We start from the raw sequence: 54,525 nt of genomic DNA on the forward strand, positions 1-54,525 counted from the left end.
GTCGTCGCGGAACTCGATCGTCTCAGTGCGCTCTCTGAGGATTTGGCGTCGGTCGGCGCAATGTAAATCAGGCATAAAAAACCTCCCTGGTTCGACACCAAAGGAGGCTGACGCATATGTCCATCGGACCGAATTGTTACCCCGAAGGGTCACATCAGATGCCACCGTTGCCCGGTCAGGCTGGTTGGCGGGGCGTCAGCCCACTCTGGATGTTGTGAAAAAAATAATCGCTCCTCTCGAAACGTCAAGCCCTCGCAATCTGATCTGCACAAGGAAGGGTCGCGCCCGCCAGTTTCCGCGTCTCAAAAAGTATACTTTTTGCGCCTCCCCTCTTGATGTGTCTCTTTCCATGTCTCATATCTATATTCTCGAAACACTATAGATGATGTGAGACATGGCGAAGGTTGGATATGCGCGAGTGAGCACGTCGGGGCAGAGCCTGGATGTGCAGAGGGAGAAACTGAAGGATTGCGGCAAGCTTTTCCAGGAGAAGCGCTCCGGGCTCGATGGGGCGCGGCCAGAGTTGAAGCGCTGCCTTGAGTATGTGCGCGAGGGCGACACGCTGGTCGTCACCAAGCTCGACCGGCTGGCGCGCTCAACCGGCCATCTCTACGCGATCCATGAGGAGCTGAAGCGCAAGGGCGTCGCTCTCTCTGTCCTCGATCAGCACATCGACACCTCGACGCCCGCAGGCAAGGCGCTGCTCGGCCTCCTCGCCATCATTGCCGAGTTCGAGACCGACATCCGCAAGGAGCGCCAGCTTGAAGGGATCGCCAAGGCCAAGGCGAGCGGCGTGAAGTTCGGGCGCGAACCCAAGCTCACCGATCATCAGCGCGCCGAGCTCCGGCGAAAGAGAAAGAAAGGCGTCCTCATCAAAGACCTGATGAAGGAGTTCGACCTGTCCAAAGCGAGTGTCTATCGCGTGCTAGGCGACGAGACATAAGCGCGTCCGCCGTCGCCCCGCCCGCGCGAAGCTTGAAAGGGTCCCTCGGGCGACCCTGGCGGGTCCCCTCGCGCTGGGGCACCCAGGCCCCATTTCAAAAAGAGGGTTAAAGCCCCGGCTTCTTGTTGTTGTGGTTCGGCCTTCGTCGGCGACGTGCGGCCAGCGCCATATGTGAGTTGGCCATACGCCTCCCGAGGCAGTACATTGGCCGCACTTCGGCAACGGGGGGACGCGATGCCGCGCAATAAGGACGAAACGCTCTCAATCCGCACCACGGGCGAGATCAAGGCGCTGCTGCGCGAGGCCGCAGGGCGCGAGCGGCGTTCGGTTGCGTCGATGGTCGAGGTCCTGGTCCTTGATTACGCCAGGGCCCATCGGCTCGCCCCAAGCCCCAAGAAACTCGAAGCCGCGAAGCGGTACAAAGGACGCAAGACCGCATGAGCCAATCCAATCTCTCCAACCTCATCTGGTCGGTCGCCGATCTTCTGCGTGGCGACTACAAGCAATCGGACTATGGCAAGGTCATCCTGCCGTTCACGGTCCTGCGCCGCCTTGACTGCGTGCTGGAGGCGACCAAGGAGGCCGTGCTCAAGGAGCATAAAGCCAAGGACGGCAAAGCCTCCGACGCCATATTGCGGCGCAGGGCGGGACAGAGCTTCTACAACACCTCGCCAATGGACATGCGCAAGCTGCTTGGCGACCCCGACCACATCAAGAAGAACCTCACGAGTTATATGCGCGACTTCTCCGCCGATGTGCGCGACATCTTCGAGAACTTCGGCTTCGACGTACAGATCGAAAAGCTCGCCAAGTCGGGCCTTCTCTACATGGTGGCGGAGAAGTTCGCCAATTTCGATCTTCACCCCAGCAAGGTCAGCAACGCCGATATGGGAACGGTGTTCGAGGAGCTGATCCGCAAGTTCGCCGAGGATTCCAACGAGACGGCGGGTGAGCACTTCACGCCGCGCGAGGTCATTCGCCTTCTGGTCAATCTGCTCTTCGTCGAAGACGATGATGTGCTGAACACGCCCGGCACGGTGCGCACCATATATGATCCGACGGCGGGAACGGGCGGGATGCTCTCCGTCGCCGATGACTATCTGAAGACGCACAATCCCAATGCGCGGCTCACCATGTATGGCCAGGAGCTCAACCCTGAGTCCTATGCCATGTGCAAAGCCGACATGCTCATCAAGGGCCAGGACGTCAACAAGATCGTCCTCGGCAATACGCTCTCCGACGATGCCCATGAGGGCGAAAGTTTCGACTACATGCTGTCCAATCCGCCCTTCGGCGTCGAATGGAAGAAGGTCGAAAAGGAAGTTCGCAAGGAGCACGAGACGAAAGGTTATGCCGGTCGCTTCGGCCCCGGCCTGCCGCGCGTCTCGGATGGCTCGCTCCTTTTCCTGCTGCATCTCGTCTCCAAGATGCGGCCCTTGAAGGATGGCGGTGGCCGCTTCGGCATCGTGCTCAATGGCTCGCCGCTTTTCACGGGCGGCGCGGGCAGCGGAGAAAGTGAAATCCGCCGCCATGTTCTGGAGAACGATCTTGTGGAGGCGATCATCGCGCTTCCCACCGACATGTTCTACAACACCGGCATCAGCACCTATGTCTGGATACTGAGCAACAAGAAACCCAAGAGCCGTAAAGGCCTCGTCCAGCTCATCGACGCATCGAGCTTCTGGCAGAAGATGCGTAAGAGCTTGGGGAACAAGCGCCGGGAGCTTTCCGAAGAGCATATCGCCGAGATCACGAAGCTTTTTGGCAGTTGCGCAGAGGCGCAGCTTGCGACCGTCTTCGACGCCGAGGGAAAGGAGGTTGCGCGCGAAATCGTCCTGCAAGGCAGCAAGTCGCCCAAGGCACCGAAAGACGGCAAGGTGAAGCTCGCGCCGCTTTCGCGCCTCTTCAAGACCGAAGAGTTCGGCTATCGCACCATCACCATCGAGCGGCCCTTGCGCGATGAAGCGGGCAAGATCGTGCTTGCCACCAAAGGCAAGCTGAAGGGCAAGAAACAGCCGGATAGCGCACTGCGCGACACGGAGAATGTGCCGCTCAGCGAAGATGTGGAGACCTATTTCAAGCGCGAGGTGCTTCCCCACGCACCCGATGCCTGGATCGACCATGAGAAGACGAAGGTCGGCTATGAAATCCCCTTCAACCGGCGCTTCTATGTCTTCGAGCCGCCGCGCGCCCTGGCCGAGATCGACGCGGACCTGAAGCAGGTCACGGACCGCATCGTCCGCATGATCGGGGAGCTGTCTGCATGACGGGGGAAGAGCTTCGCCAGGCGATCCGAGCCCTGCTCGAAAGTCATCCGTGCATCTCTATGTCCAAGGCAGGGCACGCCACCCATGCAGAACGCTACATGACGCGAGACGGGCTTCCGATCGGCTTCGAGCCCGAGCGTGTCAGGTTTCAGAATCTATGGGTTCGCGCGGACAGCGTTCGTCAGCACAGGCTGAAAGACATTGAACACGTCTTCTACGATCATAGCGAGTTCGATCAAAGCAAGCCGAACCACAATCTCTTTGGTGAGAACGCCTTCAAGGATTGCGACCTGATCCGCTTTCAGGTGACAGACTTGTGGCAGGCCGTCCGGGTCATCCGGGAAGTTGCCGGAGAGGCAGGTGTGTTATGAGCAAGCCTTATCCGGCCTACAAGTATAGCGGCGTGGAATGGCTCGGCGATGTGCCGGAGCATTGGAAAGTTGGGCTGCTGAAACGCTACGTGAGGCTTCGCTATGGCGATGCCCTTGCTGCTGACGCTCGCGAAGACGGTGAGATTGAGGTCTTCGGGTCCAATGGTGTTGTCGGTCTCCATTCCCGAGCAAATACTGCCTGTCCCGCAATTGTCGTCGGTCGAAAAGGCTCATTCGGGAAAATCGTTTGGGCTGAAAACGGTGGATTCGTGATCGACACAGCCTATTCGATAGATCGCCAAACCACCGATCAAGTCTTGCGCTGGGTTTATTACGCGCTTCAATTGCTTGGCCTCGATCAATTTTCACAGGATACCGGCGTTCCCGGCTTGGCGCGAGAAAGAGCTTATGAGCTTGAAGTTACGATTCCTCCTGTACAAGAACAAACAGCCATCGCTGCCTTTCTCGATCACGAGACCGCGAAGATTGATGCGCTGGTGGAGGAGCAACGGCGGCTGATCGCGTTGTTGAAGGAAAAACGCCAGGCGGTCATTTCCCACGCCGTCACCAAAGGGCTGAACCCGAACGTACCGATGAAAGACTCCGGCATCGAATGGCTCGGCGAGGTGCCGGAGCATTGGACGGTGATGCCAATCCGCTATTCCGCGAAATTGGAATCCGGCCACACGCCTAGCCGATCGCGAGCCGACTGGTGGGAAAATTGCACCGTCCCTTGGTTCTCACTTGCCGACGTTTGGCAAATCCGCCGTGGCCATGCTGACTATATCTATGAGACGAACGAGAAGGTTAGCGAGGTTGGCTTAGCCAACTCTTCTGCAAGATTGCTCCCAAAAGGAACCGTTATGCTCTCGCGGACAGCTTCGGTCGGCTACTCGGCCATCATGGGAGTCGATATGGCGACCACTCAAGACTTTGCGAACTGGGTGTGCAGTGATGATCTGGAACCTGCGTTTTTGCTTTTTGTCTTTCGCGGAATGACCAAGGAGTTTGATCGCCTGATGATGGGTTCGACTCACAATACAATCTACATGCCCGACATCACCATGTTCCGATTCGCGCGCCCCCCTCTAAATGAACAAGCAGAGATAGTTTCCTTCATTCGGAAGCAGACCGCTCAAATAGACAATCTGATCGCGACGGCGGAAAAGGTTGTTGCACTCTCCGTGGAGCGCCGTGCCGCACTCATCTCCGCAGCCGTCACCGGCAAGATTGATGTAAGGCCCTCGGCGAAAATCATCCCCCTTCCTGTCGATCGCGCGCGCGTGCGTGGCCTCGTTGCCACTGAAATCATCGAACGGGTAACCAACATTCAAACTTTGCGGCGTGTGAAGTTGCAAAAACTCGCGTATCTCGCTGAGGCTTATGCCGACATATCCGAACTCAAAGGGAACTATCTTCGTGAAGCGGCTGGACCTTGGGACGGTGAAATGATGGACGAGATCGACAGAGAGGTTCAAGCAATTAGCAGCATCGTGGTCGAACGACCTCGGGGAGCTGGCACGGCGGTCACTTATAGAACTACCAAGCGGACCGGACGCCACAGGGCCGAGTTAGCTGCACTTCTGGGCCCGGATCGCATGAGGAAGCTCGACAAGTTGATCACCGACTTGACCTATATCGGCAAGGAGGGGGCTGAGGCGATCGCAACCCTCTACGCCGTTTGGAACGATGATCTTATGGATGGAAAAACCCCGAGCGATGACGACATCGTGTACGGTTTCCTGAATGATTGGCACCCGGAGAAACCGGAAAAGTTTCAGAATCCTGATGATCTGCATGGGTGGCTTGATTGGATGCGGCGACATAGCCTCACTCCATCAGGCACCGGCCCCAAAACATATCGCCAGTTGTTAGTATGAACCTGCATCAGGAAATCGCCTTCGAGGATGAAATCTGTGCGCAGATGGCCGCGCAGGGCTGGCTTCACGCAGATGGCGATGCAGGCCAATATGATCGCGCTCGTGCACTCTTTCCAGCGGATGTCATCGCTTGGGTGAAGGAGACGCAAACGGAGGCCTGGGAGAAGCTCGAAGCGAGCAACGGCGCGGCGGCGGAGACCGTGCTGCTCGATCGCCTGCGCAAGTCGCTCGATGATCGCGGGACGCTCGACGTGTTGCGCCAGGGGATCGAGATTCTGGGCCTGCGCCAGCCGATCGCGCTTTGCCAGTTCAAACCGGCGCTGGCGATGAACCCCGAGACGCTGGCGCGCTATGCGGCCAATCGCCTGCGCGTCGTGCGGCAGGTCCGCTATTCGCTGCATAACGAGAACTGCATCGACCTTGTGCTCTTCCTTAACGGCGTGCCTGTCGCGACCGTGGAGCTCAAGACCGACTTCACGCAAAGCGTGGAGGACGCCGTTTATCAATATCGCTTCGACCGCCAGCCGAGGCCCAAGGGGCAGGCCGCGCCGGAGCCTCTGCTCTCCTTCCCCAATGGAGCGCTCGTCCATTTTGCGGTCAGCAACCGCGAAGTGATGATGACGACGAAGCTTGCAGGGCCCGCCACCAAGTTCCTGCCCTTCAACAAGGGCGACAATGGGGGCAAGGGAAACCCGCCGAACACCAGCGGCCATCGCACTTCCTATTTGTGGGAAGAGGTCTGGGCGCGCGATAGCTGGCTTGAAATCCTCGGGCGGTATCTGGTCGCGGAGAAGGAAAAGAGCAAGGTCAGCAAGATCATCTTCCCGCGCTACCACCAGCTTGACGCGACACGGAAGCTGATGGCCGCCGTTCTCGGCGAGGGGCCGGGCGGCAAATATCTGATCCAGCACTCGGCGGGATCGGGCAAGACCAACTCCATCGCCTGGTCGGCACACTTTCTCTCCGACCTGCATGACGCGGGGCACCGCAAGCTTTTCGACAGCGTGCTCGTCGTCTCCGATCGCACGGTGCTCGACGCGCAGCTTCAGGAAGCGATCTTCGCCTTTGAGCGGACCACGGGTGTCGTGGCCGTTGTGAAAGGAGAAGGCGGAAGCAAGAGCGGCGAGCTCGCGGAAGCGCTTTCCGGCGGCAAGAAGATCGTCGTTTGCACGATCCAGACCTTTCCTTTCGCCCTGCAAAAAGTGCAGGAGCTTTCCGCGACCGAGGGCAAACGCTTCGCCGTCATCGCGGATGAAGCGCACTCATCGCAGACCGGCGAGACCGCCTCGAAGCTCAAGGCTGTTCTGAGCGTCGAAGAGATGAACGAGCTTGCCGATGGCGGCGAGGTTTCGACCGAGGACTTGCTGGCCGCGCAGATGAAGGCGCGGGCGGCGGAGAGCGGCATCACCTATGTCGCCTTCACCGCAACCCCCAAGGCGAAGACGCTTGAGCTTTTCGGGACGCGGCCCAACCCCACACAACCGGCAGGGCCGGGAAACCTTCCGCAGGCCTTCCACGTCTATTCGATGCGGCAGGCGATCGAGGAGGGATTCATCCTCGATGTGCTGAAGAACTACACGACCTATGCGACCGCCTTCAAACTCGCGCATGGCGGCGAGGAATATGACGAGACGCGGGTCGAGCGCAGCGCGGCGCTCAAGGGCATCATGCGCTGGGTGAAGCTCCATCCTTATAACATCAGCCAGAAGGTTCAGGTTGTGGTGGAGCACTTCCGCGAGAACGTCGCGCCGTTGCTCGAAGGCCGCGCGAAAGCGATGGTTGTCGTCAGCAGCCGCGTGGAGGCTGTGCGCTGGAAACTCGCCATCGAGAAATACGTCAGGGTGGAAGGCTACAAGATCGGCACGCTGGTCGCCTTTTCCGGCGATGTGGATGACGAGGAAAGCGGCCCCGATCCCTTCACGGAAGCAGGCCAGACGATGAACCCCGGCCTGCGCGGGCGGGACATCCGCGACGCCTTCAATACGGCGGAGTATCAAATCCTACTGGTCGCCAACAAGTTCCAGACCGGCTTCGACCAGCCTTTGCTCTGCGGCATGTATGTGGACAAGCGGCTTGCGGGCATCCAGGCGGTGCAGACCCTCTCGCGCCTCAACCGCGCCCATCCGGGCAAGGACACGACCTATGTCCTTGATTTCGTGAATGACGCCGAGGAGGTACTGGCCGCCTTCAGGACCTATTACGAGACGGCGGAGCTTGAGGCCGTCACCGACCCCAATCTCGTCTTCGATCTACGCGCGAAGCTCGACGCTCTCGGCTTCTATGATGATTACGAAGTTGAACGCGTGGTGAAGGTCGTGATGAATCCCGCCTCCACCAATGGCGATCTGGCGGGCGCATTGGAACCCGTCGTGGATCGCCTTCTGAAGCTCTATAAAGCCACGCAGGAGCGGCTCGCAGTGGCCAGGGCGCAAAAGGACGAGAAGGAAGCGGAGGCCGCCCAGAACGAAATGAATGGCCTTGTGCTCTTCAAAGCCGACATCGCGTCCTATGTGCGCATGTACACGTTCCTGTCGCAGATTTTCGACTACGGCAACACCGATATCGAGAAACGCGCGCTCTTCTTCAAGCCGCTCGGGCGGCTCCTCGACTTCGGGCGCGAGCGCGTGGGGATCGATCTGTCACAGGTGGAGCTCACGCATCATCATCTGGCCAACAAGGGCGCGAAGACGCTGCCTCTCTCAGGCGAGGCCGAGAAGCTGAAGCCGATGACGGAGAGCGGAGGTGGCTCGATCAACGAGAAGGAAAAGGCTCTTCTGCGCGAGATCATCGAGAAGGTGAATGACCTCTTTGTTGGCGAGATCACGGATGACGACCGGCTCGTCTATGTCAACAGCCTGAAGAGCAAGCTGCTTGCATCCGACACGCTCATTCAGCAGGCGAGCAACAACAGCAAGACGCAGTTCTCGGCATCGCCGGACCTGTCGAAGCAGTTCCTCGATGCGGTGATCGACGCGCTCGATGTCTATAACGCCATGGGCGAGCAGACGCTGAACTCCGAACGAGTCCAGCGGGGCCTGCTCGAAACATTGCTTGGTCCTGCGCAGCTCTATGAGGCTCTGCGGGCGCGCGGGGCGGAGATGAAGGCCACCTAGGCGGCAAGCTCGACCTTCTTCATCCATTCCGCCAGCAATTTCAGCGCGTAGCCTTTGCCGTAGTTGTCGCCAATGTCCTTGCTGGACCAGCCGCCAATGGCGTCCTGTATGTCCTTTGGGGCACCGACGTTTCTCAGCCGGTCGCGCATGGCGTGCCGGAAGGAGTGAGCGGTCTTGTCGATCTTCAGCGTTCCTCTCAGCCACTTCGCGATGGTGTTCGAGGCGTGGGTAGCCGCATGATCGTCCTCACGAACGTAACGCGGGAAGGCCCACCGGCACCCCTCCTCCGCCTCGGCAACAATCCTCTTTGCCGCCCATAGCGCGAAGCCGACGAGCGGGACCTGACGCTCGGAACTCTTCGTCTTCAATCGACGCACGTCATTCGGGCGAATATCTATGTAGGGGATTTCGGCTTCGACGTGGATGTCACCGATCCTCAGGCCGACAATCTCGGCCATGCGCGCGCCGGTATCTTCCACCAAAGCGACCAGCCAGCGTACATCGTCATCTCGCTCCTTGCAGGCCTTGCCGATTTCCTTCAGTTCCCCTTCTGTGAACGGCTCCCGCTCCTTGCTATCTTCGCCATGCCCTCGAATGAGGACCCGATCGAAGGGATTGCGCATATCGATTTCATATTCGCGGATGGCGAGTTCGATGGCGGCTCGAAGTGTATTCGTTCGACGCTTTACGGTTGCCGTCTTATTGCCCTTCTCCAGTAATTCCTCAGCGAGTTTGTTTACATGCGCGCGCCTGAGTTCGGTCAGAGGCAGGTCACCTTTGCCGATCGAATGTTCCAAGGACTCAAAACCGGCTTCCACCAGACGGCGGGCTTTCTTGCTCGCTTCCTTGTCACCCCTGATTTTGTGTTTGATGTAGAGATCACGAGCATCCGAGAGGCGATAGATCATCTCGCCTCGCAGCATCTGCAAGGCCGCCAGCTTCTCAGGAGGCAATACGTCCTCCAAAGTCTCGTCGCGGCGTGTCAGCTCGTCTGAGGCACGGTAGGGATCGACCTCCTCAGCCAGGAACGCATCGATGCGTGCATCGATCCTGGGATTATCTTCCCGGTGCTGCCAGTCCTTAGGGTGAAGATTGTGTTGGTGGAGAAGCGCACTAGCCGTCTGTCGGACCTCGACGGCACTCAAGCCTGTCTCAAGATCGCCACCTCGACGGAGAGACTTCCAATAGAGCTCCAAGCTCCGGCCAAGCTCGCGCGCCTTCCGCCCTGCAATGAACGGGTCCCTGGTTTGGAGGCTCTTGATGTAAGTCCGCTTGCCGCCATAGAGCTGCTGCACTTCCGGCGGGATACGGCGCTGGAAATAAAAGGTCTTACCCTTCTGCATGACGTACTTCATGGCCAACGAAATTGTCGCATCAAGTTGGATGACAAGCGCCATCACCATATCCCCTGTCACACCGCTTGTCCTACCTATTGTCCTACCTGTTTAGGGATATGGAAGGTCGGAAAATCGGTTTAAGTCATTGTTTTATAATGACTTCTTATTTTCTGCTGACGTGGGAAATGGTGCCCAGGGGCGGAATCGAACCACCGACACTGCGATTTTCAGTCGCATGCTCTACCAACTGAGCTACCTGGGCCGCGCGTTCCGCCCGGGTATCCCCGGCGGCAAGGCCCGCGGTTTATAGGAGATTGATTCCGGCCTGTCCAGCGCCGGTCGTCGCCCCGAAAGCAAAGATCAAGGCCGAGCGGAGCCGGAGTTTAAGCCCGTCCGGAGGGCCCGCGCAGGTCAGCGGCTCGCGGCGATCAGCAGGTCGAGAAGCCCGCGCAAGACCTCCTCGCGGGGTCGTTCGAAATTCGAAATCACCCAGCGCATGGCGACGTGGACGATCGCCCCGACGATCCCCGCGGCGGCAATCTCCGCCCGCCCCTCGGCCACGCTTTTTCGCGGCAGCAGGACGCTGGCTTCGGCCTGCAAGTGATCGGTGAAAAGCCCCATCGCCTCCCGGTAGACGTGCTCGAGTTCGGGCCCGAGGCTCAGAACCTCGATCAGCAGTACGCGGGCAAAAAGCGGGTCCTTCTGCAGCTCGCCGAAATAGGCCTCGAGCAGCGCGCGTGCCTTGGCTTCGGCCGTGTCGTCCGCCGCTTCCAGCGCCGCGATCAGCGCCACGCCGACGCGATCGACGCAACGGGCGTATACGGCAAGGAACAGGTCATCCTTGCTGGTGAAGGACTCGTAGAAGTAGCGCTCGGTGAGCCCCGCCTCAGCGCAGACTTGACGGACCGTGGCGGCCTTGTAGCCCATGCCGCCAAAGGTCTTGAGCCCTGCCGTCACGAGCCGCTCCCAGCGCGCCGTCCGGCGTTCCGTAGAGCTCTCTCCGCGATAGCGCCGTCGCGGTTTGTCGTCTGTTTCATCCAACATATTTACATGTTGACATGATCCGTTGTCAGATGCAATCTGACAAAAAGTCAAAGCGGGTCCTTCCCGCCCGAAGAGGAACCCCCGCGCATGAATGCCGCCGTAAAGCACCCTATCGCCGCCAAACCGGATCATAATGTCGTCATCATCGGTGCGGGTTTTTCGGGCCTCTGCATGGCGATCAAGCTTCTCGAAGCGGGGCGGACCTCCTTCGTCATTCTCGAGAAGGCCGGCGATATCGGCGGCAGCTGGCGCGACAACCACTATCCAGGCTGCGCCTGCGACGTGCCCTCGCATCTCTATTCCTTCTCCTTCGAACCCAATCCCTTCTGGTCGCGCGCCTATGCGCCGCAGGGCGAGATCTGGAGCTATATGCGCCATTGCGCGGCGAAATACGGTGTGCGGCCCCATTGTCGCTTCGGTGAAGGCATCGCTCATGCGGAGTTCGACGAGGCGACGGCGATGTGGCGCGTGACGACGACGACAGGCAACACGCTCACCACGCGCATTCTGGTCTCTGGCGTCGGCGCGCTCTGCCTGCCCGCCTATCCCTCGCTCAAGGGGCTCGATACGTTCAAGGGCGAAGCCTTCCACTCCGCCGAATGGAACCATGACTACGATCTCGAGGGAAAGACCGTCGCGGTGATCGGCACGGGCGCGTCCGCGATCCAGTTCGTGCCGCATCTCCAGAAGCGGGTGAAACAGCTTCATCTTTTCCAACGTACGCCGCCATGGGTGCTGCCGAAGCTCGACCGGCCGATGAAGAAATGGGAAAAGACGCTCTTCAACACATTGCCCTTCGTACATCGCCTTTATCGCGATTTCCTCTACTGGCGCATGGAATCGGCGGCGCTCGGCTTCACCGTTAATCCCAAGATCATGAAGCGGATCGAAAGGCTCGCGCGCAAATATCTCGCGCATGTCATTCCAGATCCGGTGCTGCGCAAGAAGCTCACGCCCGACTACACGATCGGTTGCAAGCGCATCCTGATCTCGAACGATTATTATCCGGCGCTGACGCAGCCCAATGTCGAAGTCGTCACCGACGGCATCGTCGAAGTGCGCGAACATTCGATCGTCACCCGCGACGGCAAGGAACGCCCGATCGACGCCATCGTCTACGGCACCGGCTTCAAGGCGACCGATCCTCTTTCGGAAATCAGGATCACCGGCCGCGCCGGGCTCGAGATCAACGAAGCCTGGGCGAAAGCCGGCGGCCCGGAAGCCTATTATGGCCTCGCCGCGCCGGGCTTCCCGAACCTCTTCATGCTGCTCGGCCCGAACACCGGCCTCGGCCACAACTCGATCATCTTCATGATCGAGGCACAGGTCCGCTATGTCATGCAGGCCTTGAAACTGATGGACGAGAAGAAGCTCGCGACGTTTGAAGTGAAGTCGGACGTCCACGACGCCTTCAACGCAAAGCTGCAGCAGGACATCAAGCAGACCGTCTGGAATTCAGGCTGCAAGAGCTGGTACATCGCCGAGACAGGCAAGAACCCGACCGTCTGGCCGGGCTTCACGGTCAGCTATTGGGCGAAGACGCGGCGGCTCGAACCCGGCGATTTCGACGGCGCGACGGCGCTCGCTCCTCTCGCGGCGGAATGATCGCCGGCCCGGCGCGCGTTGCGACGGGCCTACGACGACCTCAGCTCGCCAGCCGCCTCGCCGCCGCGTCGGGCTGCGGATTTGAAAACTCCATCACGCCGTCATCCACCTTGCCGAACTTCAGGCTGACGATGTCGAGGGCGTAGTTCTGATAGAGCTTCCACGGCGCTTTCGAGCCCTGCTTCGGGAATTTGTCGATCGACCTCTGAACATAGCCGGACGAGAAATCGAGCCAGGGCTCTGGCTCGACCGACGGATCGGTTTGTCGCGGCGTACACTGACGGGTGCCGGTCCGGTCCATGTGATTGAGCAGGCGGCAGACATATTCGCAGGTCAGGTCGCATTTCAGCGTCCAGGACGCGTTCGTATAGCCGAAGGACGAGGCCAGGTTCGGCACGTCGCTATACATCATGCCCTTGTAGTTCATCGTCTTCGAGAGATCGACATGCGCGCCGTCGATCGTGATGTCGAGATCGCTCAGCACCTGGAGGTTGAGCCCGGTGGCGGTCACGATCAGGTCGGCTTCAAGCTCGGCGCCCGACTGAAGCTTCAAACCCTTCTCCGTGAAGGTCTCGATGCGATCCGTCACGACGGAAGCACGTTTCGACTTGATCGCTTCGAAGAGATCGCCATTCGGCACGAGGCAAAGGCGCTGATCCCAAGGATTGTAGCTCGGCGTGAAATGCGTATCGACGTCGTAGTCGGAACCGAGCTGCTCGCGCACCTGCTTGAGAATCCAATCCTTCACACCCTGCGGGCTCCGCTTGCACAGGCGATAGAAATACATGCCGAAGAGCACGTTCTTCCAGCGTGTGATGCCGTAGGCGAGCTTGGCCGGCAGGTAGCGGCGGAGCCAGTTCGCGAAACCGTCCTCCGCCGGGCGCGAAACGATATAGGTCGGCGAGCGCTGCAGCATGGTGACGTGGGCCGCTGTCTTCGCCATTTCCGGGACGAGCGTCACCGCCGTCGCGCCGCTACCGATGACCACGACGCGCTTGCCGGCATAGTCGATATCGGGGGTCCATTTCTGCGGATGGACGATGCGGCCGCGAAACCTGTCCGTGCCCGCAAAGTCCGGCGTGTAGCCCTCGGCATAGTTGTAGTAACCGCTGCACATGAAGAGGAAATTGCAGGTGAAGCGCGCGAGTTCCTTGGCGGGGCCCCGCTCCACCTCGACGGTCCAGCGCGCGTCCTGCGTCGACCACGAGGCCCGCTTTACGTAATGGCCGAAGCGGATATGGCGATCGATGCCGTACTCCCGCGCCGTCTCGCGAAGATAGTTGAGGATCGACGGGCCGTCGGCGATCGCCTTCGCCTCCGTCCAGGGCTTAAAGGAATAGCCGAGCGTATACATGTCGGAGTCGGAACGGATGCCGGGATAGCGGAAGAGATCCCAGGTGCCGCCCAGCGTCTCGCGCCCTTCGAGGATCGCGTAGGTCTTGTCTGGACAATTCGTCTGCAGGTGATAACCCGCGCCGATACCTGAAATACCCGCGCCGACGATCAATACGTCCCGATGTTCAATCGTCATGGTCCTGTTTCCGCTCCGATTCGAGAAGATATCGATGTAGGTCGGCAGAGGTTTATTCTCTACGGCTCATGATTTCTATTTTTAAGTCGCGGCAATATTCAACCTGCGCCGTGCAAAAGCACACACTTGTATGAGCGAAGTTGCCAAGTGTGAGCAAAATATTCGATCAGCGATTTTCTTCCCGCCCCTCATTTTCCCGTTCCGGCACAGCGAGGCGGAATCACAACCTCAATATCCCGTTATAGTTGTGTTAACGATTATATGTGTCACTATGGTTGTAGGGAATAAATGATTCTTCCCGGCAGCGGGCGGGCGACACGTCATCGTCTCTACCGCTGATTGATGAAACTCAATCGGAGATTGCAGGATGCCCGTCCAGGCCCTCATCACAGAACCTCCCAGCTTGATTGCCCGTCAAGGTGGTTCCCTGCCCCAATCCGCCCCTGCTTCGGCCGCCGCTTCCGCCCTTGCGGAGGAACCGACGCTGACCCGGCACCGGGCGCGCATGCTGCTCGACCTCTATAATGCGCGCATGAAGTTCTTCCCGACCGGACTCTTCGCCGACCCGGCCTGGGACATGCTCCTCGACCTCACCCATGCGAGGCTGGCCGGCAAGCGCGTTTCGGTCTCGAGCCTCTGCATCGCGGCCCATGTTCCCGCCACGACCGCGCTTCGGCGGATCGGCGATCTGGTCGCCAGCGGCCTTGCCGTCCGCATCAAGGACGAAAATGACGGCCGCCGCGTCTTTGTCGAACTGACCGAAGACGGGTTCGAACGGATGGGTCGTTATCTCGAGGCCGTCCTGAAGTCGATGAGCGCCGACACCAGCGTACCGTTGAAGAGGGCCTGAGACGTCCGGCAAAGCAGCGCGGGCCGTCAGGCCCGCGCGCTTTCCCCGGTCGCCGCGCGAATAAGCGCCAGAAGGGCGACGATGGACAGCAGCGCCGCGAGGGCATGTCCGACCTCCCAACGCAGGCGGAAGCCCTGCCAATCGGCCGGCATCGTCGCCGCCGTCCAGCCGCTGAAGGCGGCGTTGACCGGCGCATTGAAGACAAAGAATACGGCGAGCATCGCCGCATAGCAGGCCGTGGCAAGCAGCGTCGGCCGAAGCGACGCCCTCTCACGGCGCCGCAGAGCGAGAAGCGCCAGCGACGTCGCCAGAGCCAGAATTTCCACGGGCCCGAAGATCAGTCCCCAGCCGCGATAGAGCTGTTGCTGCACGACGAGCCAGGTCGGCCCATCAAGCGCGAATTTGTTCGGCAATTCGAGGACATGCGCCATGGGCGCCGTGACCGCGAGAGCGCCGACCGCGAAATTGACGTTGCGAAGCAGCCTGTTCATTTTCCTCCTCCCTCCAGATCACCTAGTTCATTTGGCTCTTGAGGAAACCCGCTGCAACCCCGAACAGTGGACGCCGGCCCACGCCATCGAGCGAGGGCGCCGGAGGGGGAAGTCATCATGGCTTGGAACGAAGCGCTGCTCGGGCGGCTGGACGGACGATACGCGCTGGTCACAGGGGGGGCGAGCGGCCTCGGCTACGAGACGGCGGCAGCGCTGGCGCGGCGCGGCGCCAGCGTTCTCGTCGCGGACCGCAATGTCGGGGGTGGCGAGGACGCGCTGCGCCGCATTCGCGCGGCCACCCCCGGCGCCGATGTTTCCTTCAAGCCGATCGACCTCGCCGATCTCGGGAACATCCGGGCATTCTCATCCGATCTGGTCGCGAACGAACGGCCGCTCGACATACTCGTCAACAATGCCGGCATCACCCCGCCGCTCGCACGGCGCACCACGGCGGACGGTTTCGAACTCAAATTCGGCATCAACTATCTCGGTCACTTCGCGCTGACGGGCCTTCTCCTCCCGCTTCTTCTCAAGAGCAACGAACCGCGCGTGGTGACGGTGTCGAGCATCGCCCACAAGCAGGGACATATTCATTTCGACGACCTGCAACTCGAAAAGCACTACGATCCGCAGCGGGCCTATAACCAGACGAAGCTCGCCTGCCTCGTCTTCGCGCTCGAGCTGCAGCGGCGCTGCGATGCGGCGCATGTAAAGCTGAAGAGCGTCGCGGCCCATCCCGGTGTCGCGCGCACCGCGCTGCCGGCGAGCCGGAAGGGCCAGAAGCGCGAGCGCTTCACGGACCATCTGGTCGACATCATCCTGCCACTGACGATGGCGTTTCTGGGCCAGTCCGCCGAGAAAGGCGCGCGCCCCATCATCCACGCCGCCGCAGCTAACGACGTTCCCGCCGGAGCCTTTTACGGACCCGATGGCTTCGGCGAGATGAAAGGCGATCCGGCCCCCGCCAAAGCATCCGCCGAGGCGCTCGACCCGGCCATCGGCAAGAGGCTATGGGAGATCTCGACGACGCTCACGGGCGTCGCCTATGCCGACCTCGGATAGGGCCGTCAGCCCGCGACGAGATCGTTATATTCGGGATGCTTCTTGAGGAAGGCGGCGACGAAGGGACATTGCGGCACCATCTTGATGCCCTCGGCCCGGATCATGTCGAGCGCGCCCTGGATGATTTGCGTCCCGACGCCCCTGCCCCCGATCTCCTTCGGCACGATCGTGTGGATCAGCACGATGGGATCCGGCTTTCGTTCATAGTCGATATGGGCGGTGACCCCGTCGATCACGAGTTCGAAACGGTTGCGGGCCCGGTTGTCGATGACGTCGCCTGACATTGATTTCTCCATGATGTTTTCTCCAAGCTAATCCCTCGGGCAGCCAGATCAAGCCAGACCGACATCGCGCTTCACGACTATCCAAATGGACGATCCCTCACCGCGCCGGAGCGGCGAAGCTCGGGCCCGCGACCAATATGGGGAGGCGTCATGACACGCGGAACGACGGCACGCTGGACACCGGCCGACATTCCCGACCTCTCCGGGCGGATCGCCCTCGTGACCGGCGGCAACAGAGGGCTCGGCCTCGAGACAGCCGCCACGCTGGCCTCGAGAGGCGCCGAAGTCGTCATCGCCTGTCGCAATGCCTCGGCCGCAACGGAAGCGCTTTCCGTGCTCAAGGCACGCGCGCCCATGGCACAGGTCGCGGCCATGGACCTCGATCTGACGCGGCTCTCCTCGGTTCGAGACTTCACGCGCGCTTTCACCGCGCGCCATGGCCGGCTCGACATTCTCGTCAACAATGCCGGCGTCTTCGGCATCAATCAGGGGCTCACGGAAGACGGCTTCGAACTCCATTTCGGCACCAACCATCTCGGCCATTTCGCAATGACGCTCGGCCTGATGGAGTCGCTCGCCAGATCGCCGGCGCCGCGCATCGTTGCCGTCACCAGCATGATGGCGCGGCAGGGCAAGATCGATTTCGACAATCTCGACCGGCGGAAAGGCAAATACAGCAAGTGGCAGGCCTATTCGGACTCGAAGCTCGCCAACGTGCTCTTCGCCGGGGAGTTGCAGCGGCGGATGGACCGTGCCGGCATCCCCGGCACCGCGGTCCTTGCCCATCCAGGTTATGCGGCGACCAACAGTCCCTTTGGCGGCAGCTCGATGACGCCGACGCCGCTCGAAGTGATGCTTCTCGTCATCGGCAGCGCCTTTTCGCAAAGCCCCGCCATGGGCGCGCAGCCGACGCTGATGGGAGCGACATGGCCCGATGCGAAGCCGGGCATGGTTTTCGGTCCCGGACGGATGGGCGGTATGAGAGGCAGCCCCGTTGCCGACGGTCAGCGGATTCCAACGGATACGGAGACCGCTGCGAAGCTCTGGGCTATTTCCGAAGAACTGACGGGCGCGCGTTTCCCGGCGTGAGCCGAACAGCGGCGCCTTATCGGATTAGAGGGCGGCGCGGGCCGCCTCCTCGCTTTCGAAGAAACTGAAAAGCTCCGGCAGGCCGCTGATTTCCAGCGCCTGCATGACGCCTTCGGAGGCCGGCGCGATGACGCCGAGTTTCACCTGGCGTTGCTTCAGCGTCTTGCCCGCCGTCACCAGCAATCGGATACCGAGCGAGGAGAGGAAATCGACCTCGCTCAGATCGATCAACGCGACGGCGCCCGGCGTCTTGATCGCCCCCACCTCGGCATAGAAGCGGGTTTCGATCTCGCCGACTTTCGCCGTATCGAGCCGGCCGGAGAGCTTGATGGGCTTGAATGCGGAGGTTTCGGTCATGTGCGATCCGGTGAAGCGTTTGCGTGACGCAAGTTATGTCCGCACTGTAACGGAATCATGACGGCGCACAAACCGGCTCATTCCGCCGCCTTCGGACCCTCGACCAGCGACATGTAACGCTGCAGCAGCCAGAGCGTGCGCTCGAACAGGGTCGTCGAGGCATAAAGCGTGTCGTGCTCGGCAGGGCCGATGTCTTCTACTTCCATCACCTGCCGACGAACGCGCTCCATCTGCGTCGAGCGGTCGGATGTGAATTCGCGCAACAGATCCAGATCGCGGCGATCCTTGTGCAGGAAGGCGTCGTTTGCGACCGCCAGAATCGTATGCAGGCTCTCGCCCAGCGCAAAGAGAAGACGCCCGAACTTGCTGTCCGGCGAAACCGCGCCCGCCGCCTCGATGGTCTTCACATAGTCGCTCACGGCGCCGATAAGGCTCAACAGGATCTCATTGCGCTTCTGTATTTCGACGACGTCGATCAGAACGTCACGAGCGCTGTTGTTGTCGAGAATATTGGTCAGGAAATCGCCGCATTGTCGGGCGACCGATCCCGCGCTGCTCGCCAGAAGATCGGGGCCGAGCTTCGACGCGCCGTCGACACGCACGGCATCGACGATGTCGGGGAGAAATTCAAAAAGCCTCACTTGCTCGCGTTCGACAAGGTCGAGCGCGGCGCGGGGTTCGTCGAGGGCCTCGGCATAGATATAGCGCGGCTTCGACAGCGCCTCCTCGTCGGTCGGCGGGGACAGACGCATGATCGCCGCCATGATGCGGTCGCGGAATACCGTCGTGAGCACCGCGGAAACGAGCTGTAGCAGAAGATAGACAAGCGCCACCGCCGTGGCGCCATCCGACGTCAGGGCGAAGACGAGCGCCTTGATGCCGGGGACATGTCCCGGCATCTCGACCGCGAAGAAAGGCAGGACGACGATGACGCCGACAAGTTTTACCGCGACCTGCATCCAGGCAATCTGGCGGCCGATGCCGCGGAGGTTGGTGGACAGCAGGGCTATGCTGATGCCGGAGCCGAGACTCGCACCTATAACGACGACGATCGTCTGGTCGATGGTGAGCAGGCCCACATTCGCCATGGTCACGGCGATGATCGAGACCGTCGCCGAACTCTGTGCGACGATGGTGAGAACGACCCCGATCAGGAAGGCGAGGACGTAGGACGAGGCGGCGAAGGACAGAAACTCCCGGACCGCGTCCATCGACTTGAGCGGCATGGCACCGCTCTTGATCAGCTCGAGGCCGAAGAAGAGCAGTCCGAGGCCGAGCACAGCGCCGAGAACGTGGCGGAAACGCGGCGCGCGGTCGATATCGAAATAATAGGCGACACCCGTGGCGCCGAGCAGAAAGAGAACGGCGAGCTTCACGTCGATGGCCGAGAGCAGGACGAGCGCGGAGGTGCCGACATTCGCCCAGATCACCATCGGTACGATGCGACCGACGTCCACGAGCCCGGCCGTCACCATGCCGATCGAAATGAAGGTAATCGCATTGCTGCTCTGGGTCAGCGCGCCGGAGAGAATACCGACCAGCGCCGAGACCGTCGTGTTCCGGGTCGCCGCCTCGATCAGGCGCCGGAACCAGCTTCCGGTCAGTTGTTTCAGATTGCCGCCGATAAGCTTGACACCGACGAAGAAGAGCCCGAGCCCCGCGAAGATGTCGGCGAACATTTCCATGGCTGCTGCACTCTCGAAAACAAGGACGCGCTATCTGCCGATGGCGCGCAATGCCATGAAGACCGCGAGAAGGAGGAAGGCGAAGCCGACGGCCATCGAGATCCAGAGCGTCCGCTGCACGTTGCGCGCCGTGTCGGCGATACGCTGCCGCAGAACCTCGCGCCGCTCGTCTGCGAAAGCCTTCGCCTGCGTCACGACGCGATCGAACGCCTCGTTGAGAGGACGGTCCTTCCCTCGCACATGCGCATCGACCGCGCGCACGGACAAGGGATCGTCCGGTTTGAAGAGAGCGAGCGCCTCGTCATACGCGGCGTCCAGCCGATCGTGTTGTGCCCGGAGAGCGACGAGATCTTTGGTCGGAAAACCCAGTTCGCCGGCCGTGGACGCCAGGTCGTCGAGCCGTTTACTCACATCCGACCGGCGCGCCACGAAAGCGGCGTGATAGGCGGCATAATCTTCCGCCTTGTAGCCACGCAGCAGCGTGTTCTTCCATTCCTGTATCTGGGTCTTGAACGTCACCTGAGCGACGCGCGCATCGTCGGCCATGGCGGAGAGCCGGTCGATCTCGGCGCCGCTCGCGGTCACGGCGGTGTCGAGGCGGTACATGCCGTAGACGGCGATCATGACGATCACGATCAGTGCAATTCCGACGATTGCCGAAAGCGCGAGAACCCGGCGCCTGGTATCGGCAAGCGACATACCGCCATCAGCCTCGCTCATGTTGCCCCCGATGCGTCGGCCGCCCCGCGGCGGCGGCGTCAGCCGTTCAGCGACGCGATCGCTTGATCGATGCTGTCATGCAGCCCGAAGATCGAGGCAAAACCGCTGACGTCGAAGACTTCCTTCACATTGGCGGTGACGCCGCTCAGCGTCAGTGCGCCGCCGGCCGCCTTCACCCGTTTGGCCGTCGTCAGCACGACGCGCAGGCCCGCGGACGAGATGTAGTCGACACCCGAGAAGTCGATGACGACCTTTTTCGGACCCGCATCGACCAGCGCATTGGCCTGCTCCTCGAAGGATTTCGCCGTGCTGCTGTCGATCCGCTTCTTCGGCTGCAGGATCAGCGCGTCGCCCCGGATTTCATGTGCCAATTCGATCATCTTGTTCGTCCCCCTCGGCCTCAACCGGCCGCGTTCACGTTCATATGTAACTGCAGACGGTTCAACTCCCCGTCGCGCCGATAGTCAAGCCGGTCCATATAGGTCCGCACGAGTTTGAGCCCCAGCCCGCCGATCCTGCGCTCGTCCAGGCCTTCTCCAAGGTCCGGCAGCTCGGCCTCGACGGGATTGAACGGCCGGCCGTTGTCGACGAGCACGGCGTCGAGCCCGCCGTCCCGAAGTTCCACCGTCAGCTCGATCCGGCTCTCAGCATGGCCCTCGAAAGCATAGGACACAATATTCGTGATCAGTTCGTCGAGGGCGAGATTGAGCTGAAAGATCGCCTTGGCCGGCAGATCGTGCACTTCGCCGAAAGCCTCGATCGCGTCGAGGACGCGGGCGACCTCCGAGATATCGTTGCGGAGCGTCATTTCGATCTTGTCCGACACGAGATTTGCTCCGCTGAACCTTCGGCGGGCCGCTCGACGGATGTCGATGACGGCTGCGACACCGATGTCTCATAACACCTTGGCCGGCCTCGTCAAGCCGGCCGGACGGCCCGGGGCCAAGCTCTCCTGCCGTCGCGACAAGCGCATGACATCGGGCGGTTTTTAACGGCGGCGTATGCGCGGCCGACGGGAAATACCGGCACCCGAGTTCGACATTGACAGCCCCCCGGGGCCTCGTAATATCCGCGTCTTATGCAAACGATAGCGCGGGGGCGGGATAAATGCTGACGGTACCAGAGGAATTCCTGCTTCTCACCGTGAAGGACGACGAGGGCGGTTTCGTCGATATTCCACGCGAGGCGGTGAGCGCGGGCTTCATCGGCGCCGCCATCATGGAACTTGCGCTCCAGAACCGTATCGACAGCGATCTCGACCGGATCTGGATCGTCGACAAGGCGCCCACCGGCGAGGCTTGCGTCGATCTCGTGCTCCAGCAGATCGCCGCGCCCGGTTTCGATCTCGAAGCCGCCAAGCTCATCGACCAGCTCGTCGTTTACGGCAACCAGGTCCGCGAACTCGCGCTCGACAGGCTTTGCGAACGCAAAATTCTCGCCAAGGCCGAGGGGCGCGTCCTCTGGTTCCTCAAGGCGCGCCGTTATCCGGTCGTCGACGGCAAGGAAATCCGCGAGGTGAAGCTTCGTCTTCTGGAGATTTTGCTGCGCGACGAGTTGCCGGATCCGCGTGATGTCTGCCTGATGTCGCTCGCCGAAACCTGCGGCATCATCCGTCAGATCGTGCCCGCCTCCGAGTTGAAGCGCGCCAGCGAACGCCTCGCGACGCTCGCCAAGATGGACCTCATCGGCCAGAACGTGACGCGCTACATCACAATCTTCCAGGAAGCCGTCGCCTACGCCGCCTATACTTGGCCGATGTAGGCAACGTCCTCAGCCACTGCGGCAACAGATCGACGCCGACCGCCGTGAGGCATGAGACAATGATGCTCTCCGCGCGTCTTTGCATCCGGATCGCCGGACCTGCCGTCAATGCGGCTCGACCAGCAGGCTCTTTCCGGCCGTCGCAACATCGGTGCAACCCGTGAGCGCCATCGCGACCTCGAGTTCGCTCTGCAGCGTCTTCAGCATCGAGTGCACACCGGCCTCGCCGCCGCCGGCCAGCGCATAGGCCCAGGCGCGCCCGATCAGGACGCTCTTGGCGCCAAGCGCCATCGCCTTCAGCACGTCGAGCCCCGAGCGGATGCCGCCATCCATCAGAACGTCGAGGCGCTCGCCCACCGCGTCGACGATGGGCGGCAGCGCATGGATCGATGCGGGTACGCCATCGAGCTGGCGTCCGCCGTGATTGGAAACGACGATCCCGTCGGCGCCGACCTCCGCCGCCATCCGCGCATCCTCCCTGTCAAGTATGCCCTTGATGACAATCGGTCCGTTCCAGCGCTCGCGCACCCATTCGAAATCCTTCCATGTCACGGTCGGATCGAAATTCCTGCCGATCCACATCGCGAAATCGTTGGTGCCTTTCGCATTGGGCATCGCATGCGCGATGTTGCCGAAGGTGTGCGGCCGGCCGCCGAGAAAGACTTCGCGCATCCAGCGCGGATGCGAGAGCACGTTGAGCCCGCGCCTGAGCTTGTCGGCGAGCGTGAGTTGACCCGACAGCCCGGAGCGCACGTCGCGATAGCGCGCGCCGGTCACCGGAAGATCGACCGTGAAGACGAGAACAGGCGAGCCGCACTCCTTCGCCCGGTCGATCAGCGCGGCCATGAAACCCCGGTCGCGGATCATGTAAAGCTGGAACCAGAAAGGTTTCGTCACCGCATCGCGCACTTCCTCGAGCGCGCAGATGCTGACCGTGGACAGGCAGAACGGAAGAGCGGCGGCTTCCGCGGCACGCGCGGCCTGAGTCTCGCCGCGATGCGCATAGAGCCCCGCCATGCCGACCGGCGCGAGGATGACGGGCATGGCAAGCTTCTGACCGAAGAGTTCGGTCGAGAGCTTCAGTTTGGAAATATCGGTCAGAACGCGCTGCCGCAACGCGATGTCTTCCATCGCCTCGACATTCCGCCTGAGCGTCGTCTCGGCATAGGCGCCGCCGTCGATATAATCGAAGAACATGCGCGGCAATCGCCGGCGCGCGCGCTCGCGCCAATCTGATACGGATGCCGGTTGCGTCATTCGATTCTCCCCCCGAACGGTGTCCCGATCCCGAAGCCTTATACGCCAAGGCGTCCGCTTTGCCACCGGCTATGTGGGCCGGCCAAATACCCCGCCCTATCGCAAAGGCCCTGAATTCCCTAAAGTCTGGCCAACAAAAACACGTATGGAGAACAGGCCGATGGCTAACAAGGGCAAGGGACGGCTTTCAGGAAAGCGCGCCGTGGTCACCGGCGCGGGAAGCGGCATCGGCCGGGCCAGCGCCGTGCTGTTCGCGCTGGAAGGCGCCAGCGTCGTCGCGGTCGACCGCGTCGAGGAGGCGATCGACGAGACGGCGGCGATGATCCGCGCCAATGGCGGCAAAGTCATTTCTGTCGCCGCCGATGTCGGCGACGAGGAATCGGTGAAGACCTTCATCGATCTCAGCCTCAAGGAACATGGCGGCCTCGACGTCGTCTACGCCAATGCCGGGATCAGCGGCGGCCTCGTTCCCCTCGTCGAACAAACGGTGGACTACTGGCAGGAAATCCTGCGCATCAACCTCATCGGACCTTTCCTCGCCATCAAGCATGCGGCGCCGATCATGGCCAAGCAGGGCTTCGGCTCGATCGTCTGCACCGCCTCCGTCGCCGGGCTTCGCGCCAATGCCGGCGGCACGCCCTACAGCGCCAGCAAGGCCGGCGTCATCAGCCTCGTCCAGACGACCGCGAACGAGCTCTACGGCACCGGCGTCCGCGTCAACGCGATCTGCCCGGGCCTCATCGAGACCGGCATGACGAAGCCGATCTTCGACAATGCCCGCTCGCGCGGCACGGAAGGCAAGATCGGCCAGCTCAATCCCCTGAAGCGCAATGGTGTGCCGGAAGAGATCGCGCAGATGGCGCTCTTCCTCGCCAGCGACGACGCCTCCTATGTCAACGGTCAGGCGATCGCCGTCGATGGCGGGCTGTCGAGCACACATCCTTTCGCGGGCAAGCGCTAACCCTCAGAACTCGGCGTCGAGTTCTTCCAGCTCTTCCGGTTCGGCCTTGGCGCCCTTGATCCATTCGACCATGTGCGGCAGGGCGACGATGCGCTTGCAATAGGCGGCCGCAGGCTGGTCGAGATCGACGTCATAGGTGAGGAAGCGCGTGCAGACCGGCGCATACATGGCGTCGGCCATGGTCGGCTTCTTGCCGAAAAGGAAGGGGCCCTTGTAGCGGTCGAGCGCGTCCTCCCAGATTTCGATCACACGGTCGATATCGGCCTGGGCGCCGGCCCAGATTTTGAAGTCCGGGTAGCGGGCCTTGAGGTTCATCGGCAGGGCCGCCCGCAGATTGGCGAAACCCGAATGCATCTCACCCGAAATCGACCGGCAATGGGCACGGGCCGCCTGATCGGCCGGCAGAAGCCCGGCTTCCGGCTTGATTTCATGGAGATATTCGGCGATCGCCAGGGTATCCCAGACCTTGACCCCATGGTGGGTCAGGCAGGGCACCAGAAAAGAAGGCGAAAGCAGCAGCAACTCAGCCCGGGTGGACGGGTCGCTCGAGGAAAGCTGCTCTTCCACGAAATCCAGCCCGGCCATCTTGCAGAGCAGCCAGCCCCGCAACGACCAGGACGAGTAATTTTTACTGCTGATGGTCAGAGTTGCCTTGGCCATGAGCCGCCCCTTTCCCGCACCGGCGCGTCATGCGCGCGTAATAATTATCTCGCAGTGCAGCATAACTTGCACTAGCCTTTTCGTCGAACGGCCAAACTTTATGGCCGGAAACAGTGTCGATCCGGGGGGCGGGGCGCACCCATGTTGTATTACGCGTATCAGGCGCAAGCCGACCTGATGAAGCCTTGGCGTGCGGCGGCGGAAGCAGCCGCCCATCTTCTCAACAGTCCGCTGGTGAGCCAATTCGACTCGGCGACACTGCGCCACTGGGCCGCGGGCTTCGAGATGTTTTCGCGTGCCGGGCTCACCCATGGCCGGCCTCCCTTCGGGATCGATACGGTCCGGGTCGGCGACGAGGACGTACCGGTCCATGAGGAAGCGGCCTTCTCGACGCCCTTCGGAACGTTGCTGCGCTTCCGCAAGGAGCATGTGGCGACCGAGCAACCTCGGGTTCTGGTCATCGCGCCGCTCTCGGGACATTTCGCGACGCTGCTCAGAAATACCGTCGCCGTGCTTCTGCCCGACCACGACGTCTACATCACCGACTGGCACAATGCGCGCGACGTGAGCACGGAGGCCGGCCGTTTCGGCTTCGACGAATATGTGGATCATGTGATCCGCTTTCTCGAAGAGCTCGGGCCTGGCGCGCATCTCGTTTCGGTCTGCCAACCCTGTGCTCACGCCTTCGCGGCCGTCGCGGTGATGGCGGCGACGGACAATCCGGCGCAGCCTGCCAGCATGACGTTGATGGCGGGACCGATCGATACGCGCATCAACCCCACCAAGGTCAACGAACTCGCCACCACCCATTCGATCGAATGGTTCGAGAAGAACCTCATTTCGCGGGTGCCGCCGGGCTTCGAGGGCGCCGGCCGCCGCGTCTACCCGGGTTTCGTGCAGCTCACCGCCTTCATGAGCATGAACCCCAAGCGCCATATCGACACGCATGTCGATCTGCTCGGCCATATCGCGACCGGCAATGTCGAACGTGCCGAGGCGACCAAGACCTTCTACGACGAATATTTCGCGGTGCTCGACCTCACCGCCGAATTTTATCTCGAGACGGTGAACCTCGTTTTCCAGGAACATGTGCTGCCCAAGGGCCTGCTCACATGGCATGGTGAGAAGGTCGATCCGGCGGCGATCCGGCGCACGGCGCTTCTCACCGTCGAGGGCGAGAAGGACGACATCTGCTCCGTCGGCCAGACGCTCGCCGCGCAGGATCTCTGCACCAGCATTCGCCCCTACAAGAAGCGCCACCATCTGCAGGCCGGCGTCGGCCATTACGGAGTCTTCTCGGGCTCGCGCTGGGCGGGACAAATCTATCCCATCGTCCGCAACATGATCCTGGCGAACGACTGATACTTCACGTTGCCGCTGCGCTACTTCACATGCTCCAGATCCGGCGCGGCGAACTCCGCAAGCCTGTTGCCGAGTTCCGGCAGTTCGCGGCGCAGTTCCTCGAAGGCAAAGCCCAGCGTGAAAAGGCCGCCGACGGTTTCGGGCGCGAGCTGCGTCATCAGCGGGTCGGCCCGCAACCTGTCCACATCGTCTCCAAATCCGTCGATTGCCGCGATGAAAGCATCGGATTGCGGCGGCACGGTCCGGCTGCGCGCGGCGGCTGCCAACACGTTCAACTGCAATTCGACCGATGCCGTCACCTTGCCGAGCGAGGTCTTCAAACGGGCGATCACCGGCGCGGGCCAAGGCGTCGCCGTCGCGCGGCCGACCAGAATGAAGTCGTGGCGGACACGGCGCAGCGTGCGCAGCAATGCGTCCGTATCGCCATGCTCGGTGAGTCGCGCGGCCCTTTCACGCCTGGCATCCTCGCCGGCGGCTTCGGCGGAGACGATCTTGACGCGAAGGCGATCGTTGACGGCTTGAAGTCTCGCCTTCATCGACTGCGTGTCGGCATCCGGACCGAGGGACGCCATTTCAAGGTTCCAGGCCTCGGCGAGTAGCGACAGCACCGCACCGACGCGCTCGGCGAGGTCGGTCTGGGCGCGCGCGGGTAAAACGAACAGGGCCACGGCGACACCGATCACGCCGCCGAGGAGGATTTCAGCGACACGTTCGACCGCCAGCCAGAGGGCAGGCTCATGGCCCGATCGGCTGAGCACGACGATGATCGCGGTCACCGGCGCGATCTTGAAACTCGGATTGGCGGCCGAGAGGAAGGCGAGCGGCGCGAGCACCAGCGCGATGACGAGTCCTTCCTGGAGAAGTCCGTTCGCAGCCGCCAGGGTCGCCACAAATCCGGCAAAGGCCCCGGTCAACGTGCCGAGAAGCCGGTCGGTCGCCGCCTTCAGCGAACCGCCGAGATTGTTCTGCATGACAATCACGGCGGTCAGCACCACCCAGTATCCCTGCGGCAGGCCGAGCGTTCCCGCCAGGACGAAGGACAGGAAGGCGGCGACCACGACACGGACAGCAAATCGCTGCTCCGCGCGCCTCGCCGCCACGAAACGCCAGGCCGCCTTTGCGCGGGCGCCGAGATTCATCTTTGCGGGGCCAAACCCCGTGTCGCGCCATTGCATAGGCTGTCTTCTCGTCCTGGTCGTGACAGGGCCCTCATGACGCGACGCGGCGCCGGATGAGCTCTGTCGCCGACGGCGCAAGCATCTTACCGGCGACGGCGAGACCGCGACAACCGCGGCTCACAGAATGGCCGAAACGCTGGTGGTCCCCGTCGCGCCCGAAAGCGTCGCTCTGAGCTTGCAAGGCCCGAGCGCAAAACCGCCTACTCCATTCTGCGAGAAGCTCACCGCCTGCCCGACCGAAAACCAGTTCGCGCCGTCAGGGCTCGCTTCGAGGGAGATGGTCGCACCACCGAAAATGCCCCAGGCCCAGAACGTTCCCGTACCGCCTGTCCAGTCCACCGGGGTCGAGCTGCCGTTTGCCGTCGCTCCGTTCAGTATCGTCGCCATAATTTGGTCCTCGCTTTGTCGCGCAAATGCGCGGGTTGATCTGCGACATTCTGCGGGTACGGTAAGGGGGCGGGGATAAGTCGGCCCCGGAAGGCCGGGCGGCGCTAACAGGGCGGGAAGGCGGGGGTTTTTGTCGGGGTACCCATGCGAGTTCTGACGATCGCGGCCAATCTTGCCTCTATTTCGATGGCTTGTGTTCTAGTAGCCGGCTGCACCACCGAGAAGACGTCCTCGCCGACGCGCACAGCGACCGAGCAGTTGCTGATTTCGACCGCGGCCGATCGGGCGGCAAAGAATCTCTCGTTCCAGATGCCGGCGAGCAACAAGGTCTTCGTCGATTCCACAAATTTCGAGGGGACAGACGGCAAATACGCGATCAGCGTCATCAAGGATGAATTTCTGAAGCGCGGCATGCGTCTCGTCGCGGACAAGAAAGATGCCGATGCAATCGTCGAAATCAGATCCGGCGCCTTGTCCATCGACGAAAGCACGGCAATCGTCGGCATCCCGGAATTCAATATTCCGATCCCTGCCGCCGGCAACCTGACCTTCCCGGAGATTGCGCTCTTCAAGAAGTCGGAACGCCAGGGCCTCGCGAAGTTCGCCGCTACCGGCTACAGCACGCAGACGGGTGAACTCATCTCCTCGAGTGGCCCCAAATATGGTTTTTCGGAGAAGACGCAATGGGTGGTGGCGCTCTTCGTCTCCTGGACGACCAGCGATCTCCTCCCCCCGCAGCCGACCGAAAATGAAGGCTATTTCTTTACCCGCAGCTTACCGCTGCAGCGAGAAGACCTGCCCTTCCAGCAATGGCGTTGAGAGCGGAAAGACGCCGCTCCGTCGCGAGCGGCGTCTTTCCGGAACCGTCCTTCTACTGAACGACGCGCCAGGCACCGTCTTCGCCCAGACATGCGGTGCCGTAGCCCTGCTGCCACTGGCCGCCGACACGGATCGACGACTGGTATTCGCGGCAGTACTGGCCCGAGGCCGTACGATAGACGTCGGAGGTCGGCACGGCTTCGATGGGAGCCTGTGCGTAATAGCCGGCGGGCGGCGGCGCGTAGACCGTTGCCGGCGGCGGACTGTAATAGGCCGGCTGAGCCGGCTGCGCCATCAGGGTTGCGCCGAGCAAAAGGCCGACGCCGGCGGCGACCGCAACCGCCGCGCCATCATTGTCGTCGTGGCCGCGATCCCATCCGCCATGATGATGACCGCCGCCCCAGCCCCAGCTCTGAGGATGGCCGCCGCCATGCCCCCCGTGCCAGCCGCCGGCAAAGGCGGGGGCGAGCGGAAGCGCCACTGTGGTGAAGCCGACCAGCGCGAGCATCGCGGCCTTCGCCTTGAGCGATTTGCGTGTCTTGATCATCGAGACCTCCTTGAGACGGGGGCAAGCTGAACGATCAGGACGCTCACCCGTCTTTGATGTCTCGGAAAATAGCTCCCGGCGGCTGAACCGCCCATGAACGGGGCCATCGCTGGACGCCCAAATCCTGCCGCATTCGGTTCAGCGCAGGTTCAACCGCCGGATCTCATGGTGCCGATACGGGGCGCGCCGAAGCGGCCCGCGTCGTCAGGAGAGTCCTATGCCCAGATTGGCCGATCTCGTTTTCATGGCTCTGGTTGTTCTCGTGCTTGTCGGGAGCCTGCTCGAGCAACGCGACATCCGGAAGGCTCGCGCGGTCGAGTGAGCGCTAGGCAGCGAATGGTCTAGCGAGCCGGCACGGGCTGGGTCGGTCTGGCTTCGGGCCTTGACGGCGGATTGGCGGCACTCTTGAGGAATGTCTCGAAAGTCGGCCGGGTTTGTGTCGCCAGCGTCTCGCGCATGAGGGTTTGCGCCGCCGGCGAGGCATCCCGGTAAACATAGACGAGATCCGGCCGATATTGCGGGCTCGCCCAAAGGCTGCGCAGATCGGCTTCCACGTAGGGCTTCAGATCCTCCGGCAGGGCCGGAGCGCGCGCCAGCATCGCCGACAGGCGAAGAGTTGCGCAGGACGGCGTCGGCGGGCTGAGGATATAGGCAAGCCGCAGAGACGGCTCGGCGGCGGCGCCCGGCAGGCCATAGCGGGTTCCGGCATAGGCATAGGTCGCCCAGGCGCAGGCATCGTTCGGCGCGGCGATGATGGCGGCCCGCAAGGCGGCGGCAGCTTCGTTCCGCAAAGCGGCTATGTCGGGGCGGTCGGGGCGAAGCGCCAGCAGCGCCAGGCGCCCGTGCATCTTCTGAAGTTCCGCATTGTCCGGTTGCCACTTGGTTGCTTCGCGATAGGAAGCAAGCAGCGCATCCATATCCGCGACTGAAAGACCTGGCTCGGGAACGGCCTGAGCGAAGTGTTGCCATGACGTCGTTACGAGATAGGCAGCCACCCGCGGCAGCGCGAGACCAATCAGGACGAAGGCGACCAAGCAGGCAAAGCCGGGCACGAGAATGCGCGCGGCGGCCGAGGTGGTGTCTTCTCCCGACGACGCCATGATCGGCGCTCAATCGGCGTAGTAATGGCGATACTTGCCGTAGTAGTAGCCCTCGCTACCGCCATAACCGTATTTGGCGAGCTTCGAAGTGTCGACCTGCGCGAGAACCGCGCCGGCGAGATCGACATTGTAGCTGCGCAATTCCTTGATCGCCGAGAGGGCCGCGTCGCGCGGCGTCGTGTCCCATTTCACGATGAAGACAGTCTTGTCGGCAAGGAGCGCCAGGACGCGCGTATCGGCGACCGGCAAAACGGGCGCGCTGTCGATGACGACCAGATCGTAGACGCTGCTCACCTGTTCAAGCAGACGCCGCATCTGTGCGGAACCCAGCAGGTCCGGCGGGTTGGCGGCACCGGAGGCGACCGGCAGAATATCGAGGCCGGTAGCGCCGTCCTTGCGGATGACTTCCTCGATCGTGGCGCGGTTTGCCAGACATTCCACCAGGCCGTTCTCGACGCGATCCCAATTGAGCGCGCGGTGGACGGACGGATGCCGCAGATCGCAGTCGATCAGAAGCGTCTTGACCCCGGCGAAACCGGCGGCGCGCGCAAAGCTGACCGCGGTCGTCGTCTTTCCTTCGTCGGGAAGGGCGGACGTGAAAAGGATGATCCGCGGCGGCTTGTCGACATTGGAAAGTGCGAGCGCGGAACGCAATCCGCGAAGCGATTCCGAAAAGCCGGAAAGAGGTTTCTGAATAACGTAATCCTGCGGTCTGATCGGCTTTCCGTCGGCGTCCTTTTCGCGTGGCGTCTTCGGAATGGAGACCAGATGAGGAACAGTCAGCATGCTCTCAAGCTGCGGACCGGTCTGCACGCCATTGTCGAGATGATCGAGCAGGAACGCGACGCCGACGCCGAGCACGAGCGAGACACCGAAGGCGATCGCGGCGAAAAGACCCTTTTTCGGGAAAGAGGGAGATGTGGGAACCGCCGCGCGAGCTACGATGCGCGCATCGGAATTCTGTAGATCCTCCTGCTGCGACGTCTCCTTGAACCGGTTGAGAAACGACTCGTAGAGTGTACGGCTGGCAGCCGCCTCGCGCTGCAGTTCGTTCAGGCGCACGAAAGCCTGATCGTTTTCGCCGCTCTTGTGCTGCAGATCGTCGAGGCTCTTCTGAAGCGCGTTCACCCGCGTATCGGCGACCATGGCCTCGTTCGAAAGGCTCGCCACGATCCGTTGCACTTCGTTCTGGATTTGGCTTTCGAGGTCGCGACGCTCGGATTCGAGGTTCAAGATCGCCGGATGTCTCGGCCCGTATTTGGCCGACAGATCGCCCTGTTTGCGCGCAAGTTCGGCCTGCTGTTTACGCAGATCGTTGATGACGGTGGACTGCATCACATCCACGACGGATTCGATGCTGCCGCCGCTCTGCAGAATTTGCCGCGCGCGACCGTATCTCGCCTGCTTTTCGGCGCGGTCGGTTCGGGCGAGAATCAATTGGGCGTTGAGTTCGGAGAGCTGCTGCTCGGTCAGCGTTCCCGTCTGCGTGACGACGATACCGTTCTGGCTCTTGTAAAGTTCGACGGCGCGCTCGGAAGCCTCAAGCTGGCGGCGCAGTTGCTCGAGACGGCTGGAGAGCCAGTCGTTCGCCTGCTTTGTCGCGTCGAACTTCGCCTCAAGCTGGCTCACGATATAGACGTCGGCAATCGCGTTGGCGATCTGGGCCGCCCTGGCCGGCGAGGCCGAGGTATAGGACACGTCGATGACGTAGGTCAGGCCGCGGCGGCGGATGTCCTCGTTGGCGATCAACGTGTCGATCGCCTGGTTTATCTGCTCTTCTTCCTTCTCGTTCGAAGGCGTGGCGGTGGACGACGCCGCGGGAAAGAGCGAACCGATCAACCGGATGGGATTGATTTCGCTGAAAAAAGAGACCGAACGGAGAGAGGGATTGAACTCCGGGTCCTTGAGCAGCGACAGTTCCTGAACCACCCGCCTGGCGATCGTGCGGGATTTGAGAATTTCGGTTTCGGTATCGATCGTCGGCGAATCCGATCCGAGCCCGGCCATGACCGCGTCGAAATCGACGATCTTGCTGTGCTGGGTATCGATCTTAACCTGCGTGCTGGCCGTATAGAGCGGCGTCAACTGGTAGACGGACACCATGACCAGCGCCGTGACGGCAATCACGATGCTGGCAATCACACTGCGCCGCCGTCTCAGCGTCCGCAGCAATTTGACGAGGTCGACTTCGGAAGACATATCATCTTCGGGAGCGTTATATCCCCCTGACAAGCCGGCAGGGCTACCCGCCCGCTGAAGCGGCGCATTCATAAAATCACCAAACTATGAGGCATCACTGCCCCGTCAGCCATTGCCGACACGCCCCGGCGGGCCGCGTCGACAATCAAGCTCTTCCCGGCAAGCTCTTGCTCAGAGCTGGCCCCGCACCGTGATGCCGACCCTGTTTTGCGTATAGTCCCGGCCCGGCAAGTTCGAATTCCTGTCGATGAAGCCGTAATTGATGCCGACCGCAAAATTCTGGTTGAGAAGGTAAGAAGCCCCGATCAACGCCGAATAGATGTCGTCCTCGCGGGGATTGTCGCCGAAATCGTCGTTCTCGTAACCGATATCTCCACTGAGGACCAGATTGCGGAGCAGCTCGTGGTCGATGCCGATGCCGACCATTTGCGCCGTATAACCCGACGCTGCTGGGTCGATCGTCTCGTCGATCGTCGAGGAAGCGCTGAAGCGAACCGTCGTCAGCGTGGTCACGAACCAGTTGACGTTCGCGCCATAGGCGATACCGCTGGTCGACGAGAAGTTCGCACTATCATAGTCCTGGTGCTGATAGCCGACATATAGTCCGCCCTCGGCAAGCCGAGACAGCTTGAATTCCGAACCCACGACAGCCGCATAACCGTCCGAGCTGCGGTCGGTCGGCGTGGTCTCGTCATAGCTGCGCTTGTTGAGCGAACCCTGGACGTAAACATTCGTATCGGGAGAGACGTCATAGCCGACACGCAGCGCGCCGAGATATTCGTCGCGATCGCGGAAATCCTGATCGAGCGTTCCGCCGCCGACCTGAGGCGCATCCTTGTAATCGTAATTGTCATAGGTACCGGTCAGTCTCGCCGTCACCCGGTTGAAGCGCTGGTTGAGCCCCAACGAAGCGTCGAAAAGATTGTATTCCGTAGGCTCCGCCGCCGCCGAGGGTGAATTGGGCGAACCACGATCTTCATGGGCCTGACGATAATCCACGCCGCCGGTGAAGAAGGTGTCGCGCAACACGTCGAGCCGCCCGTCCGCACCGACATTCCAGTCCAGACGATTTTCCGAGACGTGATCGTTGTACCAATACTTGCTGAGACCGGCATTGAAGTTCAGCGCGTGCCGCGACCACAGCGACTTGATGTCGATCTGCGGCGACACGGCGGTGATGAAGTCGCTGTCCTCGTTCGTATCGGTCGCATAGATGTTGTCGTTATAGGTCTCGCTGACGTCGACCTTGGGCAGGATCAGGAAGGCCCCGGCCCGAATGCCGACGGCGTCGTAGCCCGGGCGGGCGCGATCGCGAACGCTCTGACCGCGGGCGTCCTGAATTTCAGTTTGCGACGAAGGCGTAATCGAATCCGCCAATGCCGCTCCCGACACACCGAGAAGGGACATGGCCGGAATCATCAGGCAGAAACGAACGTGCTTCATCAGGTATCTCCAAATTGGCTGCATTCACGATCAAGCGAGAGCGCGAATGAAAATCTCTCGGCGCCGAGAGGCGTGCCCGAGGTTAGTTCGGGCTCCGCTCGCTCGTCGTGTTCTGCGCTTGCTGAAGGAGATTGTCGCCACCGGCGGCGAGACCGCTGGTTTCGAGTTCGTCCATCGCTTCGGCATACGCGTCCTTGAGTTCGCCGATATCGGAAGCTTCGACCTGCGCGACGATCCGGGCGGCTGTGTCGACGGTTTCCGGGTTGCCCTGAAGGCGATTGACCGCGATCGCAATGCCCTTGCCGGCGGTACGGCGATTGCTGGCGTTGAAATATTTAGCGACACCGATGACGTTGGCCGAGATGCCCTCGGCGCCGGTACCTGCATCTGCGACAACCAGACCGAGCGCGGCGGCGAAATCGTCCGGCGAAATTCCGGGCGTGCTTTCGATCGCATCGGCGACAGCCTTGAGAGCGATCGGCGATGCGTTGTCACCCAGCGCGGCGATCGCCTCAGCGGCGGCTGTAGCCGGATTGCCGGAGTTGGCGATGATCGACGCGAGTTCCGCCGACAACGCCGCGCCATCGATATCACCGGCATGGGCCGACACGGCCTGACGAACATCGTCGGCAACCGCGGCTTGTGCCGTATCGGCGACGAGCTGACTGCCGCCTGTCACGGACAGCGTCAGCAAGAGGGCGCCCACCCAATGCTTTGTCATCATAAGCTTACCCCTTCACATCAGCGAGACATGGACCACAACCAGGCCACCTGACTATTTGTTTAGAAATACCACACCGAAGCCGTGGAACAAAGTTCGTAAGGTCTCATTAACCTGTTTCGCCGCCCGACTTTAACAGCCTGTGCGTCCTTTTCCGCAGGTTGTGCTATTGCAGCATCATATTGGCGCACACAAGAGACGCCCAGGATGAATTCGGCTTCGCGCGCTAAAAATGTCCGCCGCAAGATGACCGGTGTCAGAAAAAGCGTTCAGGAACACGGACGATGTCGCCCGGCAGCACCTTTACCTGCTGGGACGCCTGATATTGCGTTTCACTCCCCTTGCCGCGCGTTATGTAGACGGTCCCCGTATTTGCCCGGTAGGTGAAGCCCCCGGCGACCGCGACGGCATTCAGCACCGTCATATCGCTCGTGTAAGGATACTGGCCCGGCTTCTCGACCTCGCCAATGATGTAGAAGGGCCGGTAATTCAGCACTTCCGCGCTGACTTTGGGGCTCGTCAGATAGCCTTGGGACAGCTTGCCCCCGACTTCTTTCTCGAATTGCTCAAGCGTGAGCCCGGCCGCCTGAACCTGTCCGATGAGCGGAAGCGACACCTTACCCGTGCCCGTAACGTCGAATTCGCCGGACAGATCCTGCTCGCCATAGACGATCAGGCGCAGCTTGTCGCCGGCGCCCAGCACGTATGCGATATCGGGCGCCGGCTGAACGGCATCCGACACCGCCGAAGACGCTTCCGCGCTCCGCTCCGGCGCAGACGGCGCATTGCCGGCACATGCCGCCAAAGCCATCAGTCCGACTATGGACAAGACAGTCAGAACAGATCTCCGGAGGAGATCCGCGCCCGCGAGTTTCATTTGCCCACCCTTTATTTCAGTTCCGGCAGATACGGAAAACGACAAGCTCAAAATACTCCAAAATATCATCGGCGCCATGACGGCGTGATTATCTTGCGGCGCCTGCAAAGGCAGCCATGGGAATGTCGGCGCTCTGGAGGACGCGCGTCTCCTGGCGTTCCAGAACGAGACAAGTCAACACATTGGTCATGTAGGCCCCGGTGTCTATGCCGATGCGGTTATCCTTGAAGACAGGCCGCTCCTTCGGCGTATGCCCGTGAACGACGATCTTGCCGAACCATGCATCGGACTGAAGAAACTTGTCCCTGATCCACAGCATGTCGTCCTCGACCTGCCGATCCAGCCTGACGCCGGGCGCAACGCCCGCATGGACGAAGAAGTAGTCGCCGAACTCGACCGAGAGCTGGAGCGAATCCAGAAAGCGCCGATGCGCCAGCGGCATGGTCCTCTCCAAACGGGCCCGCGCCCGCTCGAAATCCGAAGGATCGTCGCTCAGCGTCAATTCGGTGATCCCGTAGGAATGCAGCGTCTCAAGGCCGCCATAATATTTCCAGGTGCGGCCGAAATTGGCGTCGCGGAGAAACTCGAGCATGGCGGCCTCGTGATTGCCCTTGAGATGGACCGCCTCGAAACCAGCAAGGGGGCGCGTCGTCAGCCGGTCGAGCACCTGCCTGGACTGCAACCCTCGATCAATATAGTCGCCAAGATAGATCAATATGTTGCGGGCCGGCGGACGGGTACGGGCGTCCGCCTCGATGCGCGCCAGAAGGCCGCCAAGCAGGTCGTCGCGGCCGTGAATGTCGCCGATGGCATAGAGCCTTACGCCATCGGGCACCGCCGCCGGCCTACGTTCGACAATTCCCGCCGCCTCGCGAATTCGTCTTACGATTCCTTCAAACACGTTCGACCCGAACTTTCGCGCCTTGGGGCTGGCCCGCGACAGCCCCGTGGGACATATCCGCAACCATCCGCCCCTTGTGGTAGAGCATTCTACCGCAAGCTCGCAACAGTAGTATCCCGTGGTACGGGCCGTGCAAGCAAGGCGCAACCCGATCCGGACCCGTTAACGAAGAATATGTTATGGTGCCGGTCATATCCCGCCGGCCCCTCTTGTCGGCAGTCAACGACCAGGACAGCCCCTTGTCACCCGCAAATAAATCCAAAGAGCCGGAAAACTCCAGCCATCTTGCTTCGGCCCACCGTACGCTCGATCTCGAAATCGCCGGCCTGAAAGCACTTGCCGCGTCACTCGATGGTCGCTTTTCGGAGGCCGTCGAGCGCCTTTTCGCGGTCAAGGGCCGCATCGTGGTCACGGGGATGGGCAAGAGCGGCCATATCGGACGCAAAATCGCCGCCACCCTCGCCTCGACGGGCGCGCCCTCGCAGTTCGTCCATCCGGCGGAAGCCAGCCATGGCGACCTCGGCATGATCACCCGCGACGATGCAATTCTCGCCCTGTCCTGGTCGGGCGAGTCCGCCGAGCTCCTGAGCATCATCTCCTATACCAAGCGCTTCGCGATTCCGCTGATCGCGATCACCGCCGAGGCAAAGAGCGCGCTCGGCGAGGCCGCCGATATCGCCCTCGTGCTGCCCAAGAGCGAGGAAGCGTGTTCGAACACCAACGCACCGACGACGTCAACGACGATGCAACTCGCCCTGGGCGATGCGCTCGCCGTCGCGCTCATCGAGCGTCGCGGATTCACGGCGAGCGATTTCCGCATCTTCCATCCAGGCGGCAAGCTCGGCGCGCAGCTTCGCCATGTCTCCGACATCATGCACAGGGGCGACGAGATGCCGCTCGCCAAGGCCGACACGCCGATGTCGGAGGCGTTGATCGTGATGTCGAGCAAGAGCCTCGGCTGCCTCGGCATTGTCGACGACCGGGGACTTCTCGCCGGCCTCGTCACCGATGGCGATCTTCGTCGCCACATGGGCGCCGGGCTTCTCGAAAAGCGCGTCGGCGAGATCATGAACGTGTCGCCGAAAACGGTTCCGCCGACCATGTTCGCGACCGAGGCGCTGAATTTTCTCAACGAGAAGAAGATCACCAGCCTCTTCGTGGTCGAGAACGGCAAGCCGGTGGGCGTCGTCCATGTCCACGACTTCCTGAGGGCGGGCGTCGCCTGAACCGGCCGCCCACGGGGCGAACGCTCCTAAAGCCGGCGCACGAGAAAGCCGGGGGCGAAACGGACGACGAGCATGACAAAGCGCCACCAGAAGGGGACATAAATCACGCCGCGCCTACCCTTTTTCACGGCGGCTGCAATGTCCTTGCCGACGGATTGAGCGCTCGCCCAGAGGGCGCCTTTTGGAAATGCCGCCGTCATCGGCGTATCGACGAAGCCCGGCTTCACCACCAGGACCTTGACGCCCTTGCCGGCCAGCGCGAGAGCCATGCCTTCGCCCATGACCGACAGCAGCGCCTTCGAGGCGCCATAGATGTAGTTGCTCGGCCGCCCGCGATCCCCGGCAACGGATGAAACGACGACAAGCGTGCCGGAGCCCTGAAGCGACAGGATATTACCGATACGGATCATCAACGCGGCGGGCCCCGCGGTGTTGACGCGCAGTGCATCGAGCGTTTCGGCGGCCGACGCCTCGCAGGCCTGCTGGTCCGGAAGAACGCCTTGTGCAATCAGCGCCATGTCGATGCCGCCCAGCGCCGCCTGCGCAGCGTCGCAAAGCTCATCGAGCGCGCCAAGTTCGGCAAGATCCGCGACCCTGACCGTCACCTCCGCCGCACCGCGCACTTCGAGGTCGGCTGCAACATCGGCAAGCGTTCTTTCATTGCGCGCGACCAGAAAAAAGCGTGCGCCCTCCCCCGCCAAGGATCGCGCGGTCTCCTGCGCGATCGCCGAAGTCGCACCGAAGATCAGGACGCGGTTCATCAGGCATTCTCCATGACACGCCGCGCGAAGCTGGAACCGAAGCGCGGATCGACGAAGTTACGGAACGTATTTCGCTGCGGATAGCCATGTCCGAAACAGGCGGGCGACATGCGCGCATCCTTGGCTGGATAAAGACGCCCTCCGGCTTCCATCACAATGGCATCGAGCCGGTCGAGCAGCGCGAAGGTCTTTTCGCCCAGGATCGGGAAGTCGAGTGCCAGCGTCGTCCCGGGCATCGGGAAGGAGAGAAGGCCCGGCGAAGCGAGATCGCCGAAAACCTTGAAGACGACGAGGAAAGAGCCCTGCCCGCTACGGCCGATCTCCGCCAGCAGGGCTTCCGAGACGTCGCGTTGATCGCGCGCTGGCACCACGGCCTGGTATTGAAGGAACCCCCTGGGGCCGTAAATGCGATTCCAGTTCGCGATCGCGTCGAGCGGATAGTGGAAGGCGTCGAGGGTCCAGACCCTCTCCACGATGCGCGGCGTCTGGCGGTTGTAGTAGGCCGCGTTGAAGGCTTTCAGCGTCCACCGGTTGACGAGCGACATGGGCGGCATGACCGGGACGGCCAGCGGCAGGGGCCGACGCGCCTTGATTCCGCCGGCGGCATCGGCGTCGAGAACGTTTGCCCGTAGAAAATGACCGCGCCCGAAGGTCTCGCCGCGGCCGAGGCAATCTATCCAGGACACCACATATTCATGGCTCGCTGCCGATTCGGCGCTCAGAACGAAAAATTCGTCGAGACCGCCGAACTTGATCGACTGGCCGGCGACATACGACGAGCCGACCCGCTTCAACTGCAGCGTCGCCCGCGTAATGAGACCTGTGAGGCCGAGTCCGCCGATGGTCGCGGCGAAATAATCGGCATTCTCGGCCGGCGAGCAGGACAGCCTTGTTCCGTCCGAACGCAGGAGTTCGAAGCCTCTTATGTGGCGTCCGATCGTCCCCTCGCGGTGATGGTTCTTGCCGTGCACGTCGTTGGCGATGGCGCCGCCCAGCGTCACGAATTTCGTGCCGGGCGTGACGGGCAGAAACCAGCCATGCGGCAGGGCCACGTCGATGATTTCGGCGAGAGAGACGCCCGTCTCGCAGGCGATCTCGCCGGTCTGGCGATCGAAGGAAATGAAGCGGTCGAGGCTCGTGGTGTCGATGAGCGTGCCGCCGCCATTCAGGCAACTGTCGCCATAGCTGCGGCCAAATCCGTGGGCGAGGACGCTGCCCTCCGGCGGCAAGGGAAGCGGCTCATGACGGTTCGGCATGCCGACGACGCTCTGCGCGACGCGCGGGTAACGGCCCCAGCTCATGGCTTTCATCGTCGCGGGCTTCATCCGACCGCTGCCAGAGCGATGATGACGGCCGCGATCGCGCCGATTGCCCGACTGACCGGATCCCTCAAAGCAAAGACGATCGGGTCGTCATGCATCAGTCCCCGATGTGTCAGAAGCCAGACGCGGCTGATCCAGTAGAGCATCAGCGGCGCGAAAAGCCAGAGAAGCTGGTGATGGGGATAGAGCGCCTGCGCTTCGGGGGCGCTGACATAAAGCGCGAGCACGACGACGCTCGCATAGCCGGACGCAACGCCCAGCATCTGCAGGATGACGAGATCGTCCGTCTGGTATCCGCGGCCATGAAGAAGTGTGACCCCGCGTTGGCGACCGGATTCAATCTCGGCCACGCGCTTCACCACGCCGAGGCTCAGAAAAAGAAAGATCGAAACGCCGAGCAGCCAGGGGGAGAGCGCCACATGAACGACAACTGCCCCGGCGATGATCCTCAGCGTATAGAGCGAGGCCAGCGTGAAAACGTCGAGAAGGGCCCGCCGCTTCAGATCGAGCGAATAGGCGAGCGTCACGAGATAATAGACCGCGAGGACGGCAGCGAAGAACGGATCGACCCGGATTGCGAGCGCGAAACCCGCGACAAGAAGAACCGGGATCGCGACCAGGCCTTGCTCGAGCGGCAATGTCGCCGCGGCGAAGGGGCGCAACCGCTTGCTTGGATGTTTGCGGTCGGCACCGAGGTCCAGAAGATCGTTGAGGAGATAGACGCTCGATGCGCAAAGGCTGAAGGCGATGAAGCCCAGGCCGGCCGCCGTGAGCTTTGTCTGATCGAAAATCTGGTGCGAAAGCACCAGCGGCACGAAAAGAAGTGTGTTCTTCACCCACTGATGAAGACGCAGCGCCTTGACCCATAACTTCAAGCGCGACGGGCGCTCGCCTTCCGGTCGGAAGACGCGCGCAAAAGCGACGCGTTTCGACAGTACCTGCTCGATATCGCTAGGACCTGCGGCGAGCAGGGCCGCGTCCGCGCCGGCCCAAACGGGCATGTCCACCTGTGCGTTGCCGACATAGTCGTAACGGCCAAACCGCTCCTTGAGCACGCGCGCCTTTGCAGCGCCGGTCATGTTGTTGCGGCCGTCGCTTGCGACCACGGCGCCGAAGAAACCGTGATGGGCGGCGATCGCGTCGACGATCCGGCGGTCGGCGCCCGAGGCGAGAACGATTTTGCGACCTGCCTCTTGCTCGGCTCGAAGCCAGGCAAGCAACTCCTCGTTATATGAAAGAGCCGCGGGGTCAAAATCGATACGGCGCGCGATCTCGGCCTTGCAATGAGCCCTGCCGCCGAGGAGCCAGAAAGGCAACAGCAACAGGCTCCAGGGCTTCTGCTTGAGCAGGAGCAGGAGCGCCTCGGTCAACGTGTCGGTCCGCGAAAAGGTGCCGTCGAGATCGACGCAAAGCACACTTTCCGAGGCAAGAATCGCTTCATTCATAAGTGGCCCCGTCGCTCTTCAGGGTAATCAGCTTTCGCCCGGGCGCAAACATCAGTTCGGCGGTCGCCAGCGCCCCGACACCGATCATCACAGCGAACCATAGGGTAGCCAGACGGCAGACCAGCGTGACTGCGATCGCCTCCGCGACCGGCAATCCCGCCGCGGCAAGAAGGGCGGTCATCGCAGCCTCCGTGCCGCCGAGCCCGGCCGGCAGGAAAATCGCGGCGGCACCGGCAAGAATAGCGAGGCCGTAAATGCCGAGCGATACGCCAAGACCGATGTCATGTCCAAGAGCCGAAGCGAGAAGCCAGACGCCATAGCCCTCGACGCCCCAGGCGACGACGCTCAGCAGAAGTATACCCGCGAGCCGCTTCCAGGCGAGGAGGCGGCGCGAATGTCCGAGCATTTCGGCGATCCATTCGAGCAGCCCGCCGACGCGTCCGCCCAACCGCGTACCGAGCATAACGAGGAAGGCGGGCGTCTCCTTCCACACAATGACGGCAAGCGCGACCAGAAGGAGCGCCGTAGCGCAGGCGATCGCCCAAGCGAGATCGGCGCGGATCGTGAGAAGGAACGCCGAGAGGACCACGATGGCGAAGAGATCCATCAGCCGCTCGACAAAGAGCAACGCGACGCTCGCCTTGTAGGGAACGCCCTCGTCGCTCAGATAAAGGCAGCGCACCGCTTCGCCCGCCTTGCCGGGACTGACGGTCAGCGCAAAGCCCGAAAGATAGACGACAAGGCTGCGGAGGGCGGGAATTTCAAAATTCCGCCAGCCCAGGTAGAGCTGCCAGCGCCAGAAGCGGAGGCCATAATTGAAAAGCGACAGGGTCAGGACCGCCAGCAACACCGGAAGGCCGATACCGGCGACCGCCTCGACGATACGTCCGCCCTGCACCGTCACCGCGACGGCAATGTAACCTGCGAGCGCAACCGCCGTCACACCCGCCGCGTTGCGTCGCCATTTTGCCGGTATAGGCACCAGGAGCCTCTTTGCTGATCCGCCCGGGCACCTTGTGCCAGCCCGCCGAATATTATTCCTAACGCGAGATTACCGGGGAGAGGTGAACGGGTTCTCAATGTTTTTCTCCGCCCGCGCGAAAGGTCTTTTCCATACCAATTTAGTAGTGTATAAATGCGGTCGTGCTAATCCCGCCCTGCGGATGGAGCCACGCATGACGATCCATAATCCCGTTCCGCTGCGCGTTAGCGGCCTTGTCGCGTTCCTGCATATGGGACTGCCCGGCGACGTCATGACGAATGCTTTTGGCGCCGAACGGATGTGTTGTCGCCCCTGACAGCGACATACCGGGTGCTTGCTCTCCCGAGCAGCAAAATCTTCACAGAATTTTCGTCGCGCCGATGGAGCGCGGGCCGGAGAAGCGCGTTATATGCGCGCCGGCCAGAGGAGTATTCATGACCGACGCTTATGTGATCGAGATCGACGACGAGGCCGCCGGCATTATCGTCAGAACCGGCCGTGATTATTATTTCTATGCGTCCAACCCGCGTTATGCGCAATTGGAAGGAACGAGCTATACCTCGCCTTCGAAAGCTGAAATTGCTGCACGCGCATTGACGCGGCCGCTCGCGCGCGCGAGCTGAACCGGCAGCGGTCACATCGCGGCGACAGCGCGATGTGACCTTCGTCGGCCCACGTTCAGGATTGCTGTGCGATCAGCTTCTTCACCGCGGCACCGATACGTGCCGTCGCGACGCCGGCCGCCGGTATGGCGCCGCCCATATTCAGGAAGCCGTGAATCTGGCCGGGAAAGAAAAGCGTCTCCACCGTAACGCCCGCTCCGCGCAGCCGCGCCGTATAAGCCGCAGCTTCGTCGCGCAAAGGATCGAAACCCGCATAAAGGACGATCGCCGGCGCCACATCCGTGAAAGACGAAGCAAAGAGCGGCGATACGCGCCAGTCCGCGGCGCTCGGACCTCTGCCTATATAATTGCGCCTATACCAGGCATAGAGATCGGCGGTGAGCAGGTAGCCCTCGGCAAAGTGCTGATGCGATGGCAGACTCGCCGTCAGATCGACGCATGGATAAAGCAGCATCTGATAAGCGGGCTCGAAGGCGATCTGCCCGTCGCGCGCGGCGAGCGCGGTGACGGCGGCGATGTTCGCGCCGGCACTGTCACCGCCGATGCCGATGCGCGCCGGATCGAGGCCAAGCCAATGCGCGTTCTTCTGCACCCATTTCGCGGCGGCCGCCGCATCGTCGAGCGCTGCCGGAAATGGGTACTCCGGCGCGAGCCGGTAATCGACCCAGATCACGGCCGAGCCCGTTTCATTGGCGAGCAGACGCACCAGAGGCTCGTAGATGGTGAGATCGCCCAGCGTCCAGCCGCCGCCGTGCAGGAAAACAAGGCCCGGCAGCGCGTCTGCCGGTTTCGAACCCGCAGGTCGGAAGATCGTGAGTTTGGGCACACCCGCCGTCACAGGCCGGAGTTCCATCACGCTTTCGACGGCTTCGGCCGGCGCCAAAAACGGCTTTCTGGCTGCATTGTAGCGCTTTCGCGCCTCGATCGCCGTCAATTCCGAACGTGGGCCGGCATGAGCAAGGCGGGCGATGACCCCCGCTGCCGCCGGATCCAGGATACCTTCTGTACCCGGAATAAGTGCGAACTTCCTCGACAGAAGAGCCGAGGTGTCGCGGGGACGATTCGAGAATGCCGATATGTCGCTCATCGTCGAACTCCTTTCCAAATCCCCCTTCGACACCCCTGCCGGTCTTCGATCGCCTCGATCAGGACGCGGCCACGTTCAACCGCAACTCACGTTCTTCGGTCCCCTCGATCTCGCTCGCGCGCACAAGCGGGACGACGTCCTCGGCAAATCTGTATGCCTCTTCCAGATGCGGATAGCCGGACAACACAAAAGAGGAGATACCGAGCGCCCGGTATTCATTGATGCGATCGGCCACCGTTTGCGGATCGCCGACGAGCGCCGTGCCGGCGCCGCCACGCACGAGACCGACACCCGCCCACAAGTTGGGACTGACCTCGAGATTTTCGCGCTTACCGCCATGCAGCGCCTGCATGCGCCGCTGCCCTTCGGAATCATGCGTCCCGAGGGCCGCCTGATAGCGTGCGATGAGATCGCCGTCGACATCGCGCAGCAAATCGTTTGCGGCGTCCCAGGCTTTCTCCACCGTGTCGCGCACGACGACATGGAGGCGGATGCCGAATTTCAGTTCGCGGTCCGCCGGTCGCCCAACTTCCTTTGCCGCCGCGCGCACGGTTGCAATCTTCTCCGCCACCTGCTGCGGCGGCTCGCCCCATGTGAGATAGGTGTCGATGTGCTTCGCCGCGACGCGAATGCCGGCGGGTGAAGAGCCACCGAAGTAGAGCGGTGGATGCGGGCGCTGGACGGCGGGGAAAACGCTTTGCGCCTTCTCGACCTTGACATGCCTGCCGTCGAAATCCGATTTTCCTTTTTCGAGGAGCTCTCGCCATACGGTCAGATATTCATCTGCCAGATCGTAACGCTCATCGTGATCGAGGAAGAGGCCGTCGCCCCTGTGCTCGGCATTGCTACTGCCCGAAACGACATTGATAAGAAGGCGTCCGTTGGAGAGCCGGTCGAAGGTCGCCGCCATGCGCGCGGCAAGCGGCGCCGCGATGAGCCCTGGACGCAATGCGATCAGAAATTTCAGGCGCTGCGTTGCCGGGATGAGCGCCGAGGCGATCGTCCAAGCGTCCTCGCAGTGAACGCCCGTCGGCAGCAGCATGCCGTCATAGCCGAGCGCGTCGGCGCTGGTCGCGATCCGTTGAGCGTAGTCGAGGGTGAGCGGCCTGCGCCCGCTGGGCGAGACGAGATAACGGCCGTCGCCGGAGGTCGGCAGGAACCACAGGAAGGATGTTCGCGACATTTCACACCTACTTTATGTCTATCGATTTGATAGACTATATAATTTCAGCTCGCCCCGGGCAAGCCCCTGCGGCAGTCCCGGGCGAAGTGACGCATCTCCGAAACTTTCATACCCCTGCCGCGCATTCGGTCTTGGCGACGGCATGGCGACGCGCGAGGCTGACCTGCGCCCGAAACGGCGCAGCATTCTCCTTCGGACGACATCCAGGACTGCGATGATCCACCTTTCCGTCGGTTCGCTCGATGCCCGGATCGCGCCTCTCGCGGGCGGCAGCCTCGCATCCTTCTCGGCGGCCGGTCAGGAGATGCTGCGTCCCTTTTCCGCGACCGGGCACGCCTCGGACGAGCAGAACCCGATGGCCATGGCCTGCCATCCGCTCCTGCCTTTCTCCGGGCGCATCGCCTGGGGGCGCTTCACGTTCGAGGGTCGCGTGGTGACGCTACCTCCCGATCCGATCGCGCTTCCCCATGCGATCCACGGGCTCGGCTGGCGACACCCCTGGACGGTGGCGCGGAGCGGCCCGAGCGACGCCTTGCTCGTCTTTCGCCATCCGGGTGGCGACTGGCCCTGGGCCTTCGACGCCGAGCAGCATTTCACGCTCGACGAGACGAGCCTCACCATCGCGCTCTCGATCGCCAACCGCTCGGACGCACGCATGCCCGCAGGGCTGGGACTCCACCCCTTCTTTCCAGGGCGGCATGCGGCGCGGCTGACGGCTGCACTGCCCTTCATCTGGGAAATGACGCCCGATCTGTTGCCGCTGCGAAGGATCGAAACCCCGGCCGCGATCGACTTCATCCGGGGCCGGGAGATCGCGCCGCTGGCGCTCGATCATTGTTTCTCGGGAAACGACGGGGCTCTTCGGATCGACTGGGCGGATCGTCCTCAGGCTCTTCGCATCACCCGACCCGGCGCAACGCATACGATCATCTATACGCCGCGGGACCACGACTTCTTCTGCGTCGAGCCCTCGACTCATGTGCCCGACGCCTTCAACAGCGGCGAGACCCCGGCCGTCACGGGTCTGCGAGTCCTCGAACCTGGCGAGGAGACGCATCTCTCCTGCCGCTTCGAAGTCGTTTGGCGTTGAATTCAGAAGACGACGCGCAGCAGCGAAAAATCGTCGGGTAGAGGTCCCTCGCCGTTCAGCGACCGGATCCATTCATGGATTTTTGCGGGCTCGTCGCCGCCGGGGAGGGCGAGGAAGTCTACGAAGCTCGAAAAGGGCAACATTTCGCCGGGCCCCGTCTCGACCTCGAAAGTCCCGTCGCTGAGGAGAAGCAGCCGGTCTCCGGGTTCGATCTCCTTGGTCGCGCAGCGATAAGTGATGCCCGGGAAGGTACCGAGCGCGACCCCCCTGGCCGTCAGCTCCGCGACCTCGATGCCATCGGCACCGTCGCGCAGATGGATCGAGGGCGGATGGCCGGCGCTCGAATAGCTGAGCTGTCCGGTCGAACGCCGGTAAACGCCGTACCAGATGGTGAAATACATGTCGTTCTGCTTTTCCATCGGAAAAGCTTCGTTGAGCGCGCCGAGCACGGCGGCGGGATCGCGGAAATCCGTGTTGGGAAGCGCGGAAGAGCGGAGCACGTTGATCGCCGTCACCGAGAGCAGCGCCGCGCCGACGCCATGGCCGCAGACGTCGAGCAGATAGAAGGCTATGTGGTCGTCGTCGATTTCGTGATAGCCGAAGCTGTCGCCGCCGAGCTCGGTCGACGGCACGAGCAGCCAGTCGGTGGCGGGCGCGACCGTGCGCGGCGTGGGCAGGATCGACATCACATAGCGCGTGGCATCGGCCAGTTCCTCGTCCAGGCGTTTCTGCGTGCGCTGCAAAAGGATGTTCTTTTCGGCCAGTTCGTCCTCGACCGCCTCGCCATGGTCGATCGTCGCCTCGTAGAGAAGCTTCAGATCCTCATATTCGGCACTGAGCCGCGCGATCTCGGCCTTCGCCTCCGCAAGCTGCACCGAAACGGACGGACGGGCCGCGCGGGCCTTGCCCGGTCCGGGTCTCTTAACGGGATTCCTTGGGCGGCTGACGGTCGATTTTTCCATGATGGACATTGTGATAAGGGGGCCGGGAGACCGGCGCAAGGCCGTCGCAAAAGTGAAGCATCCGGCGCAAAAAAGACTTCAGGCAGACTTGGGGCATGAGGGCCGAATTTTTACCCTTGTCGTATTCACTCACTTCGGCTGGACAAGGTGTGAAAAGCGGATACCTTCTGAGCCGATCGGGGCTATCAGGCTGTTTTTGCAGGACAACTTCATGAGTGCGGACGCTCGTTTGCGCGACGGCGGTGCGGATTTCAAGCCGCTGTTCGAGATTGCCCTCGGGGTCGAGACCTTTGCGTCGAACTGGGCCCATTGCGACAAGATCGCGACCTATGTGGCGCGCATGGTCAGCCACAACAGAACCGACAGCCTTCTCTACGCCAATCTTTTTTCGTCGGCCTTGAACGAGCTTCTCGAAACCGCCTTTCGCGCGCACAGGGGCGGTGGCGATCTCGCCTGTCATGTTTCGCGGTCGGGGCCCGTCGACCGTATCGAGCTCACCATTCCCTGCGACGAGGATCTGCGCGGCTTCTATGCGCGGGCGATCGAGGAGTCGCACGGGAACAACGTCGCAGAGCGCTATGTCGCGGCGCTTCTCGCCGACGGGACGCTCGACCCGAGCATCGGCCTTCTCGAACTCGCCGTCGATTATAAAGCGCGGCTTTCTCTCGAACCCGGCGAAGGCAACGCCGTGCGCCTCGTTGCCGATCTCGCCCTTGAAGAGATGCCAGCCTGATCCGCGCCTTTGGGGGGCGCCGCCATGTCATTCACGATCCGCTACGACGACAACAACCAGGAACTGATGGTTGCAGGGTCCATGAGCCCGCAAAGCGCCGGCGAGCTCGGCGAGTTGCGCAAGACCTTCGAGAAATCGGCGCGCGCCGTCAACGGTACGCTCTATCTCAACGTCAAGCGGCTCATCCGGCTCAACAACATCGCCTTTCACGAGTTGGCCGGCCTCGTCACGCGGGCCTGCCAGGAAAAACCGGACCTCAAGATTTCGGTGGTGACGTCGAGCGTCGTCGGATGGTCGGCGCGGAAATTCTCGAAACTCGCGCGCATCAGCCCGAATATTTCCGTCGAGCAATACGACACGCAGTTCTATCCGGGACAGGACGTGCTCGAGGATGGCGGCTTCATTCCAATCCTGCGCACCCAGACCAAGATGACCTGGCGCCATGAGCGCGAAATCCTGCCCCGACACGGCTTGAAGCCCGGAATGGCCGTCGCCGACGTCTGCTGCGGCATCGGCGATTTCGCCGCCCTCATCTACAAGGAATTCACGCCGTCGCGCCTGGTCGCCATCGACCACGCGAAGCCGAGCCTCGCCTATGCGCGCAAGGTCGCCGCGGACTTCGGCATCAAGGGCATCGAATATGTCTATGGCGACGCATCGCAGATGCTGCTGGAAGACAATCAGTTCGATTTCGTCACCTGCCGCCATTCGCTGCAGGTCTTCGACAGGCCGGAGCTGATCCTCAAGGAGCTTTTCCGCATCTGCAAGCCGGGCGGCCGCGTCTATATCACCAATGAGAAAAACTCCCATTGCCTCGGCGAGCCGCGCGGCGAGAGCATCCAGTGGACCTACACGGAAGTCGCCAGGCTCTGGGACCATTTCAAGATGGACATCGAGCTCGGACCGAAGAGCCGTCGCTACATGATGGAGACGGGCTTCGAGGATATCCGCATGGAATCCTTTATGGTCACCAATCTCGATGGAGATCCGCAGGATTTCGCCGACGTCATCCAGGCCTGGGAAGACGTCTATGCCGGCAAGATGTCGGTCGAGCGCGGCGACAGCGAGGAGTTCAACAAGAAGTTCCGTCAGGGCTTTCAGGATCATATCTTCGCGGCGCTGCACCCCAAGGGCTATGCGGGCTGGCCGATCTGGGTCGCGTCGGGACGCAAACCGGCATGAGCGACATAACTTTTCCCCATCGCATCCGCTCTTCTCTCGGGGCTTTCGCGCCGAAGAGCTTCCGTGCGAAGTTCGTTCTGGTCGTCGGCGCCGCGGTGCTCTTCGACCTGTTGCTCTCGGGCAGCATCGCGCTCTGGAACGTCAACCGTCTCTCGCGCGACGCGACGCATGAGATCGAGCAGGGCCTTACCAAGGCGAGCCAGGAATATCTGCAGAACTACATCGAGACGACGGCGCTGCGCGCCGACCTGCTGCTCGACCGCGTCTTTTCGGAAGTGAGCGCGCTCGCCGGCTCGATGCAGATGCTGATCGACCATCCAGAGACCAAGGCCGCGATCGGCAAGGCGATCGCCGCCGATCCGACTTTCGTGCCGCCGCTCAGCTACGACACGAAGGGCGAATGGGCGCAGAACAAGCCCGGCGCTCCCTCGGTCATGAGCGTCTGGGGCTATCTTCTCGGACCCGACCACAAGCCACGGCCCGACATTCTGAGCGACATTCAGCAGAACGCGATCTTCGACGTCTTCGGCGCGAGCCTGATGGCGACCGGCGCGAAAAAGCTGCAGCTTTATTATGTCGGTCCAAAGGACCGTCCGATCATGCGCACGACACCCTATTCCGACCAGGCGCAGACCTTCGACAAGCTCTATCCCGGCCATAACAAGGCGAACTTCTGGGATTTCTTCTTTCCCGGCGTCTATGAGGACTGGCAGGGCTGGATCGGAAAGCCCGGTGCGCGCCCCGTCGCGACCGACATCACGACGACGGCGCCCTATATCGACGCCATCACCGGCAATCTCATCGTCAGCTTCTTCCACCCTCTCTGGTCGAAGGACCGCCAGCATGTCGCCGGCATGGTCGCCGCCGACATCACGCTCGAACAGCTCGCCGACATCGTGCAGAGCGTCAAGCTCGCAGAGACGGGCTTCGGCTTCCTCACCATGTCGAACGGCAATGTGCTGGCGATCAATCCCGCCGGCGAAAAGGTGCTGGGCCTCACGACCGCGAGCGGCGCGACCGGACAAGGCGTTACCGGCACCGAGCGTTCGCTGCGCAAGAGCAGCCAGAAGACCATCGCCTCCCTCGAAATGCCGACGAACGACGAAACGACGATCCGCCATATCTTTCTCCAGGAAAGAGGCGAGCAGGTTCCCTATATCGTCGTGCTTCGCCGACTGAAGCCGGTCAATCTCTGGAACGGCAGCGGCCCGATCGTCGCCGAAAACCTCGCCCTCGGCTTCGTCGTGCCGGAACGCGAGATTTACGCCTCTCTGTTTGCGGCGCAGACCAAGATTTCGAGCGCCACCACGCGCATCATGCAATGGCAGGGCGGAATCCTCGTCTTTTCGCTGATGGTGGTGCTCGCCGCCGTCTTCGGCATCTCGAAGCGCATCACGGCGGGCCTGAGCCAGCTCGCGAGCGCCGCGCGTCGCCTGCGCGACAAGGATTATTCGGTGCGCGTCCATATCCCCTCCGGCGACGAGGTCGGCGAGGTGGGCACCGCCTTCAACAGCATGGCGGAGGAAATCCGCTATCACACCGAAAACCTCGAACAGCTCGTCGAGCAAAGAACCAAGCAGCTCGGCGATGCCAATGAGGAAATCCTGAAGCTCAACGAGAAGCTCAAGGGCGAGAACCTCCGCCTCGGCGCCGAACTCGACATCGCACGGCAGGTCCAGATGATGGTGCTGCCGAAGCCCGGCGAACTCGACGCCATTCCACGCCTCGACATCGCAAGCTACATGGAACCGGCCGACGAGGTGGGCGGCGACTATTACGACGTGTTGCAGGCCGGCGCCCGCGTCAAGATCGGCATCGGGGACGTGACGGGCCACGGGCTCGAAAGCGGCGTCCTCATGCTGATGGTGCAGTCGGTCGCCCGCGCGCTGCAGGAACGCGGCGAGGACGACCCCAAGAACTTCCTCAACGTCCTCAACCGCGCCATCTACAAGAACATCGAACGCACGGAATCGGGCAAGCATCTTTCGCTCGCCTTCATCGACTATGCCGACCGGCAGATGACGCTGTCCGGCCAGCACGAGGAAGTGCTGATCGTGCGTCGGAATGGCGAGGTGGAGCGCATCGACACGATCGATCTCGGCTTCCCCGTCGGCCTCGAATTCGACATCTCGGCCTTCACCGCGACGAAGGACATCCGCTTCGATCTCGGCGACGTAATGATCCTCCACACCGATGGTGTGACGGAAGCCGAAAGCCCCAGGGGCGAGCTCTTCGGGCTCGAACGGCTGAGCGACAGCGCCAAGCGCCATGCGCATGGCAATGCCGACGACATCAAGCGCGGCATCATCGACGATCTGATGGCGCATATCGGCACACAGAAAATCCATGACGACATCACGCTCGTCGTCCTGAAGCACAGGTGAGCGCATGACGACCCCTCCCTCCGGCAAGAGCTATGGCGCCGTCCCCCGGGCGGCGGCCGAAACGCCGACCCTGCGCCTCGTCTTTTTCGACGGACCGCTCGAACTCGGCTGGAGCCATGCCGGCGCGACGGCGGAGTTCCTCGGCGATTTCTTCTCCGGTCTTTCGGCCGCGAGTGGCGCCAACGTCAACGATGCGCGCCACAGCATCGGCTATCTCGTCAACGAACTTGCCGAGAATGCGGTGAAATTCCGCGCGCCGGGCGACGTCGTGCTCGAGGCCTCGCTCGACGGACGGAACTTCACGCTGAAGCTCGCCAATTTCGCCTCGGCGGAAACGACGACGCGCTTTGGTACGCTGCTCGAGGAAATCGTCTCGCGCGACCCGGGCGAGCTTCTCATCGAGCGCATCGAAGCCAACGCGGAAGATCCGGACGCCGGCGGATCCGGCCTCGGCATCCTCACCCTCATGAACGATTACGGCGCCGAACTCGGCTGGACCTTCGAGCAGGCGGGCCGCGATGCGCCCGTCCGGCTCGAAACATTCGCAGCTCTCGCCCTTTCGTGATCTAAAGCCTGACCTCTGACTGAAAGCCAAGATGACCACCATGGAAATCAAGACCAGCGAATATCGGGTGTGGACCGACGGAGCGGCGATCTATTACGAAGGCACGATGCGGCTCTCGGGCACCGAGGCCTATGCACCGATCCAGGAGATGATGGACAAGGTTCTGGCGGCAAAGCCCGAACGCATCACGCTCGATCTGACGAGCCTCGAATTCCTCAACAGCTCGGGCATCAACCTGCTGGCGAAGTTCACCATCGAGGTGCGCAAGCAGCCTGGCGTCGGCCTCGGCGTCAAGGGATCGACCAAGATTCCGTGGCAGTCCAAGTCGCTGCCGAACCTGAAGAAGCTTCACCCGGCGGTCGAACTCGTCATCGACTGACGCCGAAGGGTTTCCGGCTTCAGCCCCAGGGCCCGCGACGGTTGCCCCAGGGACCGTCTCCGTCACGATTGCGCCGCGCGTCGAACACGCGCGGCGTTCCCTTTTGAAAGAGCGCGACGTCGCGCCTCTTGAAGAACGGCATCAGCACCACCCCCGCGACGAAGCCGCCGACATGCGCCCAGAAGGCGACGCCGCCCTTCTCCGGGTCGCTCGCAAGTCCGCTGACGAACTGGATCACGAACCAGAAGCCGAGCACGACGAGCGACGGCACGCTGATGACGCGGATGAAGAAGGGCAGCGGCATGATCGCGACGCGGACATGCGCGAAGGGCTGCAACAGAAGATAGGCGCCGAGCACGCCGGAAATCGCGCCGCTCGCACCGATCAGCGGCACCGTCGAAGCGGGCGACTGAAAGGCTTGCGTCAGCGCCGCGATCGTTCCGCAGACGAGATAGAAGACGAAGAACTTCGCACGCCCCATGGCGATCTCGACATTGTCGCCGAATATCCAGAGATAGAGCATGTTCCCGCCGAGATGGGCGAGGCCGCCATGCATGAACATGGAGGTGAGGATCGTCGCCCAGGCGGGAATGACGGCATTCGCATCCGCCTTTCCAAAGAGCGTGGCGGGCACCGCGCCGAACTGGAAGACGGCGCGTTCGGCATTGCCGCCCTGCAGCGACATCTGCCAGAGGAACACGGCAATACAGGCCGCGATGAGCGCCCAGGTGACGATCGGGCGGCCTGGTTCCGGGTTGTCGTCGGAGATCGGGAACATCGAAGCCTTCCGCTCGCGGAGATATCCGGCCTCGACGTTACAGGTCTATTCCGGCCTGTGCTAGCGGCGCCTGACTTCCGCCGGCTCGAACTCGGCTTCCTTCGTCCGCGCCAGCGCTTCGGCGTCCGCCTTCGAGGCATCGGCGAGCGGGCGCGCATCGGCGATGGCGGCGGTGTCCGCTTCCTGCCGGAAGAAGGAATAGGAGAGCGTGATGGTGCGGATGCTCTTTGCCGTCATGTCGGTGAGCATTTCCGGATCGACATAGAAGACCACCGGCATGCGCGCCGTCTCGCCGGGCTTCAGCTTTTCTTCCGTGAAGCAGAAGCACTGCGTCTTGGTGAAGTAGTAGCCGGCGGCGTCCGGCGTCACGTTATAGGTGGCGCGGCCGACGATCGTCTTGTCGGAAAGATTTTTCGCGATGAAGTAAACCGTCGTCGGCAGGCCGATATGGGTCTCGACCGACGTGACCTCCGGCTTAAATTCCCAATCGAGAGACGGTGCGACATTGGTGTCGAAGCGCACGGTGATCGCAGGGCCGATGGCGTCGGACTGCGCATAGCTCTCGCCGTCGGTCGAGCGCTTCACCGTCACCGAGCCGCCATACCCCGTCGCCGCACAGAACCAGCGGTAGAGCGTCGGCGAATAGGAGACGGCCGCCGTCATCAGCGCCAGCATGGCGAGCGACAGGGCGACCGAGGGGAGCTTCTTGGAGCGGAACCACGACAACATGACGCGCAAGCTAGGGCGAGGCACTTGGTCGCGGCAAGCCTCAAATGCGGGACGGATTGCCGCGCCGGGCGGCGGGGCCTGCCCGTGCCGGATTTTCTTGGGTTCGGCCGCGAATTTCGCCATTCTGGCGCGCCGGTAAGGCAAACCCGCGGGCGGCAAAGACCGCATGGGAAAAGCGGGAATTGGCTCAGAGGGGGGAACTAATGGCGCGGTTTCACGATGGGTTATGGCTATCCGGGTTCGCGGTCGCGATCGCCACGGGTGCGGCGGCGGCCGAGAAGCCCGCGCTCCC

The 54,525-nt window shown here is 62.1% G+C and carries 52 protein-coding genes, 1 tRNA gene and 1 riboswitch; of the genes, 22 read left to right on the forward strand and 31 right to left on the reverse strand.

Features of this window, described 5'->3' with window-relative positions:
- Positions 1 to 122: 122 nt before the first annotated feature.
- A riboswitch (SAM-I-IV-variant riboswitch) is annotated at positions 123 to 218 on the reverse strand.
- A 176-nt stretch (positions 219 to 394) separates the two neighbouring features.
- The 6 genes from VMR03_RS07750 (at position 395) to VMR03_RS07775 (ending at position 8,574) form a co-directional block, all read left to right on the forward strand.
- Complete coding sequence (locus VMR03_RS07750; RefSeq protein ID WP_325403906.1) at positions 395 to 943, forward strand: recombinase family protein; 549 nt, start codon at positions 395 to 397, stop codon at positions 941 to 943.
- Between the two features lie 234 nt (positions 944 to 1,177).
- Complete coding sequence (locus VMR03_RS07755; protein ID WP_325403908.1) at positions 1,178 to 1,384, forward strand: hypothetical protein; 207 nt, start codon at positions 1,178 to 1,180, stop codon at positions 1,382 to 1,384.
- A complete protein-coding gene (locus VMR03_RS07760; protein WP_325403910.1) occupies positions 1,381 to 3,210 on the forward strand; it encodes a class I SAM-dependent DNA methyltransferase in 1,830 nt (609 codons plus the stop codon). The genes VMR03_RS07755 and VMR03_RS07760 overlap by 4 nt, the downstream gene beginning before the upstream one ends.
- Positions 3,207 to 3,581 carry a hypothetical protein gene (locus VMR03_RS07765; protein ID WP_325403913.1) on the forward strand — a complete coding sequence of 125 codons (375 nt, stop codon included), beginning with the start codon at positions 3,207 to 3,209 and terminating at the stop codon, positions 3,579 to 3,581. Before VMR03_RS07760 ends, VMR03_RS07765 begins: the two co-directional genes overlap by 4 nt.
- A complete protein-coding gene (locus VMR03_RS07770; RefSeq protein ID WP_325403915.1) occupies positions 3,578 to 5,461 on the forward strand; it encodes a restriction endonuclease subunit S in 1,884 nt (627 codons plus the stop codon). The genes VMR03_RS07765 and VMR03_RS07770 overlap by 4 nt, the downstream gene beginning before the upstream one ends.
- On the forward strand, positions 5,458 to 8,574 hold the full coding sequence (locus tag VMR03_RS07775) for a type I restriction endonuclease subunit R (protein WP_325403917.1): 3,117 nt from the start codon (positions 5,458 to 5,460) through the stop codon (positions 8,572 to 8,574). Before VMR03_RS07770 ends, VMR03_RS07775 begins: the two co-directional genes overlap by 4 nt.
- Here VMR03_RS07775 and VMR03_RS07780 read toward each other — a convergent pair.
- The 3 genes from VMR03_RS07780 to VMR03_RS07790 all read right to left on the reverse strand — a co-directional run bounded on the left by VMR03_RS07780 (position 8,571) and on the right by VMR03_RS07790 (position 10,868).
- Complete coding sequence (locus VMR03_RS07780) at positions 8,571 to 9,971, reverse strand: tyrosine-type recombinase/integrase (RefSeq protein ID WP_325403919.1); 1,401 nt, start codon at positions 9,969 to 9,971, stop codon at positions 8,571 to 8,573. The genes VMR03_RS07775 and VMR03_RS07780 overlap by 4 nt on opposite strands.
- A 126-nt stretch (positions 9,972 to 10,097) precedes the next feature.
- A tRNA-Phe gene (locus VMR03_RS07785) sits at positions 10,098 to 10,173 on the reverse strand.
- A 149-nt stretch (positions 10,174 to 10,322) separates the two neighbouring features.
- Entirely contained in the window at positions 10,323 to 10,868 is a 546-nt protein-coding gene (locus VMR03_RS07790; protein ID WP_325403921.1) for a TetR/AcrR family transcriptional regulator, read from the reverse strand.
- A gap of 174 nt (positions 10,869 to 11,042) precedes the next feature.
- On the opposite strand from VMR03_RS07790, the gene VMR03_RS07795 reads away from it, so the two are divergent.
- A complete protein-coding gene (locus VMR03_RS07795; protein ID WP_325403923.1) occupies positions 11,043 to 12,560 on the forward strand; it encodes an NAD(P)/FAD-dependent oxidoreductase in 1,518 nt (505 codons plus the stop codon).
- A gap of 40 nt (positions 12,561 to 12,600) precedes the next feature.
- Here VMR03_RS07795 and VMR03_RS07800 read toward each other — a convergent pair whose 3' ends face one another.
- Positions 12,601 to 14,091 carry an NAD(P)/FAD-dependent oxidoreductase gene (locus VMR03_RS07800; RefSeq protein WP_325403924.1) on the reverse strand — a complete coding sequence of 497 codons (1,491 nt, stop codon included), beginning with the start codon at positions 14,089 to 14,091 and terminating at the stop codon, positions 12,601 to 12,603.
- 367 nt (positions 14,092 to 14,458) lie between these two features.
- Between VMR03_RS07800 and VMR03_RS07805 the strand changes: the two genes are divergently transcribed.
- The gene (locus VMR03_RS07805; protein WP_325403926.1) at positions 14,459 to 14,941 is read left to right on the forward strand and encodes a winged helix DNA-binding protein; all 483 of its coding nucleotides are present in this window, start codon (positions 14,459 to 14,461) and stop codon (positions 14,939 to 14,941) included.
- 26 nt (positions 14,942 to 14,967) lie between these two features.
- On the opposite strand, the gene VMR03_RS07810 is transcribed toward VMR03_RS07805, so the two are convergent.
- Positions 14,968 to 15,432: a DUF1772 domain-containing protein gene (locus VMR03_RS07810; RefSeq protein WP_325403928.1), complete on the reverse strand. Its 465-nt coding sequence runs from the start codon at positions 15,430 to 15,432 to the stop codon at positions 14,968 to 14,970.
- Between the two features lie 117 nt (positions 15,433 to 15,549).
- Between VMR03_RS07810 and VMR03_RS07815 the strand changes: the two genes are divergently transcribed.
- Positions 15,550 to 16,494 (forward strand): oxidoreductase, encoded by a 945-nt coding sequence (locus tag VMR03_RS07815; protein ID WP_325403930.1) that lies wholly within the window; start codon positions 15,550 to 15,552, stop codon positions 16,492 to 16,494.
- A gap of 5 nt (positions 16,495 to 16,499) precedes the next feature.
- Here VMR03_RS07815 and VMR03_RS07820 read toward each other — a convergent pair whose 3' ends face one another.
- The gene (locus VMR03_RS07820; protein WP_325403932.1) at positions 16,500 to 16,778 is read right to left on the reverse strand and encodes a GNAT family N-acetyltransferase; all 279 of its coding nucleotides are present in this window, start codon (positions 16,776 to 16,778) and stop codon (positions 16,500 to 16,502) included.
- Between the two features lie 150 nt (positions 16,779 to 16,928).
- Here VMR03_RS07820 and VMR03_RS07825 point away from each other — a divergent pair, with 150 nt between their 5' ends.
- On the forward strand, positions 16,929 to 17,867 hold the full coding sequence (locus VMR03_RS07825; protein WP_325403934.1) for an oxidoreductase: 939 nt from the start codon (positions 16,929 to 16,931) through the stop codon (positions 17,865 to 17,867).
- A 24-nt stretch (positions 17,868 to 17,891) separates the two neighbouring features.
- Here the strand turns inward: VMR03_RS07825 and VMR03_RS07830 are convergent, their stop codons facing one another.
- The 5 genes from VMR03_RS07830 to VMR03_RS07850 form a co-directional block, all read right to left on the reverse strand.
- Positions 17,892 to 18,224, reverse strand: coding sequence for an STAS domain-containing protein (locus VMR03_RS07830; RefSeq protein WP_325403935.1), 333 nt, complete (start codon positions 18,222 to 18,224; stop codon positions 17,892 to 17,894).
- A 77-nt stretch (positions 18,225 to 18,301) separates the two neighbouring features.
- A complete protein-coding gene (locus tag VMR03_RS07835) occupies positions 18,302 to 19,909 on the reverse strand; it encodes a Na/Pi symporter (RefSeq protein ID WP_325403937.1) in 1,608 nt (535 codons plus the stop codon).
- A 30-nt stretch (positions 19,910 to 19,939) separates the two neighbouring features.
- Positions 19,940 to 20,629: a hypothetical protein gene (locus VMR03_RS07840; protein WP_325403939.1), complete on the reverse strand. Its 690-nt coding sequence runs from the start codon at positions 20,627 to 20,629 to the stop codon at positions 19,940 to 19,942.
- A gap of 38 nt (positions 20,630 to 20,667) precedes the next feature.
- The gene (locus VMR03_RS07845) at positions 20,668 to 21,009 is read right to left on the reverse strand and encodes an STAS domain-containing protein (protein WP_325403941.1); all 342 of its coding nucleotides are present in this window, start codon (positions 21,007 to 21,009) and stop codon (positions 20,668 to 20,670) included.
- Between the two features lie 20 nt (positions 21,010 to 21,029).
- Positions 21,030 to 21,455, reverse strand: a complete 426-nt coding sequence (locus tag VMR03_RS07850) for an ATP-binding protein (RefSeq protein ID WP_325403943.1) — start codon at positions 21,453 to 21,455, stop codon at positions 21,030 to 21,032.
- A gap of 281 nt (positions 21,456 to 21,736) precedes the next feature.
- Here VMR03_RS07850 and VMR03_RS07855 point away from each other — a divergent pair, with 281 nt between their 5' ends.
- Entirely contained in the window at positions 21,737 to 22,390 is a 654-nt protein-coding gene (locus VMR03_RS07855; protein ID WP_325403945.1) for a GOLPH3/VPS74 family protein, read from the forward strand.
- A gap of 105 nt (positions 22,391 to 22,495) precedes the next feature.
- Here the strand turns inward: VMR03_RS07855 and VMR03_RS07860 are convergent, their stop codons facing one another.
- The gene (locus VMR03_RS07860) at positions 22,496 to 23,647 is read right to left on the reverse strand and encodes an L-lactate dehydrogenase (RefSeq protein ID WP_325403947.1); all 1,152 of its coding nucleotides are present in this window, start codon (positions 23,645 to 23,647) and stop codon (positions 22,496 to 22,498) included.
- 160 nt (positions 23,648 to 23,807) lie between these two features.
- On the opposite strand from VMR03_RS07860, the gene VMR03_RS07865 reads away from it, so the two are divergent.
- The gene (locus tag VMR03_RS07865; protein WP_325403949.1) at positions 23,808 to 24,608 is read left to right on the forward strand and encodes an SDR family NAD(P)-dependent oxidoreductase; all 801 of its coding nucleotides are present in this window, start codon (positions 23,808 to 23,810) and stop codon (positions 24,606 to 24,608) included.
- 3 nt (positions 24,609 to 24,611) lie between these two features.
- Here VMR03_RS07865 and VMR03_RS07870 read toward each other — a convergent pair whose 3' ends face one another.
- The gene (locus VMR03_RS07870) at positions 24,612 to 25,268 is read right to left on the reverse strand and encodes a glutathione S-transferase family protein (protein ID WP_325403951.1); all 657 of its coding nucleotides are present in this window, start codon (positions 25,266 to 25,268) and stop codon (positions 24,612 to 24,614) included.
- 141 nt (positions 25,269 to 25,409) lie between these two features.
- Here VMR03_RS07870 and VMR03_RS07875 point away from each other — a divergent pair, with 141 nt between their 5' ends.
- Complete coding sequence (locus VMR03_RS07875) at positions 25,410 to 26,630, forward strand: polyhydroxyalkanoate depolymerase (protein WP_325403953.1); 1,221 nt, start codon at positions 25,410 to 25,412, stop codon at positions 26,628 to 26,630.
- Positions 26,631 to 26,650: 20 nt separating this feature from the next.
- On the opposite strand, the gene VMR03_RS07880 is transcribed toward VMR03_RS07875, so the two are convergent.
- The gene (locus tag VMR03_RS07880; RefSeq protein ID WP_325403955.1) at positions 26,651 to 27,805 is read right to left on the reverse strand and encodes an FUSC family protein; all 1,155 of its coding nucleotides are present in this window, start codon (positions 27,803 to 27,805) and stop codon (positions 26,651 to 26,653) included.
- Between the two features lie 120 nt (positions 27,806 to 27,925).
- Positions 27,926 to 28,195, reverse strand: a complete 270-nt coding sequence (locus VMR03_RS07885) for a hypothetical protein (protein ID WP_325403957.1) — start codon at positions 28,193 to 28,195, stop codon at positions 27,926 to 27,928.
- 144 nt (positions 28,196 to 28,339) lie between these two features.
- Here VMR03_RS07885 and VMR03_RS07890 point away from each other — a divergent pair, with 144 nt between their 5' ends.
- Positions 28,340 to 29,014: a DUF6655 family protein gene (locus VMR03_RS07890; RefSeq protein WP_325403959.1), complete on the forward strand. Its 675-nt coding sequence runs from the start codon at positions 28,340 to 28,342 to the stop codon at positions 29,012 to 29,014.
- Between the two features lie 52 nt (positions 29,015 to 29,066).
- Here the strand turns inward: VMR03_RS07890 and VMR03_RS07895 are convergent, their stop codons facing one another.
- From VMR03_RS07895 to VMR03_RS07925, 7 genes are all read right to left on the reverse strand, one after another.
- Entirely contained in the window at positions 29,067 to 29,561 is a 495-nt protein-coding gene (locus tag VMR03_RS07895; protein ID WP_325403961.1) for a hypothetical protein, read from the reverse strand.
- A 341-nt stretch (positions 29,562 to 29,902) separates the two neighbouring features.
- Positions 29,903 to 30,661, reverse strand: a complete 759-nt coding sequence (locus VMR03_RS07900; RefSeq protein ID WP_325403963.1) for a hypothetical protein — start codon at positions 30,659 to 30,661, stop codon at positions 29,903 to 29,905.
- Positions 30,662 to 30,670: 9 nt separating this feature from the next.
- Positions 30,671 to 32,860, reverse strand: a complete 2,190-nt coding sequence (locus VMR03_RS07905) for a GumC family protein (protein ID WP_325403965.1) — start codon at positions 32,858 to 32,860, stop codon at positions 30,671 to 30,673.
- 171 nt (positions 32,861 to 33,031) lie between these two features.
- On the reverse strand, positions 33,032 to 34,303 hold the full coding sequence (locus VMR03_RS07910) for an outer membrane beta-barrel protein (protein ID WP_325403967.1): 1,272 nt from the start codon (positions 34,301 to 34,303) through the stop codon (positions 33,032 to 33,034).
- Positions 34,304 to 34,385: 82 nt separating this feature from the next.
- Positions 34,386 to 35,027 (reverse strand): hypothetical protein, encoded by a 642-nt coding sequence (locus VMR03_RS07915; protein ID WP_325403969.1) that lies wholly within the window; start codon positions 35,025 to 35,027, stop codon positions 34,386 to 34,388.
- A 253-nt stretch (positions 35,028 to 35,280) separates the two neighbouring features.
- Positions 35,281 to 35,946: a polysaccharide biosynthesis/export family protein gene (locus VMR03_RS07920; protein ID WP_325403971.1), complete on the reverse strand. Its 666-nt coding sequence runs from the start codon at positions 35,944 to 35,946 to the stop codon at positions 35,281 to 35,283.
- Positions 35,947 to 35,989: 43 nt separating this feature from the next.
- Positions 35,990 to 36,736 carry a metallophosphoesterase family protein gene (locus VMR03_RS07925; RefSeq protein WP_325403973.1) on the reverse strand — a complete coding sequence of 249 codons (747 nt, stop codon included), beginning with the start codon at positions 36,734 to 36,736 and terminating at the stop codon, positions 35,990 to 35,992.
- A 245-nt stretch (positions 36,737 to 36,981) separates the two neighbouring features.
- On the opposite strand from VMR03_RS07925, the gene VMR03_RS07930 reads away from it, so the two are divergent.
- Complete coding sequence (locus VMR03_RS07930) at positions 36,982 to 38,028, forward strand: KpsF/GutQ family sugar-phosphate isomerase (RefSeq protein ID WP_414693158.1); 1,047 nt, start codon at positions 36,982 to 36,984, stop codon at positions 38,026 to 38,028.
- Between the two features lie 26 nt (positions 38,029 to 38,054).
- Here the strand turns inward: VMR03_RS07930 and VMR03_RS07935 are convergent, their stop codons facing one another.
- The 4 genes from VMR03_RS07935 to VMR03_RS07950 are packed head-to-tail and all read right to left on the reverse strand — an operon-like array spanning position 38,055 to position 42,538.
- Positions 38,055 to 38,789, reverse strand: coding sequence for an SDR family NAD(P)-dependent oxidoreductase (locus VMR03_RS07935; RefSeq protein ID WP_325403977.1), 735 nt, complete (start codon positions 38,787 to 38,789; stop codon positions 38,055 to 38,057).
- Positions 38,789 to 40,099 carry an FAD-binding oxidoreductase gene (locus VMR03_RS07940; RefSeq protein ID WP_325403979.1) on the reverse strand — a complete coding sequence of 437 codons (1,311 nt, stop codon included), beginning with the start codon at positions 40,097 to 40,099 and terminating at the stop codon, positions 38,789 to 38,791. The genes VMR03_RS07935 and VMR03_RS07940 overlap by 1 nt, the downstream gene beginning before the upstream one ends.
- 11 nt (positions 40,100 to 40,110) lie before the next feature.
- On the reverse strand, positions 40,111 to 41,556 hold the full coding sequence (locus VMR03_RS07945; protein WP_325403981.1) for a UbiA family prenyltransferase: 1,446 nt from the start codon (positions 41,554 to 41,556) through the stop codon (positions 40,111 to 40,113).
- Complete coding sequence (locus tag VMR03_RS07950; protein ID WP_325403983.1) at positions 41,549 to 42,538, reverse strand: lysylphosphatidylglycerol synthase transmembrane domain-containing protein; 990 nt, start codon at positions 42,536 to 42,538, stop codon at positions 41,549 to 41,551. The genes VMR03_RS07945 and VMR03_RS07950 overlap by 8 nt, the downstream gene beginning before the upstream one ends.
- A 434-nt stretch (positions 42,539 to 42,972) precedes the next feature.
- Between VMR03_RS07950 and VMR03_RS07955 the strand changes: the two genes are divergently transcribed.
- The gene (locus VMR03_RS07955) at positions 42,973 to 43,161 is read left to right on the forward strand and encodes a hypothetical protein (RefSeq protein ID WP_325403985.1); all 189 of its coding nucleotides are present in this window, start codon (positions 42,973 to 42,975) and stop codon (positions 43,159 to 43,161) included.
- A gap of 55 nt (positions 43,162 to 43,216) precedes the next feature.
- On the opposite strand, the gene VMR03_RS07960 is transcribed toward VMR03_RS07955, so the two are convergent.
- Together VMR03_RS07960 and ssuD are read right to left on the reverse strand one after the other, a co-directional pair.
- Positions 43,217 to 44,248 carry an alpha/beta hydrolase gene (locus tag VMR03_RS07960; RefSeq protein ID WP_325403987.1) on the reverse strand — a complete coding sequence of 344 codons (1,032 nt, stop codon included), beginning with the start codon at positions 44,246 to 44,248 and terminating at the stop codon, positions 43,217 to 43,219.
- Between the two features lie 58 nt (positions 44,249 to 44,306).
- A complete protein-coding gene (ssuD, locus tag VMR03_RS07965; RefSeq protein WP_325403989.1) occupies positions 44,307 to 45,431 on the reverse strand; it encodes an FMNH2-dependent alkanesulfonate monooxygenase in 1,125 nt (374 codons plus the stop codon).
- 214 nt (positions 45,432 to 45,645) lie between these two features.
- Here ssuD and VMR03_RS07970 point away from each other — a divergent pair, with 214 nt between their 5' ends.
- Positions 45,646 to 46,521 (forward strand): aldose 1-epimerase, encoded by an 876-nt coding sequence (locus VMR03_RS07970; RefSeq protein WP_325403991.1) that lies wholly within the window; start codon positions 45,646 to 45,648, stop codon positions 46,519 to 46,521.
- 2 nt (positions 46,522 to 46,523) lie between these two features.
- Here VMR03_RS07970 and VMR03_RS07975 read toward each other — a convergent pair whose 3' ends face one another.
- Positions 46,524 to 47,483: a PP2C family protein-serine/threonine phosphatase gene (locus VMR03_RS07975; protein WP_325403993.1), complete on the reverse strand. Its 960-nt coding sequence runs from the start codon at positions 47,481 to 47,483 to the stop codon at positions 46,524 to 46,526.
- Between the two features lie 211 nt (positions 47,484 to 47,694).
- Between VMR03_RS07975 and VMR03_RS07980 the strand changes: the two genes are divergently transcribed.
- Genes VMR03_RS07980 through VMR03_RS08000 form a run of 5 tightly spaced genes read left to right on the forward strand, consistent with a single transcriptional unit; the run spans position 47,695 to position 52,726 of the window.
- Positions 47,695 to 48,216 (forward strand): ubiquinone biosynthesis methyltransferase UbiE, encoded by a 522-nt coding sequence (locus VMR03_RS07980; RefSeq protein ID WP_325403995.1) that lies wholly within the window; start codon positions 47,695 to 47,697, stop codon positions 48,214 to 48,216.
- Between the two features lie 24 nt (positions 48,217 to 48,240).
- Positions 48,241 to 49,398, forward strand: a complete 1,158-nt coding sequence (locus tag VMR03_RS07985; protein ID WP_325403997.1) for a class I SAM-dependent methyltransferase — start codon at positions 48,241 to 48,243, stop codon at positions 49,396 to 49,398.
- Positions 49,395 to 51,782, forward strand: a complete 2,388-nt coding sequence (locus VMR03_RS07990; RefSeq protein ID WP_325403999.1) for a SpoIIE family protein phosphatase — start codon at positions 49,395 to 49,397, stop codon at positions 51,780 to 51,782. Before VMR03_RS07985 ends, VMR03_RS07990 begins: the two co-directional genes overlap by 4 nt.
- A gap of 4 nt (positions 51,783 to 51,786) precedes the next feature.
- Positions 51,787 to 52,347: a slr1658 superfamily regulator gene (locus tag VMR03_RS07995; protein WP_325404001.1), complete on the forward strand. Its 561-nt coding sequence runs from the start codon at positions 51,787 to 51,789 to the stop codon at positions 52,345 to 52,347.
- A 40-nt stretch (positions 52,348 to 52,387) separates the two neighbouring features.
- Complete coding sequence (locus tag VMR03_RS08000) at positions 52,388 to 52,726, forward strand: slr1659 superfamily regulator (protein ID WP_325404007.1); 339 nt, start codon at positions 52,388 to 52,390, stop codon at positions 52,724 to 52,726.
- A gap of 19 nt (positions 52,727 to 52,745) precedes the next feature.
- Here VMR03_RS08000 and VMR03_RS08005 read toward each other — a convergent pair whose 3' ends face one another.
- Together VMR03_RS08005 and VMR03_RS08010 are read right to left on the reverse strand one after the other, a co-directional pair.
- Positions 52,746 to 53,504, reverse strand: coding sequence for a rhomboid family intramembrane serine protease (locus VMR03_RS08005; protein WP_325404003.1), 759 nt, complete (start codon positions 53,502 to 53,504; stop codon positions 52,746 to 52,748).
- A 60-nt stretch (positions 53,505 to 53,564) separates the two neighbouring features.
- A complete protein-coding gene (locus VMR03_RS08010; protein ID WP_325404005.1) occupies positions 53,565 to 54,233 on the reverse strand; it encodes a cytochrome c oxidase assembly protein in 669 nt (222 codons plus the stop codon).
- Positions 54,234 to 54,525: the final 292 nt, after the last annotated feature.

Origin of the sequence: Parvibaculum sp. (genome assembly GCF_035511255.1) — a bacterium.
In the GTDB taxonomy this organism is placed as follows: domain Bacteria; phylum Pseudomonadota; class Alphaproteobacteria; order Parvibaculales; family Parvibaculaceae; genus Parvibaculum.

Coding starts and splice junctions, on each gene's coding strand:
- VMR03_RS08005 (WP_325404003.1), bottom strand. CDS start 53,504: ATGTTCCCGATCTCCGACGACAACCCGGAACCAGGCCGCCCGATCGTC.
- VMR03_RS07830 (WP_325403935.1), bottom strand. CDS start 18,224: ATGACCGAAACCTCCGCATTCAAGCCCATCAAGCTCTCCGGCCGGCTC.
- VMR03_RS07825 (WP_325403934.1), top strand. CDS start 16,929: ATGACACGCGGAACGACGGCACGCTGGACACCGGCCGACATTCCCGAC.
- VMR03_RS07755 (WP_325403908.1), top strand. CDS start 1,178: ATGCCGCGCAATAAGGACGAAACGCTCTCAATCCGCACCACGGGCGAG.
- VMR03_RS08000 (WP_325404007.1), top strand. CDS start 52,388: ATGGAAATCAAGACCAGCGAATATCGGGTGTGGACCGACGGAGCGGCG.
- VMR03_RS07935 (WP_325403977.1), bottom strand. CDS start 38,789: ATGAACCGCGTCCTGATCTTCGGTGCGACTTCGGCGATCGCGCAGGAG.
- VMR03_RS07960 (WP_325403987.1), bottom strand. CDS start 44,248: ATGAGCGACATATCGGCATTCTCGAATCGTCCCCGCGACACCTCGGCT.
- VMR03_RS07995 (WP_325404001.1), top strand. CDS start 51,787: ATGACGACCCCTCCCTCCGGCAAGAGCTATGGCGCCGTCCCCCGGGCG.
- VMR03_RS07910 (WP_325403967.1), bottom strand. CDS start 34,303: ATGAAGCACGTTCGTTTCTGCCTGATGATTCCGGCCATGTCCCTTCTC.
- VMR03_RS07890 (WP_325403959.1), top strand. CDS start 28,340: ATGCGAGTTCTGACGATCGCGGCCAATCTTGCCTCTATTTCGATGGCT.
- VMR03_RS07865 (WP_325403949.1), top strand. CDS start 23,808: ATGGCTAACAAGGGCAAGGGACGGCTTTCAGGAAAGCGCGCCGTGGTC.
- VMR03_RS07880 (WP_325403955.1), bottom strand. CDS start 27,805: ATGCAATGGCGCGACACGGGGTTTGGCCCCGCAAAGATGAATCTCGGC.
- ssuD (WP_325403989.1), bottom strand. CDS start 45,431: ATGTCGCGAACATCCTTCCTGTGGTTCCTGCCGACCTCCGGCGACGGC.
- VMR03_RS07970 (WP_325403991.1), top strand. CDS start 45,646: ATGATCCACCTTTCCGTCGGTTCGCTCGATGCCCGGATCGCGCCTCTC.
- VMR03_RS07990 (WP_325403999.1), top strand. CDS start 49,395: ATGAGCGACATAACTTTTCCCCATCGCATCCGCTCTTCTCTCGGGGCT.
- VMR03_RS07750 (WP_325403906.1), top strand. CDS start 395: ATGGCGAAGGTTGGATATGCGCGAGTGAGCACGTCGGGGCAGAGCCTG.
- VMR03_RS07810 (WP_325403928.1), bottom strand. CDS start 15,432: ATGAACAGGCTGCTTCGCAACGTCAATTTCGCGGTCGGCGCTCTCGCG.
- VMR03_RS07855 (WP_325403945.1), top strand. CDS start 21,737: ATGCTGACGGTACCAGAGGAATTCCTGCTTCTCACCGTGAAGGACGAC.
- VMR03_RS07760 (WP_325403910.1), top strand. CDS start 1,381: ATGAGCCAATCCAATCTCTCCAACCTCATCTGGTCGGTCGCCGATCTT.
- VMR03_RS07905 (WP_325403965.1), bottom strand. CDS start 32,860: ATGTCTTCCGAAGTCGACCTCGTCAAATTGCTGCGGACGCTGAGACGG.
- VMR03_RS07900 (WP_325403963.1), bottom strand. CDS start 30,661: ATGGCGTCGTCGGGAGAAGACACCACCTCGGCCGCCGCGCGCATTCTC.
- VMR03_RS07860 (WP_325403947.1), bottom strand. CDS start 23,647: ATGACGCAACCGGCATCCGTATCAGATTGGCGCGAGCGCGCGCGCCGG.
- VMR03_RS07770 (WP_325403915.1), top strand. CDS start 3,578: ATGAGCAAGCCTTATCCGGCCTACAAGTATAGCGGCGTGGAATGGCTC.
- VMR03_RS07940 (WP_325403979.1), bottom strand. CDS start 40,099: ATGAAAGCCATGAGCTGGGGCCGTTACCCGCGCGTCGCGCAGAGCGTC.
- VMR03_RS07975 (WP_325403993.1), bottom strand. CDS start 47,483: ATGGAAAAATCGACCGTCAGCCGCCCAAGGAATCCCGTTAAGAGACCC.
- VMR03_RS07980 (WP_325403995.1), top strand. CDS start 47,695: ATGAGTGCGGACGCTCGTTTGCGCGACGGCGGTGCGGATTTCAAGCCG.
- VMR03_RS07820 (WP_325403932.1), bottom strand. CDS start 16,778: ATGTCAGGCGACGTCATCGACAACCGGGCCCGCAACCGTTTCGAACTC.
- VMR03_RS07835 (WP_325403937.1), bottom strand. CDS start 19,909: ATGGAAATGTTCGCCGACATCTTCGCGGGGCTCGGGCTCTTCTTCGTC.
- VMR03_RS07945 (WP_325403981.1), bottom strand. CDS start 41,556: ATGAATGAAGCGATTCTTGCCTCGGAAAGTGTGCTTTGCGTCGATCTC.
- VMR03_RS07845 (WP_325403941.1), bottom strand. CDS start 21,009: ATGATCGAATTGGCACATGAAATCCGGGGCGACGCGCTGATCCTGCAG.
- VMR03_RS07895 (WP_325403961.1), bottom strand. CDS start 29,561: ATGATCAAGACACGCAAATCGCTCAAGGCGAAGGCCGCGATGCTCGCG.
- VMR03_RS07985 (WP_325403997.1), top strand. CDS start 48,241: ATGTCATTCACGATCCGCTACGACGACAACAACCAGGAACTGATGGTT.
- VMR03_RS07815 (WP_325403930.1), top strand. CDS start 15,550: ATGGCTTGGAACGAAGCGCTGCTCGGGCGGCTGGACGGACGATACGCG.
- VMR03_RS07805 (WP_325403926.1), top strand. CDS start 14,459: ATGCCCGTCCAGGCCCTCATCACAGAACCTCCCAGCTTGATTGCCCGT.
- VMR03_RS07875 (WP_325403953.1), top strand. CDS start 25,410: ATGTTGTATTACGCGTATCAGGCGCAAGCCGACCTGATGAAGCCTTGG.
- VMR03_RS07840 (WP_325403939.1), bottom strand. CDS start 20,629: ATGAGCGAGGCTGATGGCGGTATGTCGCTTGCCGATACCAGGCGCCGG.
- VMR03_RS07870 (WP_325403951.1), bottom strand. CDS start 25,268: ATGGCCAAGGCAACTCTGACCATCAGCAGTAAAAATTACTCGTCCTGG.
- VMR03_RS07765 (WP_325403913.1), top strand. CDS start 3,207: ATGACGGGGGAAGAGCTTCGCCAGGCGATCCGAGCCCTGCTCGAAAGT.
- VMR03_RS07955 (WP_325403985.1), top strand. CDS start 42,973: ATGACCGACGCTTATGTGATCGAGATCGACGACGAGGCCGCCGGCATT.
- VMR03_RS07800 (WP_325403924.1), bottom strand. CDS start 14,091: ATGACGATTGAACATCGGGACGTATTGATCGTCGGCGCGGGTATTTCA.
- VMR03_RS08010 (WP_325404005.1), bottom strand. CDS start 54,233: ATGTTGTCGTGGTTCCGCTCCAAGAAGCTCCCCTCGGTCGCCCTGTCG.
- VMR03_RS07795 (WP_325403923.1), top strand. CDS start 11,043: ATGAATGCCGCCGTAAAGCACCCTATCGCCGCCAAACCGGATCATAAT.
- VMR03_RS07775 (WP_325403917.1), top strand. CDS start 5,458: ATGAACCTGCATCAGGAAATCGCCTTCGAGGATGAAATCTGTGCGCAG.
- VMR03_RS07885 (WP_325403957.1), bottom strand. CDS start 28,195: ATGGCGACGATACTGAACGGAGCGACGGCAAACGGCAGCTCGACCCCG.
- VMR03_RS07780 (WP_325403919.1), bottom strand. CDS start 9,971: ATGGCGCTTGTCATCCAACTTGATGCGACAATTTCGTTGGCCATGAAG.
- VMR03_RS07915 (WP_325403969.1), bottom strand. CDS start 35,027: ATGATGACAAAGCATTGGGTGGGCGCCCTCTTGCTGACGCTGTCCGTG.
- VMR03_RS07930 (WP_414693158.1), top strand. CDS start 36,982: ATGGTGCCGGTCATATCCCGCCGGCCCCTCTTGTCGGCAGTCAACGAC.